55 protein-coding genes and 3 tRNA genes (2 of these 58 cut by a window edge) are annotated in these 55,799 nt (G+C 70.5%); 34 read left to right on the top strand and 24 right to left on the bottom strand.

All coding sequences use genetic code 11. The annotated features are described in order from the left end of the window. The 4 genes in view from yidC to rpmH are tightly spaced (at most 21 nt apart) and all read right to left on the bottom strand, a layout consistent with a single transcriptional unit that may run on beyond the window. Positions 1-174, bottom strand: partial view of a membrane protein insertase YidC gene (yidC, locus tag ACZ67Q_RS16895; protein ID WP_471182283.1) — the 5' portion only. It extends 1,107 nt beyond the left edge of the window; the window shows 174 of its 1,281 coding nt (coding positions 1-174); it begins with the start codon at positions 172-174; the stop codon falls past the left edge of the window. A 3-nt stretch (positions 175-177) separates the two neighbouring features. Beyond that, the gene (yidD, locus tag ACZ67Q_RS16890; protein ID WP_469815215.1) at positions 178-531 is read right to left on the bottom strand and encodes a membrane protein insertion efficiency factor YidD; all 354 of its coding nucleotides are present in this window, start codon (positions 529-531) and stop codon (positions 178-180) included. After that, positions 528-899, bottom strand: a complete 372-nt coding sequence (rnpA, locus tag ACZ67Q_RS16885) for a ribonuclease P protein component (RefSeq protein WP_471182280.1) — start codon at positions 897-899, stop codon at positions 528-530. Before rnpA ends, yidD begins: the two co-directional genes overlap by 4 nt. 21 nt (positions 900-920) lie before the next feature. Continuing rightward, positions 921-1,058: a 50S ribosomal protein L34 gene (gene rpmH, locus ACZ67Q_RS16880; RefSeq protein ID WP_003949374.1), complete on the bottom strand. Its 138-nt coding sequence runs from the start codon at positions 1,056-1,058 to the stop codon at positions 921-923. 378 nt (positions 1,059-1,436) lie between these two features. Between rpmH and dnaA the strand changes: the two genes are divergently transcribed. The 10 genes from dnaA (at position 1,437) to ACZ67Q_RS16830 (ending at position 15,065) form a co-directional block, all read left to right on the top strand. Then, positions 1,437-3,512: a chromosomal replication initiator protein DnaA gene (dnaA, locus tag ACZ67Q_RS16875; RefSeq protein WP_471182278.1), complete on the top strand. Its 2,076-nt coding sequence runs from the start codon at positions 1,437-1,439 to the stop codon at positions 3,510-3,512. A gap of 1,077 nt (positions 3,513-4,589) precedes the next feature. Continuing rightward, positions 4,590-5,720, top strand: coding sequence for a DNA polymerase III subunit beta (dnaN, locus tag ACZ67Q_RS16870; protein ID WP_361630206.1), 1,131 nt, complete (start codon positions 4,590-4,592; stop codon positions 5,718-5,720). A 210-nt stretch (positions 5,721-5,930) separates the two neighbouring features. Further along, positions 5,931-6,806: a phosphogluconate dehydrogenase (NAD(+)-dependent, decarboxylating) gene (gnd, locus tag ACZ67Q_RS16865; RefSeq protein ID WP_471182274.1), complete on the top strand. Its 876-nt coding sequence runs from the start codon at positions 5,931-5,933 to the stop codon at positions 6,804-6,806. Positions 6,807-6,920: 114 nt separating this feature from the next. Beyond that, positions 6,921-8,042, top strand: coding sequence for a DNA replication/repair protein RecF (gene recF / locus ACZ67Q_RS16860; protein WP_471182272.1), 1,122 nt, complete (start codon positions 6,921-6,923; stop codon positions 8,040-8,042). After that, on the top strand, positions 8,039-8,578 hold the full coding sequence (locus ACZ67Q_RS16855) for a DciA family protein (RefSeq protein WP_471182270.1): 540 nt from the start codon (positions 8,039-8,041) through the stop codon (positions 8,576-8,578). Before recF ends, ACZ67Q_RS16855 begins: the two co-directional genes overlap by 4 nt. Positions 8,579-9,078: 500 nt before the next feature. Continuing rightward, a complete protein-coding gene (gyrB, locus tag ACZ67Q_RS16850) occupies positions 9,079-11,139 on the top strand; it encodes a DNA topoisomerase (ATP-hydrolyzing) subunit B (RefSeq protein ID WP_471182268.1) in 2,061 nt (686 codons plus the stop codon). Positions 11,140-11,181: 42 nt separating this feature from the next. Next, a complete protein-coding gene (gyrA, locus tag ACZ67Q_RS16845) occupies positions 11,182-13,776 on the top strand; it encodes a DNA gyrase subunit A (RefSeq protein ID WP_471182266.1) in 2,595 nt (864 codons plus the stop codon). A gap of 17 nt (positions 13,777-13,793) precedes the next feature. Continuing rightward, entirely contained in the window at positions 13,794-14,489 is a 696-nt protein-coding gene (locus ACZ67Q_RS16840) for a DUF3566 domain-containing protein (RefSeq protein WP_471182263.1), read from the top strand. 90 nt (positions 14,490-14,579) lie between these two features. Further along, positions 14,580-14,653: transfer RNA gene (locus tag ACZ67Q_RS16835), tRNA-Ile, on the top strand. A 220-nt stretch (positions 14,654-14,873) separates the two neighbouring features. After that, positions 14,874-15,065, top strand: coding sequence for a hypothetical protein (locus ACZ67Q_RS16830; protein WP_471182261.1), 192 nt, complete (start codon positions 14,874-14,876; stop codon positions 15,063-15,065). Positions 15,066-15,209: 144 nt separating this feature from the next. Here ACZ67Q_RS16830 and ACZ67Q_RS16825 read toward each other — a convergent pair whose 3' ends face one another. Next, on the bottom strand, positions 15,210-15,596 hold the full coding sequence (locus tag ACZ67Q_RS16825) for a DUF6344 domain-containing protein (RefSeq protein ID WP_471182259.1): 387 nt from the start codon (positions 15,594-15,596) through the stop codon (positions 15,210-15,212). Positions 15,597-15,986: 390 nt separating this feature from the next. Between ACZ67Q_RS16825 and ACZ67Q_RS16820 the strand changes: the two genes are divergently transcribed. Both ACZ67Q_RS16820 and ACZ67Q_RS16815 read left to right on the top strand, forming a co-directional pair. Next, positions 15,987-16,115: a DLW-39 family protein gene (locus ACZ67Q_RS16820; RefSeq protein ID WP_003999697.1), complete on the top strand. Its 129-nt coding sequence runs from the start codon at positions 15,987-15,989 to the stop codon at positions 16,113-16,115. A 155-nt stretch (positions 16,116-16,270) separates the two neighbouring features. After that, the gene (locus ACZ67Q_RS16815) at positions 16,271-17,566 is read left to right on the top strand and encodes a hypothetical protein (RefSeq protein WP_471182257.1); all 1,296 of its coding nucleotides are present in this window, start codon (positions 16,271-16,273) and stop codon (positions 17,564-17,566) included. Here the strand turns inward: ACZ67Q_RS16815 and ACZ67Q_RS16810 are convergent. Then, complete coding sequence (locus ACZ67Q_RS16810) at positions 17,530-18,885, bottom strand: serine/threonine-protein kinase (RefSeq protein ID WP_471182256.1); 1,356 nt, start codon at positions 18,883-18,885, stop codon at positions 17,530-17,532. The genes ACZ67Q_RS16815 and ACZ67Q_RS16810 overlap by 37 nt on opposite strands. A 136-nt stretch (positions 18,886-19,021) precedes the next feature. Beyond that, a complete protein-coding gene (locus tag ACZ67Q_RS16805; protein ID WP_471182254.1) occupies positions 19,022-19,570 on the bottom strand; it encodes a helix-turn-helix domain-containing protein in 549 nt (182 codons plus the stop codon). A gap of 180 nt (positions 19,571-19,750) precedes the next feature. Here ACZ67Q_RS16805 and ACZ67Q_RS16800 point away from each other — a divergent pair. Continuing rightward, a tRNA-Ala gene (locus tag ACZ67Q_RS16800) sits at positions 19,751-19,823 on the top strand. Between the two features lie 157 nt (positions 19,824-19,980). On the opposite strand, the gene ACZ67Q_RS16795 is transcribed toward ACZ67Q_RS16800, so the two are convergent. After that, the gene (locus ACZ67Q_RS16795) at positions 19,981-20,691 is read right to left on the bottom strand and encodes a DUF5324 family protein (RefSeq protein ID WP_471182252.1); all 711 of its coding nucleotides are present in this window, start codon (positions 20,689-20,691) and stop codon (positions 19,981-19,983) included. Between the two features lie 325 nt (positions 20,692-21,016). On the opposite strand from ACZ67Q_RS16795, the gene ACZ67Q_RS16790 reads away from it, so the two are divergent. Then, positions 21,017-21,550: a peptidylprolyl isomerase gene (locus ACZ67Q_RS16790; RefSeq protein ID WP_471182250.1), complete on the top strand. Its 534-nt coding sequence runs from the start codon at positions 21,017-21,019 to the stop codon at positions 21,548-21,550. Between the two features lie 144 nt (positions 21,551-21,694). Beyond that, positions 21,695-22,591, top strand: a complete 897-nt coding sequence (locus ACZ67Q_RS16785) for a rhomboid family intramembrane serine protease (RefSeq protein ID WP_471182248.1) — start codon at positions 21,695-21,697, stop codon at positions 22,589-22,591. 269 nt (positions 22,592-22,860) lie between these two features. On the opposite strand, the gene crgA is transcribed toward ACZ67Q_RS16785, so the two are convergent. Further along, entirely contained in the window at positions 22,861-23,115 is a 255-nt protein-coding gene (crgA, locus tag ACZ67Q_RS16780) for a cell division protein CrgA (RefSeq protein WP_469815183.1), read from the bottom strand. 140 nt (positions 23,116-23,255) lie between these two features. Here crgA and ACZ67Q_RS16775 point away from each other — a divergent pair, with 140 nt between their 5' ends. The 5 genes from ACZ67Q_RS16775 to ACZ67Q_RS16755 all read left to right on the top strand — a co-directional run bounded on the left by ACZ67Q_RS16775 (position 23,256) and on the right by ACZ67Q_RS16755 (position 26,904). Then, complete coding sequence (locus tag ACZ67Q_RS16775; RefSeq protein ID WP_471182245.1) at positions 23,256-24,038, top strand: DUF881 domain-containing protein; 783 nt, start codon at positions 23,256-23,258, stop codon at positions 24,036-24,038. 154 nt (positions 24,039-24,192) lie between these two features. After that, positions 24,193-24,354, top strand: coding sequence for a hypothetical protein (locus ACZ67Q_RS16770; protein ID WP_361630155.1), 162 nt, complete (start codon positions 24,193-24,195; stop codon positions 24,352-24,354). Then, positions 24,351-24,989: an aminodeoxychorismate/anthranilate synthase component II gene (locus ACZ67Q_RS16765; RefSeq protein ID WP_471182242.1), complete on the top strand. Its 639-nt coding sequence runs from the start codon at positions 24,351-24,353 to the stop codon at positions 24,987-24,989. Before ACZ67Q_RS16770 ends, ACZ67Q_RS16765 begins: the two co-directional genes overlap by 4 nt. Further along, positions 24,986-26,152 (top strand): class E sortase, encoded by a 1,167-nt coding sequence (locus tag ACZ67Q_RS16760; RefSeq protein ID WP_471182241.1) that lies wholly within the window; start codon positions 24,986-24,988, stop codon positions 26,150-26,152. Before ACZ67Q_RS16765 ends, ACZ67Q_RS16760 begins: the two co-directional genes overlap by 4 nt. An 11-nt stretch (positions 26,153-26,163) precedes the next feature. Continuing rightward, on the top strand, positions 26,164-26,904 hold the full coding sequence (locus ACZ67Q_RS16755; protein WP_471182238.1) for a class E sortase: 741 nt from the start codon (positions 26,164-26,166) through the stop codon (positions 26,902-26,904). 80 nt (positions 26,905-26,984) lie between these two features. Here the strand turns inward: ACZ67Q_RS16755 and pknB are convergent, their stop codons facing one another. The 6 genes from pknB to ACZ67Q_RS16725 all read right to left on the bottom strand — a co-directional run bounded on the left by pknB (position 26,985) and on the right by ACZ67Q_RS16725 (position 35,177). Next, on the bottom strand, positions 26,985-28,979 hold the full coding sequence (pknB, locus tag ACZ67Q_RS16750; RefSeq protein WP_471182236.1) for a Stk1 family PASTA domain-containing Ser/Thr kinase: 1,995 nt from the start codon (positions 28,977-28,979) through the stop codon (positions 26,985-26,987). 169 nt (positions 28,980-29,148) lie between these two features. Beyond that, entirely contained in the window at positions 29,149-30,636 is a 1,488-nt protein-coding gene (locus tag ACZ67Q_RS16745; RefSeq protein ID WP_471182234.1) for a penicillin-binding transpeptidase domain-containing protein, read from the bottom strand. Further along, on the bottom strand, positions 30,633-32,069 hold the full coding sequence (locus ACZ67Q_RS16740; RefSeq protein WP_471182231.1) for an FtsW/RodA/SpoVE family cell cycle protein: 1,437 nt from the start codon (positions 32,067-32,069) through the stop codon (positions 30,633-30,635). Before ACZ67Q_RS16740 ends, ACZ67Q_RS16745 begins: the two co-directional genes overlap by 4 nt. Before the next feature lie 27 nt (positions 32,070-32,096). After that, a complete protein-coding gene (locus tag ACZ67Q_RS16735; RefSeq protein WP_471182229.1) occupies positions 32,097-33,644 on the bottom strand; it encodes a Stp1/IreP family PP2C-type Ser/Thr phosphatase in 1,548 nt (515 codons plus the stop codon). Positions 33,645-33,784: 140 nt separating this feature from the next. Further along, on the bottom strand, positions 33,785-34,294 hold the full coding sequence (locus ACZ67Q_RS16730) for an FHA domain-containing protein FhaB/FipA (protein WP_471182225.1): 510 nt from the start codon (positions 34,292-34,294) through the stop codon (positions 33,785-33,787). A 10-nt stretch (positions 34,295-34,304) separates the two neighbouring features. Continuing rightward, on the bottom strand, positions 34,305-35,177 hold the full coding sequence (locus ACZ67Q_RS16725; protein WP_471182223.1) for an FhaA domain-containing protein: 873 nt from the start codon (positions 35,175-35,177) through the stop codon (positions 34,305-34,307). 563 nt (positions 35,178-35,740) lie between these two features. Here ACZ67Q_RS16725 and ACZ67Q_RS16720 point away from each other — a divergent pair. Next, positions 35,741-35,824: transfer RNA gene (locus ACZ67Q_RS16720), tRNA-Leu, on the top strand. 97 nt (positions 35,825-35,921) lie between these two features. On the opposite strand, the gene ACZ67Q_RS16715 is transcribed toward ACZ67Q_RS16720, so the two are convergent. Next, positions 35,922-37,040 carry an aminoglycoside phosphotransferase family protein gene (locus ACZ67Q_RS16715; protein ID WP_471182221.1) on the bottom strand — a complete coding sequence of 373 codons (1,119 nt, stop codon included), beginning with the start codon at positions 37,038-37,040 and terminating at the stop codon, positions 35,922-35,924. A 230-nt stretch (positions 37,041-37,270) separates the two neighbouring features. On the opposite strand from ACZ67Q_RS16715, the gene ACZ67Q_RS16710 reads away from it, so the two are divergent. Together ACZ67Q_RS16710 and ACZ67Q_RS16705 are read left to right on the top strand one after the other, a co-directional pair. Next, positions 37,271-38,014 (top strand): 2OG-Fe dioxygenase family protein, encoded by a 744-nt coding sequence (locus tag ACZ67Q_RS16710; RefSeq protein ID WP_471182218.1) that lies wholly within the window; start codon positions 37,271-37,273, stop codon positions 38,012-38,014. A 112-nt stretch (positions 38,015-38,126) separates the two neighbouring features. After that, positions 38,127-38,744 (top strand): LysE family translocator, encoded by a 618-nt coding sequence (locus tag ACZ67Q_RS16705; protein WP_471182216.1) that lies wholly within the window; start codon positions 38,127-38,129, stop codon positions 38,742-38,744. Positions 38,745-38,877: 133 nt separating this feature from the next. On the opposite strand, the gene ACZ67Q_RS16700 is transcribed toward ACZ67Q_RS16705, so the two are convergent. After that, positions 38,878-39,366, bottom strand: coding sequence for a YbaK/EbsC family protein (locus ACZ67Q_RS16700; protein ID WP_471182214.1), 489 nt, complete (start codon positions 39,364-39,366; stop codon positions 38,878-38,880). Between the two features lie 222 nt (positions 39,367-39,588). On the opposite strand from ACZ67Q_RS16700, the gene ACZ67Q_RS16695 reads away from it, so the two are divergent. The 3 genes from ACZ67Q_RS16695 to ACZ67Q_RS16685 all read left to right on the top strand — a co-directional run bounded on the left by ACZ67Q_RS16695 (position 39,589) and on the right by ACZ67Q_RS16685 (position 42,360). Continuing rightward, positions 39,589-41,028, top strand: a complete 1,440-nt coding sequence (locus ACZ67Q_RS16695) for a DUF2252 domain-containing protein (protein ID WP_471182708.1) — start codon at positions 39,589-39,591, stop codon at positions 41,026-41,028. A gap of 145 nt (positions 41,029-41,173) precedes the next feature. Then, positions 41,174-41,980 (top strand): hypothetical protein, encoded by an 807-nt coding sequence (locus tag ACZ67Q_RS16690; protein WP_471182213.1) that lies wholly within the window; start codon positions 41,174-41,176, stop codon positions 41,978-41,980. 32 nt (positions 41,981-42,012) lie between these two features. Next, positions 42,013-42,360 carry a rhodanese-like domain-containing protein gene (locus ACZ67Q_RS16685; protein WP_471182212.1) on the top strand — a complete coding sequence of 116 codons (348 nt, stop codon included), beginning with the start codon at positions 42,013-42,015 and terminating at the stop codon, positions 42,358-42,360. 169 nt (positions 42,361-42,529) lie between these two features. Here the strand turns inward: ACZ67Q_RS16685 and ACZ67Q_RS16680 are convergent, their stop codons facing one another. From ACZ67Q_RS16680 to paaA, 5 genes are read right to left on the bottom strand one after another with little or no spacing between them, the layout of a single operon-like run. Further along, the gene (locus ACZ67Q_RS16680; RefSeq protein ID WP_471182210.1) at positions 42,530-43,591 is read right to left on the bottom strand and encodes a 2Fe-2S iron-sulfur cluster-binding protein; all 1,062 of its coding nucleotides are present in this window, start codon (positions 43,589-43,591) and stop codon (positions 42,530-42,532) included. Next, entirely contained in the window at positions 43,591-44,121 is a 531-nt protein-coding gene (gene paaD, locus ACZ67Q_RS16675; protein WP_471182207.1) for a 1,2-phenylacetyl-CoA epoxidase subunit PaaD, read from the bottom strand. Before paaD ends, ACZ67Q_RS16680 begins: the two co-directional genes overlap by 1 nt. Continuing rightward, positions 44,115-44,837, bottom strand: coding sequence for a 1,2-phenylacetyl-CoA epoxidase subunit PaaC (gene paaC, locus ACZ67Q_RS16670; RefSeq protein WP_471182205.1), 723 nt, complete (start codon positions 44,835-44,837; stop codon positions 44,115-44,117). The genes paaD and paaC overlap by 7 nt, the downstream gene beginning before the upstream one ends. Beyond that, entirely contained in the window at positions 44,834-45,121 is a 288-nt protein-coding gene (gene paaB, locus ACZ67Q_RS16665) for a 1,2-phenylacetyl-CoA epoxidase subunit PaaB (protein WP_471182202.1), read from the bottom strand. Before paaB ends, paaC begins: the two co-directional genes overlap by 4 nt. Next, positions 45,118-46,152: a 1,2-phenylacetyl-CoA epoxidase subunit PaaA gene (gene paaA / locus ACZ67Q_RS16660; RefSeq protein WP_471182199.1), complete on the bottom strand. Its 1,035-nt coding sequence runs from the start codon at positions 46,150-46,152 to the stop codon at positions 45,118-45,120. The genes paaB and paaA overlap by 4 nt, the downstream gene beginning before the upstream one ends. Before the next feature lie 363 nt (positions 46,153-46,515). Between paaA and ACZ67Q_RS16655 the strand changes: the two genes are divergently transcribed. The 3 genes from ACZ67Q_RS16655 to ACZ67Q_RS16645 are packed head-to-tail and all read left to right on the top strand — an operon-like array spanning position 46,516 to position 49,285. Next, the gene (locus ACZ67Q_RS16655) at positions 46,516-47,328 is read left to right on the top strand and encodes a DUF5819 family protein (RefSeq protein ID WP_471182197.1); all 813 of its coding nucleotides are present in this window, start codon (positions 46,516-46,518) and stop codon (positions 47,326-47,328) included. Further along, positions 47,325-48,539 carry an HTTM domain-containing protein gene (locus ACZ67Q_RS16650; protein WP_471182195.1) on the top strand — a complete coding sequence of 405 codons (1,215 nt, stop codon included), beginning with the start codon at positions 47,325-47,327 and terminating at the stop codon, positions 48,537-48,539. The genes ACZ67Q_RS16655 and ACZ67Q_RS16650 overlap by 4 nt, the downstream gene beginning before the upstream one ends. Then, positions 48,536-49,285 carry a TrmH family RNA methyltransferase gene (locus ACZ67Q_RS16645; RefSeq protein ID WP_471182192.1) on the top strand — a complete coding sequence of 250 codons (750 nt, stop codon included), beginning with the start codon at positions 48,536-48,538 and terminating at the stop codon, positions 49,283-49,285. Before ACZ67Q_RS16650 ends, ACZ67Q_RS16645 begins: the two co-directional genes overlap by 4 nt. Before the next feature lie 65 nt (positions 49,286-49,350). Here ACZ67Q_RS16645 and paaN read toward each other — a convergent pair whose 3' ends face one another. Further along, positions 49,351-51,045 (bottom strand): phenylacetic acid degradation protein PaaN, encoded by a 1,695-nt coding sequence (gene paaN / locus ACZ67Q_RS16640; protein WP_471182190.1) that lies wholly within the window; start codon positions 51,043-51,045, stop codon positions 49,351-49,353. A gap of 159 nt (positions 51,046-51,204) precedes the next feature. On the opposite strand from paaN, the gene ACZ67Q_RS16635 reads away from it, so the two are divergent. The 3 genes from ACZ67Q_RS16635 to ACZ67Q_RS16625 all read left to right on the top strand — a co-directional run bounded on the left by ACZ67Q_RS16635 (position 51,205) and on the right by ACZ67Q_RS16625 (position 53,749). Next, entirely contained in the window at positions 51,205-52,719 is a 1,515-nt protein-coding gene (locus tag ACZ67Q_RS16635) for a 3-hydroxyacyl-CoA dehydrogenase (protein WP_471182187.1), read from the top strand. Then, positions 52,716-53,303 (top strand): TetR/AcrR family transcriptional regulator, encoded by a 588-nt coding sequence (locus ACZ67Q_RS16630; RefSeq protein ID WP_471182185.1) that lies wholly within the window; start codon positions 52,716-52,718, stop codon positions 53,301-53,303. Before ACZ67Q_RS16635 ends, ACZ67Q_RS16630 begins: the two co-directional genes overlap by 4 nt. Positions 53,304-53,443: 140 nt before the next feature. After that, entirely contained in the window at positions 53,444-53,749 is a 306-nt protein-coding gene (locus tag ACZ67Q_RS16625; protein WP_471182182.1) for a hypothetical protein, read from the top strand. Positions 53,750-53,766: 17 nt separating this feature from the next. Here ACZ67Q_RS16625 and ACZ67Q_RS16620 read toward each other — a convergent pair whose 3' ends face one another. After that, positions 53,767-54,303 carry an Lrp/AsnC family transcriptional regulator gene (locus ACZ67Q_RS16620; RefSeq protein ID WP_471182180.1) on the bottom strand — a complete coding sequence of 179 codons (537 nt, stop codon included), beginning with the start codon at positions 54,301-54,303 and terminating at the stop codon, positions 53,767-53,769. 172 nt (positions 54,304-54,475) lie between these two features. On the opposite strand from ACZ67Q_RS16620, the gene pdhA reads away from it, so the two are divergent. Then, the gene (gene pdhA / locus ACZ67Q_RS16615; RefSeq protein WP_471182177.1) at positions 54,476-55,624 is read left to right on the top strand and encodes a pyruvate dehydrogenase (acetyl-transferring) E1 component subunit alpha; all 1,149 of its coding nucleotides are present in this window, start codon (positions 54,476-54,478) and stop codon (positions 55,622-55,624) included. Beyond that, positions 55,621-55,799 carry the start of an alpha-ketoacid dehydrogenase subunit beta gene (locus ACZ67Q_RS16610; protein WP_471182175.1) on the top strand. 826 nt of this gene lie beyond the right edge of the window, so 179 of the gene's 1,005 nt are visible here — the first part of the coding sequence; its start codon is at positions 55,621-55,623; its stop codon lies beyond the right edge, outside the window. The genes pdhA and ACZ67Q_RS16610 overlap by 4 nt, the downstream gene beginning before the upstream one ends.

Raw genomic sequence — 55,799 nt, 5'->3', positions numbered from 1 at the left:
CACGAAGAGCGGGATCAGGCAGATGCGGATCAGGATCACCAGGGACACGATGGACAGGCCCCAGGCCCACCCGGTGTCGGCGCCGAAGATCGCGCCGTACATCTTGTGGAACTGGACGATGACCCAGGAGACGGGCCAGGTGATGAAACTGAAGAGGCTGGCAATCGTGTCCACTAATCATGCTCCTTGGGCATGGGGCGGGGTCTCTGCGGCCGGGCTCGAAGGGATCTCCCCGTCGGTGGCCGGTTCGGCGGCGGAGGGCCCGCCCCTGCGTGCACGCCAGGCGTCACGCAGCATTTCGTGCCACCGCGGGCGCTTGCGCGGCGGAACATGGTCCACACCGCCCGGCGACCACGGATTGCACCGCAGAATCCGCCAGGCTGTGAGCGCTGTTCCCTTGATCGCACCGTGCCGGTCGATCGCCGTGTAGCCGTAGTGGGAGCACGACGGGTAGTACCTGCACACCGGCCCGAGCAGCGGACTGATCGTCCACTGGTAGAGCTTGATCAGGGCCAGCAGTGGGTACTTCATCGCGCGCCCCCTCCCAGCAGCCGCTGAAGGGCGGCGTCCAGGTCTCGGGCCAGCTGTGCATGGTCGGCGTCACCCGCACCGGGCAGCGCTCGTACGACTACCAGGCTACCGGGGGGCAGCTGGGTGACCCGGTCGCGCATCAGATGGCGAAGCCTGCGCTTCACCGTGTTGCGCACGACCGCGCCGCCGATGGCCTTGCTCACGACGAAACCCGCACGCGGCGGGGGAGCGCTCTCCCCTGGCACGTGCGGGTCCGTGGCACCGCTGCGAAAATGGACGACGAGGGACGGGCGGGCTGCCCGGCGCCCTCGTCGTACCGCGGTCGCGAAGTCCTCGCGCCGCCTCAGCCGGTTTTCGGTGGGCAGCACGACGTCATGACCTGATCGGGATCAGGCGGACAGGCGGGCGCGACCCTTGCCACGGCGGGACGCGAGAATCGCGCGGCCGGCACGGGTGCGCATACGCAGCCGGAAGCCGTGGGTCTTCGCGCGACGACGGTTGTTCGGCTGGAAGGTGCGCTTGCTCACTCGGGGGCTCCAGAAAGAATCGGGGTTGGCGGGGTGCCGTCCTGGCTGTCACCGTGCGCCCACGAGTAGCTCGCGTTACGCCCGAGTGCACCGCTGTCCGATCACCGTGTTCGCGATCTGTGCCCATCGGAGGCAGGCGGCAGCAGCCATCGACAACTCGACCTGGTTACGGTACGCGGGACTACGCCATCCGGTCAAACCGACGGTCACCGGGAGACACTTGTCCACAGCCTGGGGACAACAACTTGAACCGTACCCGCCGCGCTGACTACCGTGGCTTGACTCCGATTCGTTCCCTTGTCCCCTCAACCACCCGATTCACATCCCGACCCGTCCCCGAACCACACGTTCGAGGGACTCTCTGAGAGAGCGTGCCCTGTGGCTGACGTACCTGCCGATCTTGCCGCAGTGTGGCCACGAGTGCTGGAACAGCTCCTCGGCGAGGGACGCGGTCAGGGGGTCGAGGGGAAGGACGAGCACTGGATCCGGCGCACCCAGCCGCTGGCGCTCGTCGCCGACACGGCCCTGCTCGCCGTACCGAACGAGTTCGCGAAGAACGTCCTCGAGGGGCGTCTCGCGCCGATCGTCAGCGAGACCCTCAGCCGCGAGTGCGGCCGGCCGATCCGGATCGCGATCACCGTCGACGACTCGGCGGGTGAGCCCGCGGCCCCTGCCGCACCGGCCGCTCCGCAGCAGTCGCGCTACGAGGAACCTCGGTACGAGGAATCGCGCTACGAGGAGCCCGAGCCGCCCGCCGCCCCGCAGTACGACCAGTACGAGGGCTACGGCCGGCACCGCGGCGAGCCCGGCGACCAGCTCCCCACGGCCCGCCCCGCCTACCCCTCCGAGTACCAGCGCCCCGAGCCCGGCGCCTGGCCGCGTCCCTCCCAGGACGACTACGGCTGGCAGCAGCAACGGCTCGGTTTTCCGGAGCGCGATCTGTACGGCTCCGGTGGACACGGCGCGAAGGACCCGTACGGCTCCGGGCCGGGCGGCAAGGACCCCTATGCGTCGGGTGGGCCTGCGAAGGACCCGTACGCCTCGGCGCCCGGCGGCAAGGATCCGTACGGCTCCGGGCCGAGCGGAAACGACCCCTACGCGTCCGGCGGCCCGGCGAAGGACCCGTACGCCTCTCCGTCGTCGGCGGACTACCGGCCGCCCGCCACGGAGCGGCCGTCCTACGACCAGCCCCGCGGTGAGTACGACCGCCGCGACGCCCACGACAACCGCGACACCCGTCCCCAGCGCGACTACGACCGTGACTACGACCAGCGCGACGGCGGCCGCCGTGAACTGCCCGAGCCGCCGGCCGGCTCCGGGCACGTGCACCGCGGCGGTCCCGTGGGCTCGAACCTGCCCACCACCGGGGCGCCCGGACCGCTGGCCGCGCAGCCCGCGCCGGCCTCCGGTCCCGGGGAGCCGACCGCGCGGCTGAACCCGAAGTACCTGTTCGACACGTTCGTCATCGGCGCCTCCAACCGGTTCGCGCACGCGGCCGCGGTGGCCGTGGCGGAGGCGCCGGCGAAGGCGTACAACCCGCTGTTCATCTACGGCGAGTCCGGCCTCGGCAAGACGCACCTGCTGCACGCCATCGGGCACTACGCGCGCAGCCTGTACCCGGGCACGCGCGTGCGGTACGTGAGCTCGGAGGAGTTCACCAACGAGTTCATCAACTCCATCCGCGACGGCAAGGGCGACAGCTTCCGCAAGCGGTACCGGGAGATGGACATCCTGCTCGTCGACGACATCCAGTTCCTCGCGGACAAGGAGTCGACGCAGGAGGAGTTCTTCCACACCTTCAACACGCTCCACAACGCCAACAAGCAGATCGTGCTGTCCTCCGACCGGCCGCCGAAGCAGCTGGTCACGCTGGAGGACCGGCTGCGCAACCGGTTCGAGTGGGGACTGATCACCGACGTCCAGCCGCCCGAGCTGGAGACGCGGATCGCGATCCTGCGCAAGAAGGCGGTGCAGGAGCAGCTGAACGCGCCGCCGGAGGTGCTGGAGTTCATCGCCTCCCGGATCTCGCGGAACATCCGTGAGCTGGAGGGCGCGCTGATCCGGGTGACGGCGTTCGCGTCGCTCAACCGGCAGCCGGTGGACCTGGGCCTGACGGAGATCGTCCTCAAGGACCTGATCCCGGGGGGCGAGGACTCGGCGCCGGAGATCACCTCCACGGCGATCATGAGCGCGACGGCGGACTACTTCGGGCTGACGGTCGAGGACCTGTGCGGCACGTCGCGTGGGCGCGCGCTGGTGACCGCCCGGCAGATCGCCATGTACCTGTGCCGTGAGCTGACGGATCTGTCGCTGCCGAAGATCGGTGCGCTGTTCGGCGGCCGGGACCACACGACGGTGATGCACGCGGACCGCAAGATCCGCAATCTGATGGCCGAGCGGCGCTCCATCTACAACCAGGTCACCGAGCTGACCAACCGCATCAAGAACGGCTGACGCCACCACGGCGGACGACCGTCCGAGGGCGCCTCCGGGTCTCCGGGGCGCCCTCAGTCGTGTCCAGGGGCGCCCTGCGGGTCTCCGAGGGGCGCACAGCGGGTCACTGCGGGCGCCCTCCAGGTCTCCGGGACTGGGCCCTCAGCCACGTCCGGGCGTGCCGCCCGGCTCCCGCCGGCCCCAGCACCCCCCCCCTCGACGCCCTCCGACGGCCTCCGATGACCTTCGGCGGACCTCCCCCGGGCCTTCGACGACCTCCGACCCGCTCCCCTCACCGTCGTACATCTGTCATCTCATGTTCGATTACCTGCCGGGTTACGGCCTCTCTCCACAGATTCGGGGACTTTTTCGCGTCCACATCCTGGGGACTGCCGAGTTGTCCAGATCGCGTCCACAGGGGAGCCTGGGGGAAAGTCATCGGCCCAGCTCACGTGCCTGTGGATCCGTGGACGAGGAAGATCCACAGGGTGTGGACAACTCGCCGGTCCACACCCTGTGCATGAAGTTGTCCACGGGTAACCCACAGGCTGAGGGCCGTTGTCCCCAGAGATCGCCCGCTTCTCCACATGTCTGTCCACTGTTCGGCAAGCCGACGCGCCTTCTCACCGCGTCGAGTGAAAGCCGTCACACGAAGCTGCCGGGTTGGGCTGTGGGAAACGTGGGTAAACCTGGGGACGCTTCTGGGGAGAACTCGCCCCGCCCTGTTGATGGTGTGTGCAGAACTTTCTGTTCTCCACAGAAGGCCCCGGTTGTCCACCGCCTCCACCCACAGGTCCGGTGGACAAAATTTGGGCTCTGACCTGCACAAACGAGGTTATCCACGGTATCCACAGGCCCTACTACTACCAACGACTAGAGAGAGCGAGGAATTCGTTTCGAAGCGGGGCCTGTGCACAACTCGCTGTCGGTTGACCGACTGCCCCTCGTCGCGACTTGACCCCGACGGGCACCTACTGTCAGTGCGGTGCGTCAGACTGGTCCCGGTGTCCTTCCCCTCGACGGGGCCCGTGACACCGCGACAGACGACGAAGGCGAAGCAGGGCGACAAGCGCCGGCAACAGCAGGAGGCGGCTTACCGTGAAGATCCGGGTGGAACGCGACGTACTCGCGGAGGCAGTGGCCTGGGCGGCCCGCAGCCTCCCGGCCCGTCCGCCGGCGCCTGTCCTCGCCGGCCTGCTGCTGAAGGCGGAGGACGGCCAGCTGAGCCTGTCCAGCTTCGACTACGAGGTCTCCGCTCGCGTGAGCGTCGAGGCCGAGGTCGAGGAGGAGGGCACGGTCCTGGTGTCCGGCCGTCTGCTCGCCGACATCTCCCGCGCGCTCCCCAACCGGCCCGTGGAGATTTCCACAGACGGTGTACGGGCGACGGTGGTCTGTGGGTCGTCCCGGTTCACCCTGCACACCCTGCCTGTGGAGGAGTACCCGGCGCTGCCGCAGATGCCGAACGCGACCGGCACGGTCCCCGGCGAGGTCTTCGCCGCCGCCGTCTCGCAGGTGGCCATCGCCGCCGGGCGTGACGACACGCTGCCGGTCCTCACCGGTGTGCGCATCGAGATCGAGGGCGACACGGTCACCCTGGCCTCCACCGACCGCTACCGCTTCGCGGTCCGCGAGTTCCTGTGGAAGCCGGAGAACCCGGACGTCTCCGCGGTCGCCCTGGTGCCCGCCAAGACCCTCCAGGACACCGCCAAGGCGCTCACCAGCGGCGACAGCGTGATCCTGGCGCTGTCCGGCTCGGGCGCCGGTGAGGGCCTGATCGGCTTCGAGGGCGCCGGCCGCCGCACCACGACCCGTCTGCTCGAGGGCGACCTGCCGAAGTACCGCACGCTGTTCCCGACGGAGTTCAACTCCGTCGCCGTGATCGAGACCGCCCCATTCGTGGAGGCCGTCAAGCGTGTGGCCCTGGTCGCCGAGCGCAACACCCCGGTGCGGCTGAGCTTCGAGCAGGGCGTGCTGATCCTGGAGGCCGGCTCCAGCGACGACGCACAGGCTGTGGAAAGGGTCGACGCCCAGCTGGAGGGCGACGACATCTCCATCGCCTTCAACCCGACCTTCCTGCTGGACGGCCTGAGCGCGATCGACTCGCCGGTGGCGCAGCTGTCGTTCACCACGTCCACCAAGCCCGCGCTGCTGAGCGGCAAGCCGGCCGTGGACGCCGAGGCGGACGACGCGTACAAGTACCTGATCATGCCGGTGCGCCTGAGCGGCTGATCCGCCCCGACTCCGGAGCGAAGGCGCGCGGTGGTCCACAGCCTGTGGACCACCGCCCACCGAAATCCCCAGGTGAGGGCCCACGTCTGAGCGCCTGTGCCCACAGCTGTGCGCGACCGTCCGGGATTAGGCTCGGACAGGGGTACGAGGGTGCCCCACGGGTGCCAAGGTGCCCCGCACGCCACACAGCGACCTTAAGGAACACCACTGATGGAGCTCGGTCTCGTCGGCCTCGGCAAGATGGGCGGCAACATGCGCGAGCGGATCCGCCGCGCCGGCCACACCGTCATCGGATACGACCGCAACCCCGACGTCGCGGATGTCCACAGCCTTCAGGAACTTGTGGGCAAGCTGTCCGGCCCGCGCGTGGTGTGGGTGATGGTCCCGGCGGGCGAGCCCACCCAGTCGACCATCGACCAGCTGGCCGAGCTGCTGCAGCCCGGTGACGTGGTGGTGGACGGCGGCAACTCCCGCTGGACCGACGACGAGAGGCACGCGCGGGAGCTGGCCGCCAAGGGCATCGGCTTCGTCGACTGCGGTGTCTCCGGCGGCGTCTGGGGCCTGGAGAACGGCTACGCCCTGATGTACGGCGGCGACGCCGAGAACGTCGCCAAGGTCCAGCCGGTCTTCGACGCGCTCAAGCCGGAGGGCGACTTCGGCGCGGTGCACGCCGGCAAGGTCGGCGCGGGCCACTTCGCGAAGATGGTCCACAACGGCATCGAGTACGCGATGATGCAGGCCTACGCCGAGGGCTGGGAGCTGCTGGAGAAGGTCGACTCCGTGGAGAACGTCCGCGAGGTCTTCCGCTCCTGGCAGGAGGGCACGGTCATCCGCTCGTGGCTGCTGGACCTCGCGGTGAACGCCCTCGACGAGGACGAGCACCTTCAGGGCCTGCGCGGTTACGCACAGGACTCCGGTGAGGGACGCTGGACTGTGGAGGCCGCGATCGACAACGCGGTGCCGCTGCCGGCGATCACCGCGTCGCTGTTCGCGCGGTTCGCCTCCCGCCAGGAGGACTCGCCGCAGATGAAGATGATCGCTGCGCTGCGCAATCAGTTCGGCGGCCACGCGGTCGAGAAGAAGTAGCGCGCCCAGGAAACACGCCTGGGAAAACGCGCCACGAGAAACGCGCGACGACACAGCGCGCCACGAGAAGCAGTACAGGCACTACCCGAAGGTTGGGGAGGTCGGCGAACGACCATGCACGTCACGCATCTGTCGCTGGCCGACTTCCGCTCCTATCCCCGGGCCGAGGTCCCGCTGGAGGCCGGCGTCACCGCGTTCGTCGGCCCCAACGGGCAGGGCAAGACCAACCTGGTGGAAGCGGTGGGCTACCTCGCCACCCTCGGCAGCCACCGCGTCGCCTCCGACGCCCCGCTCGTACGCATGGGCGCCGAGCGGGCCGTCGTACGCGCCCAGGTACGGCAGGGTGAGCGGCAGCAGCTGATCGAGCTGGAGCTGAACCCCGGCAAGGCCAACCGCGCCCGCATCAACCGGTCCTCGCAGGTGAAGCCCCGGGACATCCTCGGCATCGTGCGGACCGTGATGTTCGCGCCGGAGGACCTCGCCCTGGTCAAGGGCGATCCGGGGGAGCGGCGGCGGTTCCTGGACGAGCTGATCACCGCGCGCTCCCCGCGCATGGCGGGCGTGCGCTCCGACTACGAGCGCGTGCTGAAACAGCGCAACACCCTGCTCAAGACGGCCGCGCTGGCCCGCCGGCACGGCGGCCGCGCCATGGACCTGTCCACGCTCGACGTGTGGGACCAGCACCTCGCGCGCGCCGGCGCCGAACTGCTCGCCCAGCGCCTCGACCTGATCGCCGCGCTCCAGCCGCTGGCCGACAAGGCGTACGAGCAGCTGGCCCCGGGCGGCGGACCGATCGGTCTGGAGTACAAGCCGTCCGCGCCCGGCGAGGCACACGCGCGTGAGGATCTCTACGCACAGCTCATGGCGGCGCTCGCGGACGTCCGCAAGCAGGAGATCGAACGGGGCGTCACCCTCGTCGGCCCGCACCGCGACGACCTGATGCTCAAGCTCGGCCAGCTGCCCGCCAAGGGCTACGCCTCGCACGGCGAGTCCTGGTCCTACGCCCTCGCCCTGCGCCTGGCCTCCTACGACCTGCTGCGCGCCGAGGGCAACGAGCCGGTGCTCGTCCTCGACGACGTCTTCGCCGAGCTGGACGCCCGCCGCCGGGAGCGGTTGGCGGAACTGGTGGCGCCCGGCGAGCAGGTGCTCGTGACGGCGGCGGTCGACGACGACGTACCGCACGTGCTCAGCGGAGCGCGGTACGCGGTGGCGGACGGCGAGGTGACGCGCGTATGACCGCACAGCAGCCGGAGAACCAGCCGAAGAAGGCGCCGGAGCCTTCCGGTGTCGACCTCGCGCGCGTGGCGCTCCGGGCCGCGAAGGAGGCCGCGCGCGCGCGTGGCGACGCGGCGCAGCAGAAGAAGCAGGCGCGCCGTGGTGGCCTGCGCTCCGGAGCGCGCGCGGACGGACGCGACCCGATGGCGCTCGGTGCGGCCATCAACCGGCTGATCACCGAGCGGGGCTGGGAGACGCCGGCCGCGGTGGGCGGTGTCATGGGCCGCTGGCCGCAGATCGTCGGCGAGGACGTGGCCAAGCACTGCGTGCCGGAGAAGTACGACGAGGACGAGCGCGTGCTGGTGGTGCGCTGCGACTCCACGGCCTGGGCGACCAACCTCCGGCTGCTCGCGCCGACGCTGGTCGCGCGGCTCAACGAGGACCTGGGACACGGCGCGGTCCGCATGATCAAGGTGCTGGGCCCGGGCGGCCCCGTGCGCCGCTACGGCCCCCTGCGTGCCCCCGGCAGCGCCGGGCCGGGCGACACCTACGGCTGAGCGCGGCCGCAGACCGCGTCGGCGTGCCCGAGTGAGGGACGTCACACCGAATCCACACCTCTACGCGCGTGCGCGCCGGGTCGCGCGCGGTGCTGCCCACCCCCGCGTACGGAACGCACGCACGCGTGCACGGCAAGACACACAAAATCGCCGCATAAACGTACGAAACGGCACCTGACTCGCGAGTAGCAAAGGGTTGACAGCCCGAGGCGCTGAGTGCCGCTGTGAGCCTCTTGGAGCCCCCTTCCGTATATCGGGAGTCGGAAGAGGCCGGTTCAGGGCGCCACATCGGGACTCAGGTACCGGCAAACCCCCATCGATGTCAGTGCTACCGGTAGACTGGAAGCCGATCCCGCCCCAAACCCGGGGACCGTCCGGGAAACGCTGAGCAACGCTGATCAAGGCTTACCAACGCACCATGCCGCAGCCGCTCCGGCAACCCTCCTCCACAGGGGGACCCCCCAGGAGCCTGGCTTGTGCTGTGCCAGAAAGGGCGCTTCGTGGCCGATTCCGGCAACCCCAACGAGAACATCCCGTCCACCGACGCCGGCGCGGACAACGCGGCGAGCACCTCGAGCGGTGAGGTCACGGCCTCGTACGACGCCAGCGCCATCACCGTCCTCGAGGGTCTGGACGCGGTCCGCAAGCGACCCGGCATGTACATCGGCTCGACCGGCGAGCGCGGACTGCACCACCTCGTGTACGAGGTCGTCGACAACTCCGTCGACGAGGCGCTGGCCGGCCACGCGGACACGATCGACGTGACGATCCTCCCCGACGGCGGAGTGCGCGTCGTCGACAACGGCCGCGGCATCCCGGTGGGCATCGTGCCCTCCGAGGGCAAGCCCGCCGTCGAGGTCGTGCTGACGGTCCTGCACGCGGGCGGCAAGTTCGGCGGCGGCGGTTACGCGGTCTCCGGTGGTCTGCACGGCGTGGGCGTGTCCGTCGTGAACGCCCTGTCGAGCAAGGTCTCCGTCGAGGTCAGGACCGACGGGCACCGCTGGACGCAGGACTACAAGATGGGCGTCCCGACGGCGCCGCTGGCCCAGCACGAGGCGACGCAGGAGACCGGCACCTCGGTCACCTTCTGGGCCGACCCGGACATCTTCGAGACCACGGAGTACTCCTTCGAGACGCTGTCGCGGCGTTTCCAGGAGATGGCGTTCCTCAACAAGGGCCTGACGATCAAGCTCACCGACGAGCGCGAGTCGGCGAAGGCCACCGCCGGGGCGGACGAGGCGGGCGCCGACGAGAAGGACGAGGCGAAGACCGTCACGTACCACTACGAGGGCGGCATCGTCGACTTCGTGAAGTACCTCAACGCCCGCAAGGGCGAGGTGGTCCACCCCACCGTCATCGACCTGGAGGCCGAGGACAAGGACAAGAGCCTGTCCCTCGAGGTCGCGATGCAGTGGAACAGCGGCTACAGCGAGGGTGTGTACTCCTTCGCGAACATCATCCACACCCACGAGGGCGGTGCCCACGAAGAGGGCTTCCGCGCCGCGCTGACGTCCCTGATCAACAAGTACGCGCGCGACAAGAAGCTGCTGCGTGAGAAGGACGACAACCTCACCGGTGACGACATCCGCGAGGGCCTGACCGCGATCATCTCGGTCAAGCTGAGCGAGCCGCAGTTCGAGGGCCAGACCAAGACCAAGCTGGGCAACACGGAGGCGAAGACCTTCGTGCAGAAGGCGGTCTACGAGCACCTCACCGACTGGCTCGACCGCAACCCGAACGAGGCCGCGGACATCATCCGCAAGGGTATCCAGGCCGCCACCGCGCGCGTGGCCGCGCGCAAGGCCCGTGACCTGACCCGCCGCAAGGGCCTGCTGGAGACGGCGTCCCTGCCCGGCAAGCTCTCCGACTGCCAGTCGAACGACCCCACCAAGTGCGAGATCTTCATCGTCGAGGGTGACTCCGCCGGCGGCTCGGCCAAGTCCGGCCGCAACCCGGAGTACCAGGCGATCCTCCCGATCCGCGGCAAGATCCTCAACGTCGAGAAGGCGCGGATCGACAAGATCCTGCAGAACCAGGAGATCCAGGCGCTGATCTCCGCCTTCGGCACGGGTGTGCACGAGGACTTCGACATCGAGAAGCTCCGCTATCACAAGATCATCCTGATGGCGGACGCCGATGTCGACGGCCAGCACATCAACACGCTGCTGCTGACCTTCCTGTTCCGCTTCATGCGGCCGCTGGTCGAGGCCGGGCACGTGTTCCTGTCCCGCCCGCCGCTCTACAAGATCAAGTGGGGCAAGGACGACATCGAGTACGCCTACTCCGACCGCGAGCGCGACGCCCTGCTGGAGCTGGGCCGCCAGCGCGGCAAGCGCGTGCGCGAGGACTCGATCCAGCGCTTCAAGGGTCTCGGCGAGATGAACGCCGAGGAGCTGCGCGTGACCACCATGGACCAGGAGCACCGCGTCCTCGGCCAGGTCACCCTCGACGACGCCGCCCAGGCCGACGAGCTGTTCTCGGTCCTGATGGGCGAGGACGTCGAGGCACGCCGCCAGTTCATCCAGCGCAACGCCAAGGACGTCCGCTTCCTCGACATCTGAGTCGGTCTCAGCTGACCGCCGCAGAAAGGATCTTCACCAGCAATGGCCGACGAGAACACCCCCGTCACCCCCGAAGGTGACGGCGTCATCGCCCAGCGTGTCGAGCCCGTCGGGCTCGAGACGGAGATGCAGCGCTCCTACCTCGACTACGCGATGTCCGTCATCGTCTCGCGTGCGCTGCCCGACGTCCGGGACGGCCTCAAGCCCGTCCACCGCCGCGTGCTGTACGCGATGTACGACGGCGGCTACCGCCCCGAGCGCGGCTTCTACAAGTGCGCCCGCGTCGTCGGCGACGTCATGGGCAACTACCACCCGCACGGTGACTCCTCGATCTACGACGCCCTGGTGCGCCTCGCCCAGCCGTGGTCGATGCGGATGCCGCTGGTGGACTCCAACGGCAACTTCGGCTCCCCGGGCAACGACCCGGCCGCGGCGATGCGCTACACCGAGTGCAAGATGGCGCCGCTGTCGATGGAGATGGTCCGCGACATCGATGAGGAGACCGTCGACTTCACGGACAACTACGACGGCCGTTCCCAGGAACCGACCGTCCTGCCCTCCCGCTTCCCGAACCTGCTGATCAACGGCTCGGCCGGGATCGCGGTCGGCATGGCGACCAACATCCCGCCGCACAACCTGCGCGAGGTCGCCGCCGGCGCCCAGTGGTACCTGGAGAACCCCGAGGCCTCGCACGAGGAGCTGCTGGACGCGCTGATCGAGCGCATCAAGGGCCCCGACTTCCCGACCGGCGCGCTCGTCGTGGGCCGCAAGGGCATCGAGGAGGCCTACCGCACCGGCCGCGGTTCGATCACCATGCGCGCGGTGATCGAGGTCGAGGAGATTCAGAACCGGCAGTGCCTGGTGGTCACCGAGCTGCCGTACCAGGTGAACCCGGACAACCTTGCGCAGAAGATCGCCGACCTGGTGAAGGACGGCAAGATCGGCGGCATCGCCGACGTCCGCGACGAGACGTCCTCGCGCACCGGCCAGCGCCTGGTCATCGTGCTGAAGCGGGACGCGGTCGCCAAGGTCGTCCTGAACAACCTGTACAAGCACACCGACCTGCAGACGAACTTCGGCGCGAACATGCTCGCGCTGGTCGACGGCGTACCGCGCACGCTGTCGCTGGACGCGTTCATCCGCCACTGGGTGACGCACCAGATCGAGGTCATCGTCCGCCGTACGCGCTTCCGGCTGCGCAAGGCGGAGGAGCGCGCGCACATCCTGCGCGGTCTGCTCAAGGCGCTCGACGCGATCGACGAGGTCATCGCGCTGATCCGGCGCAGTGACACCGTCGACGTCGCCCGCCACGGCCTGATGGACCTCCTGGAGATCGACGAGATCCAGGCGAACGCGATCCTCGAGATGCAGCTGCGGCGCCTGGCGGCACTGGAGCGGCAGAAGATCGTCCAGGAGCACGACGAGCTACAGGCGAAGATCACCGAGTACAACGCGATCCTCGCCTCGCCGGTCCGTCAGCGCGGCATCGTCAGCGAGGAACTGGCCGCGATCGTCGAGAAGTACGGCGACGACCGCAAGACGAAGCTGATCCCCTACGAGGGCGACATGTCCATCGAGGACCTGATCGCCGAAGAGGACATCGTCGTCACGGTCACCCGCGGCGGCTACATCAAGCGGACCAAGACCGACGACTACCGGGCGCAGAGGCGCGGCGGCAAGGGCGTGCGGGGCACGAAGCTGAAGGAAGACGACATCGTCGACCACTTCTTCGTCTCCACCACACACCACTGGCTGCTGTTCTTCACGAACAAGGGCCGCGTCTACCGCATCAAGGGCTACGAGCTGCCCGAGGCCGGCCGGGACGCGCGCGGTCAGCACGTGGCGAACCTGCTGGCCTTCCAGCCGGACGAGGCGATCGCCGAGATCCTCGCCATCCGCGACTACGAGGCGGTGCCGTACCTGGTGCTGGCCACCAAGTCCGGCCTGGTGAAGAAGACGCCGCTGAAGGACTACGACTCCCCGCGCTCGGGCGGTGTCATCGCCATCAACCTCCGTGAGCGCGAGGAGGGCGGCGACGACGAGCTGATCGGCGCGGAGCTGGTCTCGGCCGACGACGACCTGCTGCTGATCAGCAAGAAGGCGCAGTCGATCAGGTTCACCGCGTCGGACGACACACTGCGTCCGATGGGCCGTGCCACCTCGGGCGTCAAGGGCATGAGTTTCCGTGACGGGGACGAACTGCTCTCGATGAATGTGGTGCGACCCGGTACGTTCGTGTTCACTGCCACTGACGGTGGGTACGCGAAGCGGACCCGCGTCGACGAGTACCGCGTCCAGGGCCGCGGCGGCCTCGGCATCAAGGCCGCCAAGATCGTGGAGGACCGCGGTTCGCTGGTCGGCGCGCTGGTGGTCGAGGAGACCGACGAGATCCTCGCCATCACCCTCTCGGGCGGTGTGATTCGTACGCGAGTCAACGAGATCAGGGAGACGGGCCGTGACACCATGGGCGTCCAACTGATCAATCTGGGCAAGCGCGATGCCGTGGTCGGCATCGCCCGTAACGCCGAGGCGGGGCGCGAGGCGGAGGAAGTCGACGGCGACGTGGCCGTGGACGAGACCGCCGAGGACGCCGTGACCACCGGCACGGACGAGGGTGAGTCGCCCTCGGCCGAGTAGCACGAGGAGTGAGCATCGTGAGCGGAGCCACGGGCGCCGGACCGACCGGTACCAGTACGGGAACGGACGGCGGCGGCCGTGGCTCCGCCGCGCATGTCTCACCTGCGAACGACCCGCAGACCACCAACCTCCAGGCGATCAAGGCGCCCGCCAAGGGCGCGCCCTCTTCCGACACCCAGGGATCCCAGGGGGGAACCGTGACGGACACCCGAGGTCAGCAGCCGGCCTCGCCGCTGCCCGACGAGCGGCAGGGGCAGCAGAGCGGCGACCCCTACCACCCGCCGCAGGCCTACCAGTCGGACGCCGTACGGCGCCCGCGCACCGGAGTCCGCACGACGCCCCGGGTGCGCAAGGCACGGCTGCGGGTGGCCAAGGCCGACCCCTGGTCGGTGATGAAGGTCAGCTTCCTGCTCTCCATCGCGCTCGGCATCTGCACGGTCGTGGCCGCCGCGGTGCTGTGGATGGTGATGGACGCGATGGGCGTGTTCTCCACGGTCGGCGGCACGATCTCCGAGGCGACCGGCTCCAACGAGTCGAACGGCTTCGACCTGCAGTCCTTCCTGTCCCTCCCCCATGTGTTGATGTTCGCGACGATCATCGCGGTCATCGACGTGGTCCTCGCGACGGCGCTCGCGACCCTCGGCGCGTTCATCTACAACCTCTCCGCGGGCTTCGTCGGCGGCGTCGAGCTGACGCTCGCCGAGGACGAGTGAGCAGGTCCCGGACAACCGATTTTGGGACTGCGCCCCTCGTGCGCTAATCTTCAGGAGTCAGCGCGCGGGACATACACCGCAGAGCGCGGCGGGGCTATAGCTCAGTTGGTTAGAGCGCATCCCTGATAAGGATGAGGCCACAGGTTCAAATCCTGTTAGCCCCACCGGACACGAGGACCCCCAGTCGTATCGGCTGGGGGTCTTCGACATTCACGGCCGACACCAGCCGATAAGTTCCAGAAGCTCGGTGAGCATGCCCACCGTCTTCAGCACTCGCCGCAGACGAGGAACCCCGGTCCGGGTAGGATCGGGGGTCTTCTGCATGGCAGGTCACATGGGGTGTCACCTGGGGGGCGTGTGGTCGCGATAGGTGTTTTCTTCGGCTTGCTCACCGCTGTCGTCGTCGCCTTGGTCGTCGTGTTGCTGCGGCGGCGCAACGGCGGTACGCAGAACGCGGAGGGGCTGCGCATCGAGCAGGACCGCCGGCTCCAGGCCCACAGCGACCGGGTGTCGTTCAACGCCATCACGCTGCACGGCCAGGCGCCGAACATGACCGACCAGTACCGGCACCACTGACGTCCCGGTCCGGGGGGTACACGCGGCGAGGCCCGGCGGCTCTTGCGAGCGGCCGGGCCGGTGCTGCGCGTGCGGTTGTACGCGAATCGCCGTCACGTCAAAGGTGCTGGTAGGAGCACGGCGTGGGCGCCGTGCGCGGCGCTGTCAGCGCTGCAGGGGGATCATGGGGCGCTGCTGTGCGGGGATGGCGGCCCGTTCCGGGGTGTCGGCGCTGTCGCAGTGTTCGTCGGTCGTCGCCGTGTCGTCGAGCGGCCGGTGGCGGCAGCTGGGGGACTTGCCGTGGGCCTCGGCCCGGATGCGCTGCTTCATCGTCGGGGGAAGGGACCGGGCGTGGAGCCAGGACCAGGTGGACAGTGGCGGTGCCGCCGCCTCGGGGGCGGTCGCCGCGTCGTCGCTGCTGCTGTTGCGCGGCGCCTCGCTCTGCGGTACCGCCGCGGCGGCGGTCGTGGTGACGAGTCCGAGCGCCGTGAACAGCGCGAGGAAGGCGGTCACGATGACCGTCCACAGCTGCTTGACCTGGTTCTGAGTCATGATCCCCTCACTTTCGGGTTGGGCGATTTGCGTACTTTCCTCATGATGTGTATGCGGATCGCGAAGTGGTGGACCGACGCCCGTGGCGCGTCGATGTTCCGATGAACACCACTCGGATGGACGTACCGACCGCGTGTGGCCCGGTGCGGGGCCTCGACGAGCGCCGCGGTGGGAACGGTGGTAGGGGCGGGACGGGACGGCGGAACGGCGGGGCGACGGGCCGCAAAGAGGGCCGCATCGGCGGGCCGCATCGGACTGGCGAGATCCGCTTCCATCGCGCCGCTTCGTATGGCCAGTTGGTGCCCCGACGCAGGTCACCGATCGGTATCGGCCGGTGTGTATAGTCGGGCGCCAGAGGTCCCTTACGTCAACGAAAGACGAGGTTGCGCGGTGAAGAAGCTGCTCCTGGTCGCACTGGCCGCCATCGGCGGGCTCCTCGTGTACCGCCAGATTCAGGCGGATCGCGCTGAGCAGGACCTGTGGACGGAGGCGACCGACTCCGTGCCCACGGGTTCCTGACCACCCCGACACCGAATTCAGCAGACCCCGGCCGCCCGAGCGGTCGGGGTTTTGTGCTGTCGGGGGCGGCCGGAATTGCGCGATACCCCGGATGCGCACGGGACTGCCGGGGCAGGATGGGCACGGTCCGGTTGCGGAACGGTGAGAGGGCGCGTATGGGAGGGCGTACGGGGGCTGCGCTGCTGGTCCTGGGCATAGGGCTGGCGACGGCCCCACCCGTTCAGGCGGCGACCGGCACTCCGGTACCGGGCTCCTACGCCTACGACCCCGGCGCCCGTACCGTCGCCGCCGCGCAGGGCACCGGGGAGGCCGCCGGCATGGCGCCGGGGCACAGCTACCGCTCCACCCTGACCGGCAAGGGCCCGGTCTACTTCAGGATCGACCTGGACGGCACGTCGAACGCGTACGTCTCCGCCACAGCCGTCCCACCGGCAAGCGCCGAGGTCTCCGCCTCCGACGGCCTGAAGGTGTCCGTCCAGGACGCCGACGGGCGCTCCTGCTCCTATGACACGGAGTTGTTCGGCGCGTCCCGCAGCCCGCGTCCCGTGACGGCCTGGGGCGCACGGGAGACCGGCACCTCCGGCCGGTCGGCGTGCCGCGGCGCCGGGGCCTACTACGTCGTCGTGGAGCGTGCCGGCCGGTCCGCCGCCACGGCGTCCTCGCCGCAGCCGTGGGCGCTGGAGCTGACCGCCGCCACCGAGCCGCCCCTCGCCCGGCCCGGCCCCACCAGCGCCCCCGAGGCCTGGAACTCGGCGTCCGCCGCACCCCCGTCGGGAACCCCGGCGAGCCGCCCGGCCGGCGCCGGCTTCGCCACGGCGCCGCTCGTCGCCGAGGGCGTCTGGCAGACCGCCGTACGCCCCGGGCAGACCCTCTACTACAAGGTGCCCGTGGACTGGGGGCAGCGGCTGTCCGCCACCGCCGAGCTGGGCAGCACCGCCGAGCGGGGCGGCTACACCGTCGGCGCCCTGGAGCTGGCGCTGTTCAACCCGGTGCGCGGGCATGTCACGGACGTCGGCGTGGGCTACGACGGCGCGCAGAAGTCGGCGGCCCTGCCGCCCGTGCCCCCGGTCGCCTACCGCAACCGGTACTCCGTGCGGGACGCGGTCGGCGCGATGCGGTTCGCCGGGTCGTACTACCTGGTGGTGCACCTGGCGGCGCGCGTGGCCGACCGGCTCGGCCCGGGAGCGCTGCCGCTGACGCTGCGGGTGCGCGTGGACGGGGAGCCGCAGGCGGGGCCGGACTACGCGGGCCGGCCGTCACCGGGGGACGTCTTCGGGGCCACGGGCGGGGCCGGGGGCGGCGGTACGTCAGGTGACACCGTGCTCAGGGCCGTCGCCGTGGGCGGCATCGGCAGCGGCACCCTGCTGCTGGCGGTGCTCGGCGGCTGGACGGTGCTGGCGCGGCGCCGGGCCGGTCAGACGCGGGCCAGCGCCCAGAACCCGACGGCGTAGCAGACGAGGGCGAGCAGCAGCATCGGTACGGCGACCCGAGCGGGCGGCCCGGGGCGCCGGCGGCGCCGAGACGGGGCCGCGGTGTCCACAGCCCTGTGGGACGTCCGCGGTTCCTGTGTGGTGTACGACGCGGTGGCGGGGTCGGCGCGGTACCGGACGACGGGCAGGACGTGGGTGGGCGTGTCGACGGTGGGCGCGTCGACGTGCTGCTTCCCTGAGACGGCGTGCGCCCCTGAGGCTGCCTGCGCGTCTGGGGCGGCCTGCTCCCATGAGACGGGCTGTCCCCGGGACAGCGTCTGTTCCCGGGACATGGCCTGCTCCTGGGAGACGGTCTGCTCCCGGAACACGGCGCGCGCGGCATTCGGCGGTACGACGGTCACGTCCCGCGGATCGACGAGCGGGCGGCCCTCGAGCGAACGGCCGTCGAGCGGGCGGCCCTCGAGCGGGCCGTGCGGTCCGAACCCCGGTGGCAGGGGGCCGACTTGGTCGAAGATCTCGATCAGCTCGTCGTCGGGCCCCGGCTCCGGCAGGAGCTCGACGGCCGCCGCCAGCGCCTTGCGCGCCCCCGTCGCCGTGCGGAAACGTGCCTGCGGGTCGGGCTGCAGCAGCGCGGCCACGACCTGCCAGAGCGGCTCGGGAACGCCCTTGGGCGCGCCGGGGGTGCCGTGGTCGGTGAAGTACTCCACGAGCGCCTTGGCGTCCGGCTTGGCGCCCTCCAGCAGATACAGCGCCACCAGACCGACGGCGAACAGATCGGCCGGGAAGTCCGGCTCGGCGCCCAGCAGCTGCTCGGGCGCGAGGTAACCGGGCGTCCCCACCACGAGGTTCGTCTCGGTCAGCCGCGGCTCGCCCAGCCGCATCGCGATGCCGAAGTCCGACAGGCGCAGCCGGGGCCGGCCGGTGCCGGTGGCTTCCAGCAGGATGTTGGCCGGCTTGACGTCCCGGTGGACGACCCCCTCGGCGTGCACCGCGGCCAGACCCGACAGCAGCTGGTCGAGCAGCGTGCAGACGAAGGCCGGGGGGAGGGGGCCGTAGTCGCCGACGAGATGGACCAGTGAGCCGCCCGTGACCAGGTCCATGGTGAACAGGACCTGGTCGTCGTCGGCTGCCCAGCTGGTGGGCGCCAGCACGTGCGGATGATCGATCCGCAGCGCCTGCTCCCGCACGAACCGCAGCAGCGCGTGCGCGTCGCGCTGCTGGAGCACCTTGGCGGCCGCGTAGCGGCGACGACGGTGGTCCCAGACCCGCCATACGGCGCCGACGCCGCCGCGTCCGATCGGATCGACCAGCTCGTACCGCCCGGCGAAGACCTCACCCATCGCTGCGCGCCGCTCCTCCCCCTCGGGTCACCCCCGTTGCATCCCCCGCGAGCGGCCGCAGAACACCCTCGGCGACCGCCCGGCGCACTCTCTCCGTGACCGGCCGCCGAACCCCCTCGGCGAGCGGCGGGCAGGGTCAGTTCTGGTGGGACTGGTAGTGCGCGACCGCGTCGGAGGTGCGGCCGGCGCCGTAGACCCGGAGGAATTCGGCCAGTTCCGGATGGGTCGTGGACAGGGAGTCCGCGGCCTCGATGATGTCCCCGGCGGCGGCCACGGAACGCAGCAGCGACTGGATCTCGCGGACCACCCGCTTGACCGTCGGCGCGCCCGAAGTGCTCGTCGTCTGCGTGGTGTTGTTGAGCACCGAGCCCCCCTGCGACTTCTTGATCTCCTCCATGCGCTCGGTCGCCTCGGCGGCGCTGACGCTGCCGTCCGCCACCTGCGCCGCCAGCTCCTGCAGCAGCTGCACCCGCTGGACGACCGCCGGATTGCCGATCTTCGCCCGCTGGCCGCTCATCAGCTGGGACAACATCGGCGCCGACAGCCCCAGCACCCCCGCGAGCCGGGCCTGGTTCAGACCCAGGTCCTCTATGAGCCTACGGAAGAGCGCCCCCAACGGCTCCCCGTACCAGTTCCGCTGCAGTTCCCGCGCTCTGGCGGTGGCTTCCTGCTGTGCGGCGTCCATTGCGTCTCCCCATCGCTTCCCCAAAACGGCGGTTCGCTGCCGCGAACCACGCCGAGCATCTTACGGAGCGTGGTCGACTACGGGGACCCCCAATCTTTTTGCGAGATCCCCGGGTGGACCCGGTACTCTGGTCTGCGGCGCCCACCGGATCGCGGTTCTTCCGGCCGGACGCTTCTCTTCGGGGCCTTAGCTCAGTTGGTAGAGCGCCGTCTTTGCATGGCGGATGTCAGGGGTTCGACTCCCCTAGGCTCCACGTGGAAGTGCCCCCCGACCTGCGGTAACGCAGATCGGGGGGCACTTTTTCGTGCCGCCGTCGGGCGGGACGGAGCGCGGCCGGGGCAGCACTGCGGGGCAGGTGACCCCGTTCCGTAAGTCGCCTGCCCCGCAGTGCTGTTCCGTCGTGCGGTGTCTCAGCCCTCGTCGTCGTGACGGGCCGCTTCCTCGGCCTCCTTGGCCTGGACCTCCGGGTCGAGCGCGCTGTCGCCGCTGCCGTCGACCGAGGTCAGACGGCCCGACTCGGGCACCTCGGTCGCGGCGGGCGGCTCGACCAGCCAGTCCGGGTTGGCCTGCTTGTCCCACCACTTCCAGGCCGCGAACGCCCCGCCCGCCACGGCACCGGCCACCGCCAGCACCTTCGCGATCCGGCCGGCCCGTGCCCGGCGCTGGTGCTTGCGGGCCAGCTTCTGGATCTCCTTGGGCGAGACCTGGCCGCGCAGCGCGGCCAGCGCGGCGGCGCCCCGGGCGGCGGCCTCGTCGCGGACGGGTCCGGCCGCGGCGACCGCCTGCTCGATCATCGGCCGGGAGTACTCGGCGGCCTGCCGGGCGGCCTTGCGGGTGCGTACGGCGGCCTCCTGGGCCGCCTGGTCCACCCTCGGCGGCACATGCGTCATGGCCTGCACGCGGGCCTGCTCGATTCGGGGCGCCAGATGGACGCCGTACTGGGCGCGGGCCTGCTCGGCGGCCAGCGTCACCTTGGGCGCGAGCCGTACGCGTGCCTCGTGCGCGTAGTGCGCGGCCCTCTCCTTGGCGGTGTCGGCGTAGGGCGCCACCACTTCCGCGGCGTGCAGCACGCTGTCCTTCGCCGAACCGGTCGCGGCGCGCACGCTGTCGATGCGGGTCACGGGTTCCTCCTCCTCGGTGGCGTACGGTAAATCGACTTTCCACCCTTTTGCGGATCATGCCTGCCCGTGGGCTTTCCGGCATGCGGGGACGCGCATCCGGGTGCCGAAGAACGCGATCGCGGGCGAATAGCGGACGAACAGGGGTCAACGGAGCTTGTCGTCGACAATGCCACGGATCGGCCCGGCGCGCTCCCGTCCCGCAGGACTCGGCCGCCGGCAGGCCGTGGACCAGTGGCCGAAATCCCTGCTTCCGCTCAGGAAGGCGACGCGCGGGACGGACCGTGCGAGGATCGGGGAGTCACAGAAAGACAACGGAAGGCACATCGTGGCTGAGCAGCTCTACGCCACCCTGAAGACCAACCACGGCGACATCGAGATCCGGCTTTTCAAGGACCAGGCGCCGGCCACGGTCAGGAACTTCGTCGAGCTCGCCACCGGCGAGCGTGAGTGGGTCCACCCGGAGACCGGCCAGAAGACCAAGGCCAGGCTCTACGACGGGACGGTCTTCCACCGGGTGATCAGCGGCTTCATGATCCAGGGCGGCGATCCGCTGGGCAACGGCACCGGTGGCCCGGGTTACCAGTTCGCGGACGAGTTCCACCCCGACCTGCGCTTCGACCGCCCCTACCTGCTGGCCATGGCCAACGCCGGCCCGGGCACCAACGGCTCGCAGTTCTTCATCACCGTCGCCCCGACGGCGTGGCTGACCCGCAAGCACACCATCTTCGGCGAGGTCACCGACCAGGCCGGCCAGAAGGTGGTCGACGCGATCGCCGGGGCCCAGACCAACCCGCGCACCGACCGTCCGCTCCAGGACGTCGTCATCGAGTCGGTCGTCGTGGAGTCCCGCGAGGGCTGAGTGAGGCTCCGGCAGGAGGACGCGCCGGACGTCCGGCAGCTCCCGAAGGGAACCAATCGCCCTGCTCGTCCGTAAGGATGAGCAGGGCGGTTCCTTTTGTACCCGAGTTGCACCGGACGCGTACCCGAAGACCGAGGGGATCTCATGGACCAGGCGCCGAGCAGCCCGCAGGACGCGCGCAGCAGCCTGCCCACCTGCTACCGCCACCCCGACCGCGAGACCGGCATCCGCTGCACCCGCTGCGAGCGGCCGATCTGCCCGGAGTGCATGGTCGACGCCTCGGTCGGTTTCCAGTGCCCCGACTGCGTCCGCGGCTCCTCCGGCCGCGAGGGCCGCGCGGCCACGGCGGCGAGCCGCCCCCGGACGCTCGCGGGCGGCACGGTCGCCGCGGACCCCCGTCTGGTCACCAAGATCCTGATCGGGCTCTGCCTCGCCGCCTTCCTCGTGCAGCAGGTCGTCGGTGCCGCCTTCGAGGAGCGCTTCTTCCTTCTCGGACAGGCCGCTGTTCCGTCGCTCGGCGCGGTGGAGGGCGTCGCCGAAGGGCAGTGGTACCGGCTGCTGACCGCGATGTTCCTGCACGGCAGCTATGTCCACCTGCTGTTCAACATGCTCAGCCTGTGGTGGATCGGCGGCCCGCTGGAGGCGGCCCTCGGCCGGGCCCGCTATCTCGCCCTGTACTTCGTCTCGGGGCTGGCCGGCAGCGCGCTCAGCTATCTGCTCGCCGCGCCCAACGTGCCTTCCCTCGGCGCCTCGGGAGCGATCTTCGGGCTGTTCGGCGCCACGGCCGTGCTGATGCGCCGCCTGAACTACGACATGCGGCCGGTGATCGCGCTGCTGGCGATCAATCTGGTCATCACCTTCGGGGTCAGCGGCATCGCCTGGCAGGCCCACATCGGCGGCCTGGTCGCCGGTGTCTTCGTCGGGTACGCCATGGTGCACGCGCCCCGGGAGCGGCGGGCGCTGGTGCAGTACGGCAGCTGTGCGGTGGTGCTCGCCGTCGTCGTTGTGATGACCCTGTTGAGAACGTCTCAGCTCACCTGAGCGACTGGTTGTCCACAACTAGTGCCCGATCTTGTGCACAGCGTGCCAGAACAGCTGTGCCCCCTGTCACTGACCCAGGTTTGCGCAGGTCAGGCAGGGGGCGAACAGATGTGCGGCAAGTGGTGTGTCAGTCGTACCAGCGTCAAGCCGCGAGGGGTTATCCACAGATCGTCGTTTCTTTTCCCCAGGCCGGGTGTGGATAAATGCACGACCTGTGGATAACTCAGCGGATAGCCGTGGGCAGAGCTGAGTTCACCGGCTCGTGGCCGTCACTTCCACTGTGTGGAGACGCCGAATCCGGCGGCGATGAAGCCGAAACCGACCACGATGTTCCAGTTGTCCAGGCTGTCGATCGGCAGCGAGCCGTCCGTCACGTAGAAGACGACGATCCAGGCCAGACCGATCAGGAACATCGCCAGCATGACCGGTGCGACCCAGCCCCGGGTGCCCAGCTTGATGGTCGTTGCCTGCTTCGCCGGAGGCGGCGTGAAGTCGGCCTTCTTGCGGATACGTGACTTCGGCACGAGGGTCTCTCCTGTCGATGCGCTGCGTGGCCGCGCAGGGAACGGGTCGGGCTCGGGGCAGCGTAACTGGGGACACTGAGTGCTCCCCCGGGCGTCCGTTAGCGTAGTGCTTCCGCGGCGCCGAAGGAGATAAGGGTACGTTGAGCAATTCTGCCGACTCTCCCCCGACGGGATCCAGCCCTGCCCGCGGGCCCCGTTTCCGGCCCGTGCGGGTGCTCACGATCGCCGTCTTCGCCCTGGCCGGACTCCTTTTCATCACGAGTTTCAACACGGCCAAGGGCACCAATATCCGGACGGACACGTCCTTGCTGAAGTTGTCCGACCTCATCCAGGAGCGCAGCCGCAAGAACAAGGAGCTGGACGACGCCAACGCGGCGCTGCGCGGTGACGTGGAGGCGCTGGCCGAGCGGGACGACGGCAGCACCAAGGCCCAGGACGACAAGCTCGCGGGGCTGGAGAAGAGTGCGGGCACCCAGAAGGTCACCGGTAAGGCGATCACCGTCACGCTGAACGACGCCCCGCCGAACGCCACCGCCAAGCTGCCCGGTTATCCCGAGCCGCAGCCGGACTACCTGGTGATCCACCAGCAGGATCTGCAGGCGGTGGTGAACGCCCTGTGGCAGGGCGGCGCCAAGGGCATCAAGGTGATGGACCAGCGGCTGATCTCCACCAGCGCCGTGCGGTGCGTGGGCAACACCCTGATCCTCCAGGGCCGCGTCTATTCACCGCCGTACAAGATCACCGCGGTCGGGGACCCCGACAAGCTGCAGAAGGCGCTCGCCGAGTCGCCGGCGATCCAGAACTACATGGTCTATGTGAACGTCTACGGCCTCGGCTGGAAGGTCGCCGAGGACGGAACGGTGACGCTGCCGGGCTACTCGGGCACCGTGGACCTCCACTACGCCAAGCCCGTGGAGCCGTAGGGGCTCTCCTGCCTCGGTTTCACGTGAAACCGAGGCACCTCCGGCACGCCTCGCGCAGGTACCTTGCGGACGCACGGGATCCGGGGCCGCCGCGCCGTTAGTCTGGTTCCGGTACGGCGTGAGTCTGGTGCCGTGGGGAAACGGAAGGGACGGCATGTACGGCTGGATCTGGCGGCATCTGCCGGGCAACGCGTGGGTGCGGGCGCTGATCTCGATCGTGCTCGTCGTAGCCGTGGTCTATCTCCTGTTCCAGTACGTCTTCCCGTGGGCCGAACCGCTGCTTCCCTTCAACGATGTGACGGTGGACAACCAGTGAGCGCGCGCATTCTCGTCGTCGACAACTACGACAGCTTCGTCTTCAACCTGGTGCAGTACCTCTACCAGCTGGGCGCCGAGTGCGAGGTGCTGCGCAACGACGAGGTGGCGACCTCCCACGCCCAGGACGGCTTCGACGGTGTGCTGCTGTCGCCGGGCCCGGGCAAGCCCGAGGAGGCCGGCGTCTGCATCGAGATGGTCCGGCACTGCGCCGCGACCGGTGTCCCCGTCTTCGGCGTCTGCCTGGGCATGCAGTCGATGCAGGTGGCGTACGGCGGTGTCGTGGACCGGGCGCCCGAGCTGCTGCACGGCAAGACCTCGCTGGTCGAGCACGAGGGCCGAGGCGTCTTCGCCGGGCTGCCCTCCCCGTTCACCGCGACCCGCTACCACTCGCTCGCGGCCGAGCCGCCGACGGTGCCGGCCGAGCTGGAGGTCACGGCCCGCACCCAGGACGGGATCATCATGGGCCTGCGCCACCGCGAACTTCCCGTGGAGGGCGTGCAGTTCCACCCGGAGTCGGTGCTGACCGAGCACGGGCACCGGATGCTGGCCAACTGGCTGGCGGACTGCGGCGACGAGGGCGCGGTGGCGAGGTCGGCGGGGCTCGCCCCGGTGGTGGGCAGGGCCACGGCGTGACCGCGCTGCGCCCCGAGCGCAAGGACTCGTACGGCTCCGCGCCGCACGAGCCCTACGGCACGTCGCCGTACGGGGCGCAGGACGGGGCGTACGGGGACGAGCCGTACGGAAACGAGGGATACGGAGCCGAGACGTACCCGTCCGGGGCGTACGAGCCCGAGGTGCCTGGGCCCGAGGCGTACGAGACGTACGGGTCCGGGGCGTACGAACCCTCCGGGGTGCCCTTCGACGACGAGACGGTGGCGCTGCGGGTGGCGCAGCAGCCGGGACGTGGGCGCGAGCGGGGCTCCATACCGGCGTCTGAGGGCCCATCTGCCTCTGGAGCCACCGGAGTCACACCCGGCGGGCGCGCGGCCCGCAGGAAGGCCGCCAAGCGGCGCCGCGGGGGCCGGCACGGCTCCGCCGCGACCGGGCAGGACGCTCCGCAGGACGAGCAGAGCCCCGCTCCCCGCTCCCGCGTCGAGGCCCGCCGGCTCGCCCGGGCCCGCAAACCCAGCCCTGGTGTCATCGCGAGCCGGGTGATCGGGGAGCTGTTCATCACGACCGGCGTGCTGATGCTGCTCTTCGTCACCTACCAGCTGTGGTGGACCAACGTGCGCGCCCACGCGCAGGCCGGACAGGAGGCGAACAGCCTCCAGCAGGACTGGGCGGACGGCAAACGCAGCCCGGGTGTCTTCGAACCGGGACAGGGCTTCGCCATCCTGCACATCCCCAAGCTGGACGTGGTCGTGCCGATCGCCGAGGGCGTCAGCACCAAGCGGGTGCTCGACAAGGGCATGGTCGGCCACTACGGCGAGGAGCCGCTGAAGACGGCGATGCCGGGGGACAGGACCGGCAACTTCGGACTGGCCGGCCACCGCAACACGCACGGGGAGCCGTTCCGCTACATCAACCGGCTCCAGCCCGGCGACGAGGTCGTCGTTGAGACGCAGGACACCTACTACGTGTACAAGATGACGTCGACGCTGCCGGTGACGTCGCCGAGCAACACCAAGGTGCTCGACCCCGTACCGCCGGGCTCGGGCTTCACCGCACCCGGCCGCTACATCACCCTCACGACATGCACGCCGGAGTTCACGAGCAAGTACCGGCTGATCGTCTGGGGCAAGATGGTCGAGGAACGGCCGCGCAGCAAGGGCAAGCCGGATGCGCTCGTCAGTTAGGGCTAGGGACAGTGGCAGCGACCGCAGAGGACACCGGGACGTCGTCCCCTCGACCGGCGGGGCGTCGCCGGGGCACCGGCCGGATCGCCATGGCGGTGAGCGTCTTCGGTGAACTCCTCATCACGGCGGGCCTGGTGCTCGGCCTGTTCGTCGTCTACTCGCTGTGGTGGACCAACGTCGTGGCCGACCGTGCGGCCGGCCGGCAGGCCGACAAGGTCCGCGAGCACTGGGCGCAGAAGGACACCGGGCCCGGGGCGCTCGACACCAAGGACGGCATCGGCTTCCTGCACGTGCCCGCGATGAAGAACGGCGAGGTGCTGGTCGAGAAGGGCACCACCACGGACGTCCTCAACGACGGCGTGGCCGGTTACTACATCGACCCGGTCAAGGCGACGCTGCCGACGACCGGCAAGGACGGCAACTTCACCCTCGCCGCGCACCGCGACGGGCACGGCGCGAAGTTCCACAACATCGACAAGCTGAAGAAGGGCGACCCGATCGTCTTCGAGACGAAGGACAAGTGGTTCGTCTACAAGGTGTACGCCGTCCTTCCCGAGACGTCGAAGTACAACGTCGATGTCCTCGGCCAGGTCCCCAAGGAGTCCGGCAAGACCAGGCCGGGCCACTACATCACCCTGACGACCTGCACCCCCGTCTACACCTCCCGCTACCGCTACGTGGTGTGGGGCGAACTGGTCCGCGTCGACAAGGTCGACAGCGACCGCACCCCGCCGAAGGAACTGGCCGGCTGACCGTACGAACGAAGCCCCGGTCCCCCCGAAAGGGGGCCGGGGCTTTCGCCGTTCTGCGTACGGCCGGTTCCTGGCGCGGGCTAGCCCGTGGTGCCGCCGAAGAACTGGGTGCCGCCGTTGTCGTTGCCGCCGTTGTTGCCTCCGCCGCCGATGGTGATCAGGTCGACCGTCTGGCCCTTGTTCACCGTGCTGCCCTGGGGCGGGTTGGAGCCGACGACGATGGCGTTGTCGTCGTTCGAGCCCTGGATGTTGCCGACCTGGAGACCGGCGTCCTTCAGTGCCTTCTTGGCGTCCTTCAGGCGCTGGCTCTGCACCGGCGGGACCTGCGTCTGCTGGTTCTCCGGGGCCTTGCCGACGACGATCTGGACCGTGGAGCCCTTGCTGATCTCCTGGCCGGCCTGCGGGGTGGTCGAGATGACCTTGCCGACCTGGTTCGGGTCCTGGGTCTCCTGCTCGGTGCAGTTGCCGGTGAGGTTGTTGGCCTGCATCTGGGCCTTGGCGGCGTCACAGGACTGGCCCGCGACGTCCGGGACGGTCGCCTTCTCCTCGGCCTTGGCGACCGTGAGGGTGATCGTCGTGCCCTTCTCGACCTCGTCACCCAGACCGGGGTCCTGCCGGAGGACGGTGCCCGGATCCTCCGCCGAGACCTCGGTCTTCTTCTCGACCTTGAACTGGTACTGGTCGCCCTCCAGCAGGGCCTTCGCGTCGTCGAAGCTCTTGCCGAGCACGCTGGGCACGGCCACCTTCGGTGCGCCCGTCGAGACCACGATGTTGACCGTGGTGTTCTTGTCCACCTCGGTCTTGGCCGCCGGGTCCTGCGAGCAGATGTTGCCCTTGGCCTGGTCCGCGCAGGGCTTCTCGGTGGCGGCCAGCTTGAGGTCCGAGTTCTCGGCGATCTTCTGAGCCTGTGCCTGCGACATGCCGATGAACTGCGGTACCGGCACCTGGTCGTTCCCGACGCCCTTGCCGTTGAAGATGTACTTGCCGATCAGTATCGCGCCGACGAGGACCAGGATCGCCGCGACGACCAGCAGGATCGTGGACGTGTTGGACTTCTTCTGACGGCGCCGGTCCGGGCGGTCGTCGTAGCCGTAGCCACCGTCGTCCGGGTTCATGGGCGGCAGCATCGTCGTCGCCCCGCCGGGGCCGCCGTCGGAGCGCAGGGCCGTCGTCGGCTGCTCGTCGGGGTAGCCGCCGTAGGCCACCGAGCCCATGGCCGCGGTGGCGCCGACGGGCTGGCCGTCGAGACAGGCCTCGATGTCGGCGCGCATCTCGTCGGCCGACTGGTACCGGTAGTTCGGGTCCTTGACCAGCGCCTTCAGGACGATCGCGTCCATCTCCGGCGTGATCTCGGGGTCGAACACCGACGGGGCCTGCGGCTCTTCCCGCACGTGCTGGTAGGCCACGGCCACGGGCGAGTCGCCGACGAACGGCGGCCGTACCGTGAGCAGCTCGTACAGCAGGCAGCCCGTCGAGTACAGGTCCGAGCGGGCGTCGACCTGCTCGCCCTTGGCCTGCTCCGGCGACAGGTACTGCGCGGTGCCGATGACGGCCGCGGTCTGCGTCATCGTCATGCCGGAATCGCCCATGGCGCGGGCGATGCCGAAGTCCATCACCTTGACCTGGCCGGTGCGCGTCAGCATGACGTTGGCCGGCTTGATGTCGCGGTGGACGATGCCGGCCCGGTGCGAGTACTCCAGGGCCTGGAGGATGCCGATGGTCATCTCCAGCGTCCGCTCCGGCAGCAGCTTGCGGCCGGAGTGGAGCAGCTCACGGAGCGTGGAGCCGTCGACGTACTCCATGACGATGTACGGGATCGAGACCCCGTCGATGTAGTCCTCGCCCGTGTCGTAGACCGCGACGATCGCGGGATGGTTGAGCGAGGCGGCCGACTGGGCCTCCCGGCGGAAACGGGCCTGGAAGGACGGGTCGCGCGCGAGGTCCGCGCGCAGCGTCTTCACCGCCACCGTGCGGCCGAGCCGGGTGTCCTGCGCGAGGTAGACCTCCGCCATGCCACCACGGCCGAGCACCTGGCCCAGCTCGTACCGGCCGCCGAGGCGACGCGGCTCTTCCATAGCTACCTACCAGCCCTCTCCATCGGTCCCGACCGGCACGCCCGTGCGGCCGGAGGCTGTCGTCCGGGCCTACCGTACCCGGATCGGTTTGTGTGACCTGGCCAAGCCCGTCACCCGATACAGGACCGGTATCGCAACGTGCGGCAATGTGCAGACGACGTGATCCGGTTCACTTCTTGCTGTTGATGACCGCCTCCATCACGCTCTTCGCGATGGGGGCGGCGAGACCGCCACCGGAGATGTCGTCCCGGTTCGCGTTCTCGTCCTCGACGACCACGGCGACGGCGACCGGCGAGCTGCCGTCGGGGAGCTTGGCGTAGGAGATGAACCAGGCGTAGGGGTTCTCGCTGTTCTCCACACCGTGCTGGGCGGTACCGGTCTTGCCGCCGACGGTGACGCCGCCGATCTGCGCGTTCTTACCGGTGCCGTCCTTGACGACGGTCTCCATCATCGACTGCAGGACCTGTGCGTTCTTCGGCGACAGCGGCCGGCTCAGCTCCTGCGGGTCGGTCTGCTCGATCGGGTCGAGGTTCGACGTCTGGAGCTGGTCGACCATGTACGGCTTCATCAGCTTGCCGTCGTTGGCGACCGCGGAGGCGACCATGGCCATCTGCAGCGGGGTGGCCGCGGTGTTGAACTGGCCGATGGAGGACAGCGCGGTCTGCGACTTGTTCATGTCGTCGGAGAAGACCGAGGCGCTGGAGCGCACCGGCGTGAACTGCTCCGCGTCGAAGCCGAACTTCTTCGCCTCGGCCAGCATCTTGTCGTTGCCGAGGTCGGCGCCGATCTTGCCGAAGACGCTGTTGCAGGAGACCCGCAGGGCCTCGCGCATGGTGGCGTTCTCGCAGGGGATGTTGCCCTCGTTCTTCAACGGGGTCGTGGTGCCCGGCATGATCCACGGCAGCGGCGAGTTGGTCTTGGTGTCCGCGTCCGGGTAGAGCCCGTTCTCCAGTGCGGCCGCCGCGGTGACCACCTTGAACGTGGAGCCCGGCGGGTAGGTCTCGCGCAGCGCCCGGTTCAGCATCGGGTCGGCGGGGTTTTCCTTCTTCTGCAGCTTCTGCCAGGCCTTGGCGTCGTCGTCGGAGTTGCCGGCGAAGGCCGACGGGTCGTACGACGGGTAGGAGGCGAGCGCGAGGATCTTGCCGGTGGCCGGGTCGAGCGCGACGACGGCGCCCTTGCCGCCCTGCTTCTTCAGGCCGTTGAACGCGGCCTTCTGCGCGGCGGCGTTGAGGGTGGTGACGACGTTGCCGCCCTGCTTCTCCTTGCCGGTGACCATGTCGAGCGTGTTGCGGAAGAACAGCCGGTCGTCAGTGCCGGTGAGGATGCCGTCCTCGAGGGACTCCAGCTGGTTGGCGCCGAAGGCCTGCGAGGCGTACCCGGTGACCGGCGCCCACATGGGCCCGTTCTTGTAGGTGCGCTTGTACTTCAGGTCGTTCAGCCCGCTGGTGCTGGTCTTCGCCGACCCGGTGATCGCCTCCCCGCCGCCGACGATGATGTCGCCGCGCGGGGTGGAGTAGCGGGCGATGGTGACGCGGCGGTTCTCCTTGTCGGTGGCCAGGGAGTCGGCCTTGACGTACTGCAGCCAGTTGTCCCGGATCAGCAGGGTGAGGACCAGGAGGCCGCAGAAGATCGCGATGCGGCGCAGAGGCTTGTTCACGGACGGACCACCTGGGTCATCTCGGCGTCGGGGTTGCTGGCGGGCGCGGGGGCCGGGCGGCGCGCGGTGTCGCTGATCCGGATCAGAATCCCGATCAGGGCCCAGTTGGCGATGACGGAGGAACCGCCGTACGCCAGGAAGGGCATCGTCATACCGGTCAGCGGGATGAGGCCCATCACACCGCCGGCCACGACGAACACCTGCAGCGCGAACGCGCCGGACAGGCCGATGGCGAGCAGCTTGCCGAACGGGTCGCGGGCGGCGAGGGCGGTGCGCACGCCGCGCTCCACGATCAGGCCGTAGATCAGCAGCAGCGCCATCAGGCCGGCCAGGCCCAGCTCCTCGCCGAAGGTGGCGAGGATGAAGTCGGAGTTGGCGGCGAACCGGATCAGGTCGCTGTGGCCCTGGCCGAGGCCGGAGCCGAGGGTGCCGCCGGAGCCGAACGCCCACAGTGCCTGCATCGCCTGCTCGGAGTGGCCGGCGACGCCCTGCCGGGAGAGCGTGTACTCCTTCATCGGGTCGAGCCAGGCCTGGACACGCTGCTGGACGTGCGGCTCGAAGCTCGCGACGCCGACCGCGCCGACACCGGACATCAGCAGACCGAAGACGATCCAGCTGGTCCGCTCGGTGGCGACGTACAGCATGATCACGAACATGCCGAAGAACAGCAGGGAGGTACCGAGGTCGGTCTCGAAGACCAGGATGAGGATCGAGATGAACCAGACCACCAGGATCGGGCCGAGGTCACGGCCGCGCGGCAGGTACAGGCCCATGAAGCGGCGGCTGGCGAGCGCGAGCGCGTCCCTCTTCACCATCAGATAGCCGGCGAAGAACACCGCCAGCACGATCTTGGCGAACTCACCGGGCTGGATGGAGAAGCCGGCCACGGAGATCCAGATCTTCGCGCCGTAGATGTTCTGCCCGAGACCCGGAACCAGCGGCAGCAGCAGCAGGAACAGCGCGCCGACCATGGAGATGTAGGTGTAGCGCTGCAGGACGCGGTGGTCCTTGAGGAAGATCAGCACGACGATGAACAGCGCGATGCCCAATGCCGTGTACAGCAGCTGCCGTGGCGCCGCGGTGCCGGCCTGCTTGATGGACTGCAGAAGCTTCGACTGGTCCAGCCGCCAGATGACCACCAGGCCGAGGCCGTTGAGCAGCGTGGCCAGCGGCAGCAGCAGCGGATCCGCGTACGGCGCGAACTTGCGGACGACGAGATGGGCGACGCCGGCCAGCAGGCCGAGGCCCAGGCCGTAGCTCAGCAGACCGGCGGGCACCTCGTCGTTGATCGCGAGCCCGACGTTGGCGTAGGCGAACACCGGGATGACGACGGCGAACACCAGCAGCGCGAGCTCGGTGTTGCGCCGGCTCGGCGCGCCGATGGCGCCGATCGTGGACGTGTGGTGCGACGACGTGTTGGTAGTACTGCTCATCGTGTGACAGGGCCTCTCACGGCTTGCCTACTGCTTACCGCACAGCGAGACGACCTTCTGCTCTTCCTCCGAGAGGCTGGGGCCGGGGCTGGGATGGGCGGTGGGGGTCGGTGAGGTGGACGGGGTCTTCGTGCCCGGTTTTCCTGTGGCCGAAGGGGTTGGTGTGACCTTGGACGTGAAGGAGGCGGGAGTGGTTCCCCCCGTGGTGCCCCCGGCCTCGCCCTGGCCCGTCTTCGCGTTGTGCTCGTTCTCGGCCGCGTTGCGCTCGGCCTGCTTCTTGCAGGCGGAGGCCTGCACGGCGAGCTCGTCGACCTTCTTCCGGGCGCCGGCGAGGTCGCCTTCCGCGATCGTGTTCTTGACCTGCTTCTGCTGGTAGGGCGGCAGGTACTTGAGTTCGATCTCGGGGTGGTCCGTCTCCACCTTCGACAGCGACACCCACGCCAGGTCCTGGCTGATGCCGCGGTACAGCGCGACGTGCTCGTCCTTGGCGCCGACGTAGTACTGGGTCTGGGTCCAGCGCCAGCCGCCGTACAGGCCGCCGCCGATGACGGCCAGCGCCAGCACCGAGTACAGCGATCTCTTGATCCACCTGCGGCTCTTGCGCGGCTTGGCGAAGTCGTCCTCGTCCCAGTCGCCGAAGCTGCCGGCCGGGATGAAGCCGGTGGTGTCGCCCGAGCCGGGCGGGCCGAACTCACCGCCGCCACCACCGGGCGCGGCGTGCCGGCCCAGACCGGAGGCGCGGCCGGCGGGCGTCTGCATGATGCCGTTGTCGTGGTGGTGGTGCTGGTTCTCGGCGACCGCGCCGACCACGACCGGCGTGTCGGACAGCTGCCCGGCGAGCGTGTCACCGGTGTCCAGGTCCAGGACGTCGGCGACGATCACGGTGATGTTGTCGGGGCCGCCGCCGCGCAGCGCCAGCTCGATCAGCTGCTGCACGGTCTCCTGCGGGCCCTGGTAGCTGGCGAGGGTGTCCTCCATCGTCTGGTGGGAGACGACTCCGGACAGCCCGTCGGAGCAGATCAGATAGCGGTCACCGGCGCGCACCTCGCGGATCGACAGGTCCGGCTCGACGTGGTCGCCGCTGCCGAGGGCGCGCATCAGCAGCGAGCGCTGCGGGTGGGTGGTGGCCTCTTCCTCGGTGATCCGGCCCTCGTCGACCAGGCGCTGCACCCAGGTGTGGTCCTGCGTGATCTGGGTGAGGACGCCGTCGCGCAGCAGGTACGCGCGGGAGTCGCCGACGTGCACCAGGCCGAGGCGCTGGCCCGTCCACAGCAGGGCGGTGAGCGTGGTGCCCATGCCCTCCAGCGAGGGGTCCTCCTCGACCATCTGCCGCAGCTGGTCGTTGGCGCGCTGCACGGCAGCGCCGAGCGCGGTGAGGATGTCGGAGCCGGGGATGTCGTCGTCGAGGGCGACGATGGTGGAGATCACCTCGGAGGAGGCGACCTCACCGGCCGCCTGGCCGCCCATGCCGTCGGCGATCGCGAGCAGCCGCGGACCCGCGTACCCGGAGTCCTCGTTGCCCTCGCGGATCATGCCTTTGTGCGATCCGGCGGCGAAGCGCAGTGACAGACTCATGCCCACCTCGCCCGTCGGCTCCGCATGCAGCCGGTCGTGTCGAGCCACACTGCCCACCCTCCGGTCGGGAGCGCGCCGGGGTCCGGGGTGTGAACCGCCGCTGCGTGCTCGCTCCGCTCGCGCTCATTCATGACGTAGCACTACTTCCGCAGCTCGATGACGGTCTTGCCGATGCGGATCGGCGCGCCCAGCGGGATCGGCGTCGGGGTCGTCAGCCGCGTCCGGTCGAGGTACGTGCCGTTGGTGGAGCCCAGGTCCTCGACGATCCACTGACCGTTCTGGTCCGGGTAGATCCTGGCATGGCGGCTGGAGGCGTAGTCGTCGTCCAGCACGATCGTCGAGTCGTGCGCCCGGCCCAGGGTGATGGTCTGGCCCTGCAGCGCGACGGTGGTGCCGGTGAGCGTGCCCTCGGTCACGACGAGTTTGGTGGGGGCGTTACGGCGCTGGCGGCCGCCGCTCTGTTGCTGGCGCTGCTGCGGCGGCGCCTGGCGCTGGGCCTGCTGCGGTCGGCCGGCGTCCCGCCGGGCGGCGCGCTGCGTGACGCGCGTTCCGAACAGGTCGCTGCGGATGACCTGCACGGCCACGATCACGAACAGCCACAGGACGGCCAGGAAACCCAGCCGCATGACCGTGAGGGTCAGCTCTGACATTGCCCCCGCTTCACCCTTCGGCTTGCCTATAGATAACGGTGGTGCTGCCCACGACGATCCGCGAGCCGTCGCGGAGCGTAGCGCGGGTGGTGTGCTGCCCGTCCACCACGATGCCGTTGGTGGATCCGAGATCCTGGATCGTCGAGGGCGTTCCGGTCCGGATCTCGCAGTGCCTGCGGCTCACGCCGGGGTCGTCGATCCGCACGTCGGCGTCGGTGCTGCGACCCAGCACCAGCGTCGGGCGGGAGATCTGATGGCGGGTGCCGTTGATCTCGATCCAGTAGCGGGTGCGTCCGCCGGCCGCCGGCGCGGTGGCCTGCGGCCGCTGGGGGCTCGCCGGCTGCGGGTAGCCGTACCCGCCGGGGCGGCCGCCGGGCGGCGGGGCGGACGGCATGGGGGGCGCTCCGGCGGGCGCGCCGGGCGCGGCCGGCCGGCCGGGCTGCGGGTAGCCGTAGCCGCCCTGCTGCTGCCCGCCGGCCGCGGGCGCACCGGGCGCCTGCTGGCTGGAGGACGAGGCGAGCGTGCGGCTGCGCACCCGGTACAGACCGGTGTCGAGATCGTCGGCCTTCTCCAGGTGGACCTTGATCGGGCCCATGAAGGTGTAGCGCTGCTGCTTGGCGTAGTCGCGCACCATCCCGGCGAGTTCGTCGCCGAGCTGCCCGGAGTAGGGGCTCAGCCGCTCGTAGTCCGGCGTGCTGAGCTCGACGATGAAGTCGTTGGGGACCACCGTGCGGTCGCGGTTCCAGATGGTCGCGTTGTTGTCGCACTCACGCTGGAGCGCACCGGCGATCTCCACGGGCTGGACCTCGGACTTGAAGACCTTGGCGAAGGTGCCGTTGACCAGACCTTCGAGACGCTGCTCGAACTTCTTCAGGACTCCCATGGGGCACCTCCTCCGTCGATCCTGCCGTCCTGCTGCCCGCGGTGCGGGTACTGCCCTACCTGGTACTGCTTACTGATCGTATCCACGCGCCGGTCGATCGGCTGGTTCCCCCTGTCGGCCCGGTCGACTGGGTGTCGACACCTCGGTGCGTCCCTGATGCCTCGTACCCCTTGCGGGGTACTTCTGCCCAGGATCGTAGAGGCGGCCGCAAACCAGTGTCCCGCACCCGGCTGTGCGCTCCCTCCGCCTGAAGGGGGGACGGCCGTGACCGGTACGAGGTTGATACGTGGCGGGGGTGAGGCCGAGACGTGAGGGGCGCGGGGCGGTTCGGGGGGCGCGGGCGTGCGGCGGGCGGTTTCGCGGAGCGCGGGGTGCGGGGCGCTGCTCCGGGATGCGGCACCGGACGCGCAGTTCAGGGGGATGCGGACACCGGGCCGCGCTGCTCGCGGGGTGGGGCGGGGGCCGGCGGGAAGGGATGTGAATCCACCCCGGGCGACGTGCTAATGTTCTGGGTGTCGGAAGGCGACGGGCCGAAAGGAACGGAGCCGGAGGACACACCCAATGCGCGGGTGGCGGAATAGGCAGACGCGCTGGATTCAGGTTCCAGTGCCCGCAAGGGCGTGGGGGTTCAACTCCCCCCTCGCGCACAACAGGCAAGAGGCCGGTCGTTAAACGACCGGCCTCTTGTCGTGTTTACGGCTGTGGGTGGCCGTGTATCCGGCCGTGGGTCCTGTGAGGAAGGTCTCAGCGGCTGTCCAGGATCTGGTGCAGGACGTAACGGGCGTTGGCGGAGATCACCGGGTTGGTGTGCCGGTAGTACGGCAGTTGGATCGCCGCCATGGACAGGGCCCAGCCGCGCCCCCGTGCCCAGGTGGCGTCGTCGGTGTCGGCACCGTCGCGGAAGACGCGGCGGGTGGCGGGCGTGAGCAGGTTCCACGCCGGGATGAGATCGACGGCCGGGTCGCCCACGCCGGCCGTGCCGAAGTCGAGGACGCCGGTCAGCCGGCCGCCGGCGCCCAGCAGATTGCTCGGCATGAGGTCGGAGTGGGTCCAGCACGGGGCTGCCGTCCAGTCCGGCGCCTGAAGCGCGGTGTCCCAGGCGGCGAGGAGCGCGTCCGCGTCGAAGGGCTCGTCCGTACGGCGCAGTTCCTCGATCGCCGCGCGGGTCTCGGCGTCGACCGTGCGCAGGGGGGCGCCCCGGTAGGCAGGGGGGCCGTCGACGAGGGTGGGCCGGGCGGAGCGGTTGGGGTGGGCGGAGCGGTGCGGCTGGTCGTAGCGGTGCGGCTGGTCGTAGCGGTGCGGCTGGTCGGACGGGCTGGACTGGTGGGGCCCCTTGGGCTGGTGGGGCTCGTCGTCCTGGCTGGGCTGGGGGGACGGGCGGGCCTGGCCGGGCGGGCCCGCCTGGCCGGCGTGGGTGGAGTGGCCGGCTCGGCGCAGGGTGGTGACGAAGGTCGCCAGGTCGCGGGCCAGGTCGTCGGACGCCTCGCCTTCGCGGAGGACCTCGCCGTCCAGCCAGCGGTGGATCGCCCACCGGTGCGGGTAGCCCTCGGCGGGCTCGCCCAGGGCGACGACCTCGGGGATCGGCACCGGCAGCAGCGGGGCGAGCCGCGGCAGCCAGCGTGCCTCGTCGTCGAGGTCCTCGGCGCCGCCCTCGAGCAGCGGCAACCGGACGGTCAGCTCGTTGCCCAGGCGGTAGATCGCGTTCACCGTCCCCCCGGAGGCGAGGCGGGTGACGGGCAGGTGAGCCCACGGGGGGAACTGGGCGCGCAGGAGGCGGCGGACGAGGGCGGGGTCGGTGCGGGCCTCACCCTCGTGCATCGGGGGTGGCGGCTTCTGGAGCGTCGTCTTGCCGGAGGTCGTCATCGCCCCCATCTCTACACCGGCGGGCCGCCTCCGGGCACCGGAATTTCGCCACGGCCTGGTACCCGGAAAAGGGAACCGGGTATTTCGTCAACCCGCAGAACTCGGCCAATGGCCGAAAAGAGCTGGCCACACTAAGGGAGCGTAAACAGTTTCCTGGTTTCGTTGACATGTTCGTGCGCCGCCCCACATGATCTACGGCGGTATCGACCACGAAGGCCCAGGGGGAAGAAATGTCTTCGCAGTACCACGCTGGAATCGAGGAACTCTGCGATTCGCTCTCCGCGAAAAGCTACGACCTGCTTTCCGGAGACAAGGTCGCGGAACTTCTGCGCCGGCGTTCCGAAAACGCGCTGGACGATCTGGAGGACTTCCGCGACAGCTGGAACCGGATGCCGCTCGACGGCTACATGGCCGACGGCGGCCGCTACCGGCGTCGCCGGCACGCCACGCTGAGCGCCCCGAAGGGGGCCGCCGAGTACCGGGTCGAGGAGCACCGGCCGCACTACCAGACGGTGGACTTCAACAACCTCAACGGTGGCGTCGCCCGCCACTACGAGCCGTTCGAGGACGCCGCCCTGAAGGGCTCGACCATGGACAGCCTGGTCACCCTGGGCTGCGACATCTTCGGCCGGCTCGCGCCGTACTCCGCCTGGCACATCGAGGCCCACCAGTTCCGCATCGAGGTCGACGGGGAGGAGATCGGCAAGCCCACGCCGGAGGGAGTCCACCGGGACGGGGTCACCTTCGTGCTGATGGCCATGATCGGCCGGTCCAACGCGGGCGGCGGCGAGAGCACCATCTTCAACCTGGAGCAGGAGCCGCTGGAGAAGTTCACCCTCACCGACCCGCTGGACCTCGCGCTGGTCAACGACGAGCGCGTGTTCCACGGGGTGTCGCCGATCCAGCAGCTCGAGGCGGGCCGGCCCGCCTCCCGTGACGTGCTGGTGATCACCTACCGTCACAAGGCCGCCTGACGTCGGTGCTCGGGGCGCCCGCGGTCCTGCCGCGGGCGCCCTCATCTCCGTCCTGCCGGTCCGGCACCTCTCCGGTGCCGTTTTGGTGCCGGTCGAGTGAGAAAACGGGAACATGGGTCAGATCGTCGCCGTTGCTGTCATCACCGTGCTGGCTGTCATCAGCCCCGGCGCGGACTTCGCGATGACCGTCCGCAACAGTTATCTCTACGGTCGCCGTGCGGGAATCCTCGCGGCGGTCGGAATTTCACTCGGCGTCCTCGTCCACGTCACTTACACCATGGTCGGAGTGGGACTGCTCGTCTCCCGGACGCCGCTGCTTTTCACGGTGATGAAACTGGTCGGTGCGGCCTATCTGGTGTTCATCGGGTACAAGACGTTTGTCGCCAAGGCCCAGTTGCACATCGATCTGTCGGCGGACGGCACATTGTCCCCGGCCGGGGCGCTGCGGACCGGATTCCTGACGAACGCGCTGAATCCGAAGACCATGCTGTTCGTGCTCAGCACCTACACGCAGGTCGTCAGCGCCGACACCCCGGTCGCCCAGCAGATCGGATACGGCTTGTTCATGTCGGTGGCGCACCTGGTGTGGTTCGCCCTGGTCGCGCTGCTCTTCTCGCAGCAGGACCTGCGTGCCCGGCTGCTGCGACGGCAGGCCGTCCTGAACAAGGTGATCGGGAGCGTGCTGGTCGGACTCGGGGTGGTGCTGGCGCTGACGCCGTCGGTTTCGTGAGGGGTGACGCCGTCGGTTTCGTGAGGGTGACGTCGTCGGTTTTCCTGAGGGTGACGCCGTGCCGCCCTGGCCGTCGGTCCGGTGAGGGTGGGCCGTTGCTTCGGGCGGCCGCGGTCGGCGTGCGTGGGGGGCGTCAGTCCTGGGCGATCGGCTCGAGGCGGGGCTCGGCGATCGAGCGGTAGTCCTTCGTCGACAGGGCCAGGGAGCGGTCGAGGCGGGCGGCGTTGAAGAAGAACTCCGGGTGCGCCAGCAGCGCCGGGTCGACGATCAGCTCCAGCCGCTCGTCGAAGGAGAACGGCAGGATCGTCCCGCTCTGCGACCCGGCCAGTTCCTCGGCGATCTCGGGCGAGGCGAAGGAGGCGTACGTGCCGCCGTACAGCGCCTTGATCGCGGTCAGGTCCACACGCTTGTCGCCGGGGACGACGGCCAGGACGAAGCGCTTCTCCTTCTTGCCGATCTTCACCATCACGATGATGCACTTGGCGGCCCGGTCGAGGTCGTGGCCGCGCAGCCGGCTGACCGCCTCGGTGGCGCCCTCGCTCTCGTGCTCGATCACCCGGTAGTCGGCTCCGTGCTCGTCGAGCAGGGCGATCAGCTTGTCGTAGGTGTCGTGCGAGGCCATGGGTTCCCCTCGGGCAAACGGCGGCTGCGTCGGGCGAGTTGACCATAACGTCCGCGGGGTGGCCGAGTTGTCCACAACCGCCGAGTCCTCCCCAGGTCTGACGTGATTCGGCCACCGGCTGTACGGTCGGCACGCGTTGGTGGTTCGCGCGGCTGTGATTCGGTCGGTTGATGTTCGGGGGAGGCGGTCGCGGTGACCGAGACCGGTGCGGTGGTGTCCGAGGTGTCGGGTGGGCCGGAGGCGTCCACGCAGGCTGAGGGGACGGCGACGGCCGCCGTGCGGCGACTTCCCCGGGTGCGGGGTTTCGCCGAGTGGCCGGGGGCCGGCTCGCCGAAGGAGGAGGGCAAGGCGCTGCGCCGCCGGGTGCCGCGCCGGGCACACGCCGAGCTGGATCCCGACACCGGCCGCCCGGACGCGGTGAGCGCGGTGGAGGAGTCCAACCAGGGCCGGCTGCCCGAGCTGACGCCGATCCGGGTCGGCCGGATGGCGGCCACACCGTTCGCGTTCCTGCGCGGATCCGCCGGGCTGATGGCGTACGACCTCGCGCGGACACCGCTGACCCGGATCACCGCGCAGATCTGCGGGGACGCGCACGCGGCGAACTTCGGTCTGTACGGCGACGCGCGCGGCGGGCTGGTCATCGACCTGAACGACTTCGACGAGACCGTGCCGGGTCCCTGGGAGTGGGACCTGAAGCGGCTCGCCGTGTCGCTGGTGCTCGCGGGGCGCGAGGCCGGCGCCGACGAGGACGTCTGCCGTCAGGCCGCGTTCGACGCGGTGGGTGCCTACCGGCGCACCATGCGGCTGCTGGCGAAGCTGCCGGTGCTGGACGCGTGGAACGCCATCGCCGACGAGGAACTGGTCTCCCACACCGACGCCCACGATCTGCTCGGCACGCTGGAGCGCGTCTCGGAGAAGGCGAGGGCCAACACCAGCGGCCGTTTCGCGGCGAAGTCGACGGAGCCGGCCGAGGACGGCGGCCGCCGGTTCGTGCCCGCGCCGCCGGTGCTGCGGGCGATACCCGACGCCGAGGCGGCGGCGGTGGCCGCGTCGCTGGAGTCCTACCTCTCCACCCTTTCCGAGGACCGTCTGCCGCTGCTGGCCCGGCACGCGGTGCACGACGTCGCCTTCCGCGTCGTCGGTACGGGCAGCGTGGGCACGCGGTCGTACGTCGTGCTGCTCCTGGACCACCGGGGTGAACCGCTGGTGCTCCAGGTGAAGGAGGCCCGGCCGTCCGCGCTGGTGCCCCACCTGGCCGCCGCCGGCTTCGAGGTGCCGGACGTGGACCACGAGGGCCGCCGGGTGGTGCTGGGGCAGAAGCGCATGCAGGTCGTCAGCGACATCCTGCTGGGCTGGACGACGGTGGAGGGCCGCCCCTTCCAGGTCCGGCAGTTCCGCAACCGCAAGGGCAGCGTCGACCCGGCCGCCCTCGCCGCCGACCAGGTCGACGACTACGGCCGGATGACCGGCGCGTTGCTGGCCCGCGCCCACTCGCACAGCGCCGACCCGCGCCTGATCGCCGGCTACTGCGGCAAGAACGAGGAACTGGACGAGGCGATCGCCACGTTCGCCCTCGCCTATGCCGACCGCACGGAGGCCGACCACGCGGACCTGGCGACGGCGATCAGGACGGGGAGGATCGCGGCGGAGACGGGGGTGTGAGGCGCGCCGAGGTTGGGGGAGGAACGCCACGACGACGGTGCCCGTGGCGTGTGTGACGGTGACCACAGCGTGGAGAAGCCGGTCATAAGCGGCACCAAAACCCTCGTCATCGGCGCAGGCCCGGCGCAGCGCATACGCTGGCCGGGTGACGACCCCGGAAGCTGAGCAGCCGCGGCCCGAGGAGCGGCTTGAGCGGGCCGTGCGGGCCGCCGAGCAGGCGCTGATCGAGTACGAGATCGCGGTGGAGACGTTCCGTGTGGAGGTCGAGAACTTCTCCCGCCTCCACCACCAGCGGCTCGGCCCGATGTACGCCCGTATCGAGGAGCTGGATGCCCGGATCGCCGAGGCCCGGGCAGAGCGGACCGGCGACCCCGAGGACCAGCGCCGCGCGCGGGAGCTGCGGGCCCGGCTGGAGCCGATCCCCGGGGTCGAGGACCTGATGGACGGCTGGATGGACGACGGCGGCCTGTTCCCGGAGGCGGCCGCGATGCTCACCGAGCAGCAGGTCCGGCCGCCGCAGCGGGTGCGGCCCGGCGAGGAGGCTCGCCGGCTCTACCGGGACCTGGCCCGCAAGGCTCACCCCGACCTGGCCCAGGAAGAGGCAGAGCGGGTGCGGCGTGAGGAGTTCATCACCCGGGTCAACGCCGCCTACGCCCGTGGCGATGAGACCGAGCTGCGGGAGCTGGCCGCGGAGTGGGCGGCCGGCCCGGTGCCGCCGGAGCGCCGGCCCAGCCCCAGCGAGGAGCTGTACGCCCGCCTGGAGTGGCTCTCCCAGCGCAAGGAGCTGCTCACGGTGCTCCAGCGGGAGCTGGAGGAGAGCGCGATCGGCTCCATGCTGCGCCTCGCCCCGGACGACCCCGACCAGCTGCTCGTGGAGATCGCCGGGCAGTTGCAGACCGACATCGCCGCCCGTGAGACGGAACTGGCGGCGCTGGTCGGGCAGCAGCCGTAGGACCGTCGGCCGCGTCCGGTAGCGTCGGGTGCATGAGTTTTGGAGCTGGTGTTCCCACGGTCGAGGTCAAGGACGTCAAGGACGGCGACTTCCTGCTGGACGTCCGTGAGCACGACGAATGGCAGGCGGGCCACGCCGAGGGCGCCCTGCACATCCCGATCAGCGAGTTCGTGGCCCGCTACGGCGAGCTGACCGAGGCCGCGCCGCAGGACGGCCGCGTCCACGTCATCTGCCGCTCGGGCGCCCGGTCCGCGCAGGTCACGATGTACCTGGCCCAGCAGGGCATCGACGCGGTGAACGTCGACGGAGGCATGCAGGTGTGGGCTGCCACCGGCCGCGCCGTGATCACCGACGAGGGCAAGCCCGGCCACGTTCTGTAGCAGCCGGGCTGTCGCCCGCACGTCCTCCGCGGGGGCCTTGGCCCGCGACGCCGCCGTCCGCGGGGGCCTTGGCCCGCGACGGCGTCCTCCGCTGAGGCGCCGTCCGTGGCACTCGTCGTCCGGTAGGCGGCGGTGCAGGGCGGGACCTCAAAGGCCTGCTGCCGCTGGCTCAGCGGTCGAAGTCCAGCTCCACCCGTTCCGTCACCGGATGCGACTGGCACGCCAGGACGTAGCCGGCCTCCGTCTCCTCCGGCTCCAGCGCGAAGTTGCGGTCCATGCGGACCTCACCGGAGACCAGGAAGGCCCGGCACGTGCCGCACACGCCGCCCTTGCAGGCGTAGGGCGCGTCGGGCCGGTTCCGCAGCACCGTCTCCAGCAGCGTCTCGCCCTCCTGGACCGGCCAGGTGCCGCCGCGTCCGTCGAGGCGGGCGGTGACCGCGCTGTGCGCCGGGGCGCCGGAGGCCGGCGTGGGGGAGGCCGCGTCCACGTGGAAGATCTCCTCGTGGATACGGGTCCGGGCCACGCCCAGGTCGCGCAGTGCCCGCTCCGCCTGCTGCACCAGCCCGAACGGCCCGCACAGGAACCACCCCGCGACCTCACCGACGGGCAGCAGCGCCGGCAGCAGCCCGGTCAGCCGCTCCTGGTCGAGCCGTCCGGACGGCAGCCCCGCCTGCTGCTCCTCCCTGGACAGCACGGTCACCAGCTGCAGCCGGTCCGGGTAGCGGTCCTTCAGATCGGCGACCTCTTCGAGGAACATCGTCGAGGCGGACGTCCGGTCGCTGCGTACCAGGCAGAAGCGGGCCTGCGGCTCGCGCGCCAGCAGGGTGGCCGCGATCGACAGCACCGGGGTGATGCCACTGCCGCCGACGACCGCCGCGTACAGCCCGGGCGCCGGGTCGAGGGTGAAGCGCCCCGCCGGGGTCATCACCTCCACCTCGTCCCCGACGTTGATCTCCTTCAGCGCGTAAGTGGAGAACGCCCCGCCCTCCACCAGCCGCACGCCGATCCGCAGCATGCGCGGGCCCGGCCCGTCCGGCGCGGGCGCCGGGGAGCGGATGGAGTACGTCCGGCGTATCTCGGTGCCGTCGGCCATCCGGCGCAGGGCGAGGTGCTGCCCCGCCGCGTGCCGGAACTCCTCGCGCAGTTCCTCGGGGACGGCGAAGGTCAGCGCGACGGAGTCGTCGGTGAGCCGGTCGACCTCGGCCACGGGGAGCCGGTGGAAGCGGGCCATCACAACTCCTTGAAGTGGTCGAAGGGTTCGCGGCAGGCGAGGCAGCGACGCAGCGCCTTGCAGGCGGTGGAGGAGAAACGGCTGAGCAGCTCGGTGTCGGCGCAGCCGCAGTGGGGGCAGCGGACCGGGTCCGCTTCCTCGCCCCCATGGGTGCGTGTCGGGCCCAGCGTGACGGTGACCGGCCCGCCCTCCCGCTGTACGCGCGGGGGCGCGATGCCGAACTCCCGCAGTTTGCGGCGCCCTTCGTCACTGATGTCGTCCGTGGACCAGGCCGGCGAGAGCACGGTGCGGACGGTGACCTCGCGCACGCCGTGCGCGTGCAGCGCCCGCTCTATGTCGGTGCTCATGGTCTCCAGCGCCGGACAGCCCGTGTACGTCGGCGTCAGCTCGACCTCGACCGCGTCCGCGCCGCGCATCCGTACCGCCCGCACGACCCCCAGCTCCTCCAGGGTGAGCACGGGCAGTTCGGGATCGGGCACCGCACCGGCGATCTTGAGCAGTTCCGCCTCGAGCGGGGTGGTCGTCACCATGACGCCCCCGGGTGGCTGCGGTGCAGGTGCTGCATCTCGGCGAGCATCCGGCCGAACGACTCGGTGTGCAGCCCCTCCCGGCCCGCTCCGGCCGTCCACGCCCCGGACTGCGGGCCTTCGGGCAGGGTCAGGGTCGCGCGGGCGAGCACGTCCCTGACCGAGGCGAGCCAGCTCTCGCGCAGTCCTTCACGGTCCACGCCGTCCAGGCCCTCGACCGGCTGGAACATCTCGCCGGTGAACCGCCACAGCGCCTCGCAAGCGCGCTGCATGCGGGTGTGGCTCTCCTCGGTGCCGTCGCCGAGGCGCAGTGTCCACTGCTCGGCGTGGTCGCGGTGGTAGGCGGTCTCCTTCACGGCCTTCGCGGCGAGCGGGGCGAACGGGCCGTCCCCGGTGGCCAGTTGGCCGTACAGCAGGTGCTGGTAGGTGGAGAAGTACAGCTGCCGGGCGATGGTGTGCGCGAAGTCGCCACCCGGCTGCTCCACCAGCTGGAGGTTGGTGAAGGCGCGCTCCTCGCGCAGATAGGCCAGCTCGTCCTCGTCGCCGACCATCGACAGCAGCACCCGGGCCTGGCCGAGCAGGTCGAGGGCGATGTTGGCGAGGGCGACCTCCTCCTCCAGCACGGGGGCGTGCCCCATCCACTCCCCGAGGCGGTGGGAGAGCACCAGTGCGTCGTCACCCAGCGCGAGGGCCGCCGTGGCGGGAACCGTCGTGGTCACAGGTGCTTCACCCCGTCCGGGATCTCGTAGAACGTCGGATGCCGGTACGGCTTGTCGGCCGCCGGCTCGAAGAACGGGTCCTTCTCGTCGGGCGAGGACGCGGTGATCGCCGCGGAGGGAACCACCCAGATGGACACGCCCTCACCGCGCCGGGTGTACAGATCACGGGCGTTGCGCAGGGCAAGCTCCGCGTCGGGCGCGTGCAGGCTGCCGGCGTGGGTGTGGGAGAGGCCGCGGCGCGAGCGCACGAAGACCTCCCACAGCGGCCAGTCGGTGTTCGTCATGCCTGCTCCACTCCCCTGATGCCGGTGTGCGTCCCGGCGCTGGTGCCGGTGCCGGTGTGCTTCGCCGCGTGGGCCGCGGCCGCCTCGCGCACCCACGCGCCCTCCTCGTGGGCCCGTCGGCGCTGGGTGATGCGCTGTTCGTTGCACGGGCCGTTGCCCTTGAGGACGTCCCGGAACTCCGACCAGTCGATCGCCCCGACGTCGTAGTGACCCCGCTCCTCGTTCCACGTCAGCTCCGGGTCGGGGAGCGTCAGACCGAGGCTCTCGGCCTGCGGGACGCAGATGTCGACGAAGCGCTGGCGCAGCTCGTCGTTGGAGTGGCGCTTGATCTTCCAGGCCATCGACTGGGCCGAGTGCGCCGACTCGTCGTCGGGCGGCCCGAACATCATCAGCGACGGCCACCACCAGCGGTTCACCGCGTCCTGCGCCATCGCGTGCTGTTCCGGGGTGCCCTTGCTCAGGGTGTGCAGCAGCTCGTAGCCCTGGCGCTGGTGGAAGGACTCCTCCTTGCAGATACGGACCATCGCACGGGCGTACGGTCCGTAGGAGCAGCGGCACAGCGGGACCTGGTTGGTGATCGCGGCGCCGTCCACCAGCCAGCCGATCGCGCCGACGTCCGCCCAGGTCAGCGTCGGGTAGTTGAAGATCGAGGAGTACTTCTGGCGGCCGGAGTGCAGCTTGTCGAGCAGCTCGTCGCGGCCGGTGCCGAGCGTCTCGGCAGCGCTGTACAGGTAGAGCCCGTGGCCGGCCTCGTCCTGGACCTTGGCCATCAGGATCGCCTTGCGGCGCAGCGAGGGTGCGCGCGTGATCCAGTTGGCTTCCGGCTGCATGCCGATGATCTCGGAGTGCGCGTGCTGCGCGATCTGGCGGACCAGCGTCGCGCGGTAGGCGTCCGGCATCCAGTCGCGCGGCTCGATGCGCTCGTCGGCGGCCACGGCGGCGTCAAAGGCACGCTCGTATGCGGCCTCGGCGTCGTCCTGGGCGCCGGGCGCCGTGGTGCGGCTCGTGTCGTGCGCGGCTGCTGTCGCCATGTGGTCCCCCTCGACCTTGGGTGCTGACCCGGCATGCTCCCGACCGATCGTTCGGTCCGTGCGATTCCATGGTGGGACGGGCGTCGTAAGGTGTCAACCGCTGTGGACAACCTGCGGCCGACCCTGTGGAAAACCTGGTGCGAGGGCGCGCCGGGCGCGGAAGGGCGGAGCGGCCGACGCTCGGGTCCTGCGACCGCGCCGTGCCGGTGGGGACCGCCGTGCGGGGTGGGGCTGTGCGGGGCCGCTGGGGCTGAGTACCGTTCCGTGCGGGCGTCGCGCGGCCGTATCCCCGCAGGCGCCGGGTCAGGGGCCGCGGGCGGGCGCAGCAGGGCCGGACATCAGGACATCGAAAGACGGGGCGGAATGGACACGTACGGCGGAAACGACGCGTACGGCGGCGGGAGCGCGCCGCCGGGATCGGACGACCGCCCGGCGGACCGGGAGCGGCCGCCCGTGCCGGAGGCGCCACAGGCCCGCGACGCGCAGACGCCCGACGCCCGGACGACCGAGGCGCCCCCCGCACCCCCGCGCACCGGCGTGGCCGCGCTCTCCCCCCGCTACCAGGTGGGGGCCGCGCTGGCACTCGCCGTCGTCGCGGTGGTGGTGTGTGTGCAGATAGGCATGGTGTTCCTGCACGTGGCGCCCGCCAACACGGTCAGCCGCAAGCACGGCACAGCGGTCGACGAGTGGATCTACCCGGAGTTCGAGCAGAACTGGAAGCTGTTCGCGCCGAACCCGCTGCAGCAGAACATCGCCGTCGAGGTCCGCGCCGAGATCCGCACCCCGGGTGGCGAGCTGCGCACCACCGGCTGGTACGGGCTGTCCGCGCAGGACGGCCGGGCCATCGAGCACAACCCGCTGCCCAGCCACACCCAGCAGAACGAGCTGCGGCGCGCCTGGGACTTCTTCACCGCCAGCCACACCGCCGACAACCGCCCCGTGGGGCTGCGCGGCACGCTGGCCGAGGCGTATCTGCGCCGTATCGCGATGCTGCGCCTGGACCGGGCGGGCGCGGCGGGTGCCGGCGGAACCGTCGAGCGCGTGCAGTTCCGCTCCCGTACGACCGCCGTGGCCCCGCCCCGGTGGAGCAGTGAGAAGGTCTCCCAGAGGCCGATGTTCCGGGTGCTGCCCTGGTGGACGGTGGCGCAGGACGACACCCCCGGAGGTGCCCGGTGAACCGCATCGCTCTGTCGGTCTCCGGCGGGATCGCCCGCGTCACCGAGGCCGCCCACGGCCCCTGCCAGACCGCGCTGATCCGGATCGGCTTCGCCTCGACCTGGCTGCTGTTCCTGTTGCGGGAGTTCCCCCACCGCGCCGAGCTGTACGGCCCCGACGGCCCGTGGAGCTGGGACATGGCCCAGCAGCTGATCGGCACCAACGGCGCGTTCACCGTGCTCATGTGGTCCGACAGCCGGATGTGGTTCGAGATCGTCTACGCCCTCGCCGTGGTCGCCTCCGTGCTGCTGGCTCTCGGCTGGCGCACCCGGACCATGTCCCTGCTGTTCATGGTCGGCGTGCTGTCGCTGCAGAACCGAAGCGTCTTCATGGGCGACGGCGGCGACAACGTGCTGCACCTGATGTCGATCTACCTCGTGTTCACCCGCTGCGGCCAGGTGTGGTCGCTGGACGCATGCCGGGAGCGGCGGGCGGAGCAGGCACACGCGCGTGGTGAGCGCATGACGGACCGTGTGGGGCCCGCGCTGTGGGCGGTGCTCGGCGTGGTGCTGGTCATGGCGACTGCGGGCGGCCGGTTCGGTTCCCAGGAGTGGGAGATACCGGCCCTGCTATGGGCGGCATGGCTGGCACACGGCCTGCGGTGGCTCGTCGGGGGGCGCTCGCGCGGCGGTGAACCGCGCGTCCTGCTCGACGTGATCGCCAGCCTGCTGCACAACGGCGCCCTCGTGGTGATCATGGCAGAGGCCTGTCTGATCTACGCCACGGCCGGTTGGTACAAGATCCAGGGCTCGCGCTGGCAGGACGGCACCGCCGTCTACTACCCGCTCCACCTGGACTACTTCACGCCCTGGCCGTGGCTCGCCGATCTGATGTCCTCCAGCGGCACCATGATGCTGATCGTGACCTACGGGACCGTGATCGTGCAGGTCGCTTTCCCGTTCACCCTGTTCAACCGGCGGGTGAAGAACGTGCTGCTGGCCGCCATGATGACCGAGCACGCCGTGATCGCCGTCGTCCTCGGGCTGCCATTCTTCTCGCTCGCGATGATCGTCGCGGACTCCGTCTTCCTGCCCACGTCGTTCCTGCGCCGCCTGGGGAAGCTCGCGGCACGCGCGCGTGACCGTGTGTTCGTACGAGGGGCGAGGGCCGAGCTTCCCCGGCCGCGCACCCCGGAGGCCGCGGAGCAGCCACACGTAGGCTCTACGGCATGACCGATCCGCTGGCCGACTGGCGGCGCCTGGCCGACTCGGCGGTGCTGCTCGACGGCTTCCACGCCCTCAAGCACGCCGTGCGCTTCGGCGCCGAGGTCCCGGTGGCGGTCACCGCCGACCGCGGTGCCGCGCTCGCGCTCGCCGACGAGCTGGCCCCGGACGTGCGGCAGACGCTGCGGGAGCTGCTGACCGAGGTGCCGGAAGCGACCTACGCCTCGCTGGTGCCGCGTCCGCATCCCACGGGCGTGGCCGCGCTGGCCGTGCGGCCGGCGCGGGAGGCGCAGTTGCGGACGCTGGCGCGCCTGCCCCGGCGGGCACCGGTCGTCGTGCTGGACAACCCGCGCAACCTGGGCAACGCCGGGGCCGTGATCCGGCTGGCCGCCGGTTTCGGGGCGACCGGCGTGGTCACCACCGGCGCCCTGGACCCCTGGCATCCCACGGTGGTGCGCGGCGGCGCCGGGCTGCACTTCGCGACTGCCGTGGAGCGGGTGGACGTCGAGGAGCTGCCGCCCGGTCCGGTGTTCGCGCTGGACCCCGAGGGCGAGGACATCCGGGGCGTGAAACTCCCCGACGACGCCGTCCTTGCCTTCGGCTCCGAGCGCAGCGGGCTGTCCGCCGCCCTGCGCGCGCGTGCGGACCATCTGCTGGCGCTGCCGATGCGCCCCCAGGTCTCCAGCTACAACCTGGCCACCAGCGTGGCCATGACGCTGTACCACTGGAGCGTCACCGGGGGCGCGCCCCGCTAGGCGTGCGCCCCCGTCAGGGCCATCCGGTGGGGGTGTACCCCGTCCCCGGGGCACACCCGCCGGGCCTACGCCTCCCGGCGCACCTCGACCACGCGGAAGCGGTTCGCGACGAACGCCCCGTCGGTCAGCGCGGCGTTGGCCGCAGGGTTGCCGCCCGAGCCGTGGAAGTCGGAGAAGGCGGCCGTCTGGTTCACGTACACCCCGCCGGTGAGGTTGAAGGACAGCTGTGCGGCCTCCTCCAGGCAGACCTCCTCGATCTGCTGCGCGACCTCGCTGTCGGTGGTGTACGCCCCGACGGTCATCGCGCCCTTCTCGTGGACCGTGCGCCGCAGCAGCTCCACGGCGTCGGTGAGCGAGTCGACGGCGACGGCGAAGGAGACCGGCCCGAAGCACTCGCTCATGTAGGCGGCCTCGTCGTCCGGCTTGGCACCGTCCAGCTTGACGATCACCGGGGTGCGCACGACCGCGCCGGGGAACTCCGGGTTGGTGATCTCACGGGAGGCGAGGGCGACCTCGCCGAGCCCGGCCGCGGCCTCCAGGCGGGCCTTGACGTCGGGGTTGACGATCGCGCCGAGCAGGGCGTTCGCCCGGGCGTCGTCGCCGAGCAGGCCGTCCACCGCCTGCGCGAGGTCGGCGACCACCTCGTCGTAGGACTTGGGGCCCGCGTCGGTGTGGATGCCCTCGCGCGGGATGAGCAGGTTCTGCGGGGTGGTGCACATCTGGCCGCTGTACAGGGACAGCGAGAACGCCAGGTTGGCGAGCATCCCCTTGTAGTTGTCCGTGGACTGGACGATCACCGTGTTGACGCCGGCCTTCTCGGTGTAGACCTGCGCCTGGCGGGCGTGGGCCTCCAGCCAGTCACCGAAGGACGTCGAGCCGGTGTAGTCGATGATCCGGATCTCCGGGCGCGTGGCGAGCGTCTTGGCGATGCCCTCGCCGGGCCGCTCGGCGGCCAGCGCCACCAGGTTGGCGTCGAAGCCGGCCTCGGTGAGCACCTGGCGCGCGATCTGCACGGTGAGCGCCAGCGGCAGCACCGCGCGCGGGTGCGGCTTGACCAGCACGGCGTTGCCGGTGGCCAGGGACGCGAACAGGCCCGGGTAGCCGTTCCAGGTCGGGAAGGTGTTGCAGCCGATGACCAGGCCGATGCCGCGCGGGACCGGCGTGAACTCCTTGGTCAGGGCCAGCGGGTCGCGCTTGCCCTGCGGCTTGGACCACTCGGCGGCCTCGGGCGTGCGCGTCTGCTCCGCGTACGCGTAGGCCACGGCCTCCAGACCGCGGTCCTGGGCGTGCGGGCCGCCCGCCTGGAACGCCATCATGAACGCCTGGCCGGAGGTGTGCATGACCGCGTGCGCGAACTCGTGCGTCCGGTCACTGATCCGCTTGAGGATCTCCACGCAGACCGCCGCGCGCAGCTGCGGGCCCGCGTCCCGCCAGGCACGCTGCCCGGCCTTCATCGCGGGCAGCAGCACGTCGAGGTCCGCGTGCGGGTACGTCACACCCAGCTCGATGCCGTACGGGGAGACCTCGCCGCCGACCCAGTCGTCGGTGCCGGGCTGGTCGAGGTCGAGGCGGCTGCCCAGCAGGTCGTCGAAGGCGGCCTTGCCCGCCGCCGCGTCCAGGCTGCCGTGCTCCTCGCCGTAGGCCTTGGGGTGCTCGGGGTGCGGGGACCAGTACGCGCGCGTGCGGATGGCCTCGAGCGCCTGGTCGAGGGTGGGCCGGTGCCTGGCGATCAGGTCGTGCGCGGTCAGTTCGGCGGCCATGCGGGACCAACTCCTGTCTCGAGAACTCTTCGTCGAGTTCATGACCTGGGCGAAACCATGGGCGGGAACAGCAGGACAGAGTTAGAGTAACCGAACGATCGGTCGGGACAAGGGGGCCTGCCGCATCTGTGGAAAACCCCGTGCGGGAGGATCGCGCACATGACAGCACTCGACCTCAGCAGCCCCGTGGCCGTCGTCGGCACCGGCACCATGGGCCAGGGCATCGCCCAGGTCGCGCTGGTCGCGGGCCACCCCGTGCGGCTGTACGACGCCGCGCCGGGACGCGCTCGTCAAGCGGCCGAAGCGATCGGCGCCCGCCTCGACCGGCTCGTCGAGAAGGACCGCCTCACCGCCGCCGCACGCGACGCGGCCCGCGCCCGGCTCACGCCCGCCGACACCCTCGCCGACCTGGCCGACTGCGCGCTCGTCGTCGAAGCGGTGCTGGAGCGGCTGGACGTCAAACAGCAGTTGTTCCGGGACCTGGAGGACATCGTCGGCGAGGACTGCCTGCTCGCCACCAACACCTCCTCCCTGTCGGTCACCGCGATCGGCGGCGCCCTGCGCCAGCCCGGCCGGTTCGTCGGCCTGCACTTCTTCAACCCGGCGCCGCTGCTTCCGCTGGTCGAGGTCGTCTCCGGGTACGCCACCGACGTCACCTCCGCCACGCGCGCGTACGAGACCGCCCGGGCCTGGGGGAAGACGCCGGTCGCCTGCGCCGACACCCCCGGCTTCATCGTCAACCGCATCGCGCGGCCCTTCTACGCCGAGGCGTTCGCCGTCCTGGAGTGCCAGGGCGCCGACCCGGCCACCATCGACGCCGTCCTGCGCGAGTCCGGCGGCTTCAAGATGGGCGCTTTCGAACTGACCGACCTGATCGGCCAGGACGTCAACGAGTCGGTCACGCAGTCGGTCTGGCAGTCCTTCTTCCATGACGTGCGCTTCACCCCCTCCCTCGCCCAGCGCCGCCTGGTGGAGTCCGGCCGGCTCGGCCGCAAGAGCGGCCAGGGCTGGTACGACTACCGGGAGGGCGCCGAGCGGCCCGAGCCGCACACCGCCGAGCCGCACAAGGCGCCCGCCTACGTCGTCGCCGAGGGCGACCTGGGCCCGGCCTCCGAGCTGCTCGCGCTGATCCGCGAGGCGGGCATCCAGGTCCGTGAGGAGGACGAGGACAACGGCACGCGCCTGGTGCTGCCGAGCGGTGGCCAGCTAGCCCTCGCCGACGGCCAGACCTCCGTGGAGTTCCGCGACGTCGTCTACTTCGACCTCGCCCTGGACTACCGCAGGGCCGGCCGCATCGCCCTGTCCGCCTCCCAGGACACCTCCGCCCAGACCCTCGCCGAGGCGACCGGGCTCTTCCAGGCGCTCGGCAAGAAGGTCAGCCTCATCGGCGACGTCCCCGGCCTGATCGTCGCCCGCACGGTCGCGCGGATCGTCGACCTCGCGCACGACGCCGTCGCCAAGGGCGTGGCCACCGAGGAGGACATCGACACCGCGATGCGCCTGGGCGTCAACTACCCGCTCGGTCCCTTCGAATGGAGCCGCCGGGTGGGCGCCACCTGGGTGCACGACCTGCTGGAGGAGCTGAGTCTGCGCGAGCCGTCGGGCCGTTATGCGCCCTCCCTCGCGCTGTACCGCCACGCGCACGCCGCCGACTCGCGGGAGGGCACTCCATGACCACCGCCAAGCGCGACACGTACACCCCGGAGACGCTGCTGTCCGTGGCCGTGCGCGTCTTCAACGAGCGCGGCTACGACGGCACCTCCATGGAGCACCTGTCCAAAGCGGCCGGCATCTCCAAGTCGTCGATCTACCACCACGTCGCCGGCAAGGAGGAGCTGCTGCGGCGCGCGGTGAGCCGGGCGCTGGACGGGCTGTTCGCGATCCTCGACGAGGAGCACGCGTGCGTGGGGCTCCCCGCGGACCGGCTGGAGTACGTCGTGCGGCGCATGGTCGAGGTGCTCATCGCCGAACTGCCGTACGTGACGCTGCTGCTGCGGGTGCGCGGCAACACCGCCACCGAGCGATGGGCGCTGGAGCGGCGCCGCGAGTTCGACCACCGGGTCGCCGAACTGCTCAAGGCGGCGGCCGCGGACGGGGACGTGCGCGGCGACGTGGAGGTGCGGCTCGCGACCCGGCTGGTCTTCGGGATGATCAACTCCATCGTGGAGTGGTACCGGCCCGACGGCCGCGGCATGAGCGAACGGGAAGTCGCCGAGGCCGTCGTCGTGCTGGTCTTCGGAGGGCTGCGGCAGGCCTGACCGCTGGGAGCGGTGACAGGTCACCTGAGTCACGCGCCCCGACCGCAGGGCGCGGTGCCAGGTCACCTGAGTACGCGCGCGTGCGGGGGTGAGTAGGCGACCGGATGCGGCGGTCTCCCGGTGGTGATGTGGTGGGCCGCATGTCCGACGACGACCTGCGGCCGCACACCCCCCACCCGACGTGGTGGCGGGCGCCTTTGGTGGCATCCCTGTGCGGCCTGCCGTTCCTGGTGCTGGAGTACCGCTGGTTCCGGTCCGAGGACGGCATCGGCGCTCTCGGCGGGATCTTCTACTGGTCGGCCGGCCTGCTCGCGCTCTCCTGGATGCCCCCGCACCGCCGGTCCCTGCGCACGCCGCGCATGCTGGCCGCCGGCGCGGGGCTCGGGTGCGTGCTGCTGCCGATGCTGTTCGCGCTGATGCTGGGTGCGGCCATGGCGGGTGGCTGACGGCTCGGTACCGGTGCTCAGCCCTGCGGCTCGAGGTCCTCCTCCTCGAACACCAGCAGCGTGCGCGTGCTGAGCACCTCGGGGATCGCCTGGAGCCGGGTGAGCACCACCTCGCGCAGCGCCCGGTTGTCCGGGGTGTGCACCAGCAGCAGGACGTCGAAGTCGCCGCCCACCAAGGCGATGTGGGACGCGCCGGGCAGCTGCCGCAGCTGCTCGCGCACCGTCCGCCAGGAGTTCTGCACGATCTTCAGCGTGATGTACGCGGACGTGCCCTGCCCGGCCCGCTCGTGATCGACGCGGGCGCCGAACCCGCGGATGACGCCGTCCTCGACGAGACGGTTGATGCGCGCGTAGGCGTTGGCGCGCGAGACGTGGACCCGCTCGGCGACCGACCGTATCGAGGCGCGGCCGTCGGTCTGGAGCATCTTCAGGATGTCGTGGTCGATGGCGTCCAGCGGCCGCGCGAGAGGCACGGGAGCGCCGCCGGCCGCGCTCGCCGGGGCCGGCGGGGTCGCCGCGGAGCCCGCGGGATCGGCCATTTGTTCAGATGCCATGTCCCCCCACCTTCCTGCCGTGGACGTACTGCGTTCATCCCAAGCTGTGGAGAACCGTTTGTCCACAGCCTGAGGCCACCCGTAGCCAAAATGTGCCGACGACCGAACAATCGGTAGGTGAGGCGCATCACAGAGGCTGCGCCTACAGCCGCCCCCACGAGGAGGTGCCGTCATGACGGTCATGGAGCAGCGAGGCGCGTACAAGCCCTCGCCGCCGCCGGCCTGGCAGCCCCGCACGGACCCCGCGCCGCTGCTGCCCGACACCGAGCCCTACCGGGTCCTCGGCACCGAGGCCGCCGCCAAGGCCGACCCCGCGCTGCTGCGCCGCCTGTACGCGCACCTGGTGCGCGGCCGCCGCTACAACGCCCAGGCCACCGCCCTCACCAAGCAGGGCAGGCTCGCCGTCTACCCCTCCAGCACCGGCCAGGAGGCCTGCGAGGTCGCCGCCGCACTCGTGCTGCAGGAGCAGGACTGGCTCTTCCCCAGCTACCGCGACACGCTCGCCGCCGTCGCCCGCGGCGTCGACCCCGTCGAGGCTCTCACCCTGCTGCGCGGCGACTGGCACACCGGCTACGACCCCTACGAGCACCGCGTCGCCCCGCTGTGCACCCCGCTGGCCACCCAGCTCCCGCACGCCGTCGGTCTCGCGCACGCCGCCCGCCTCAAGGGCGACGACGTGGTCGCCCTTGCCCTGGTCGGCGACGGCGGCACCAGCGAGGGCGACTTCCACGAAGCGCTGAACTTCGCCGCCGTCTGGCAGGCCCCGGTCGTCTTCCTGGTGCAGAACAACGGCTTCGCCATCTCCGTCCCGCTCGCCAAGCAGACCGCCGCGCCCTCCCTGGCCCACAAGGCCGTCGGCTACGGCATGCCCGGCCGCCTCGTCGACGGCAACGACGCCGCCGCCCTGCACGAGGTCCTCACCGACGCCGTGCGGCACGCGCGTGCCGGCGGCGGCCCCACCCTCGTCGAGGCGATCACCTACCGCGTGGACGCGCACACCAACGCCGACGACGCCACCCGCTACCGCGGCGACGGCGAGGTCGACGCCTGGCGCGCGCACGACCCGATCCAGCTGCTGGAGCACGAGCTGACCGAGCGCGGACTCCTCGACGAGGCCGGCATCGAGGCCGCCCGCCAGGACGCCGAGGCCATGGCCGCCGACCTCCGCGAGCGCATGAACCGCGACCCGCAGCTCGACCCCGCCGACCTCTTCGACCACGTCTTCGCCGAGCCCACACCCCAACTGCGCGAGCAGCGTGCACTGCTGGAGGCCGAGCTGGCGGCCGAGCACGAGGCCGGCCAGGAAGGGACGCACCGATGACGACCGTCGCCGTCAAGCCCGCCACCATGGCGCAGGCCCTCACGCGCGCGTTGCGCGATGCGCTGGCGGCCGACCCCGCCGTGCACGTCATGGGCGAGGACGTCGGCACCCTCGGCGGCGTCTTCCGCGTCACCGACGGCCTGGCCAAGGAGTTCGGCGAGGACCGCGTCACCGA

It is taken from the genome of Streptomyces sp. NPDC036813 (assembly GCF_055609245.1).
Note: the sequence above shows the minus strand (reverse complement) of the source record. Positions and strands in the feature narration are given on the sequence as shown.

Bases quoted from the DNA above. Each gene is read 5' to 3' on its own strand.
- ACZ67Q_RS16735 (WP_471182229.1), bottom strand. From the start codon at position 33,644: ATGAGTCTGTCACTGCGCTTCGCCGCCGGATCGCACAAAGGCATGATC.
- paaA (WP_471182199.1), bottom strand. From the start codon at position 46,152: ATGGCGACAGCAGCCGCGCACGACACGAGCCGCACCACGGCGCCCGGC.
- ACZ67Q_RS16700 (WP_471182214.1), bottom strand. From the start codon at position 39,366: ATGGCCTCGCACGACACCTACGACAAGCTGATCGCCCTGCTCGACGAG.
- pdhA (WP_471182177.1), top strand. From the start codon at position 54,476: ATGACGGTCATGGAGCAGCGAGGCGCGTACAAGCCCTCGCCGCCGCCG.
- ACZ67Q_RS16815 (WP_471182257.1), top strand. From the start codon at position 16,271: ATGGGAGGGCGTACGGGGGCTGCGCTGCTGGTCCTGGGCATAGGGCTG.
- gyrA (WP_471182266.1), top strand. From the start codon at position 11,182: ATGGCCGACGAGAACACCCCCGTCACCCCCGAAGGTGACGGCGTCATC.
- gnd (WP_471182274.1), top strand. From the start codon at position 5,931: ATGGAGCTCGGTCTCGTCGGCCTCGGCAAGATGGGCGGCAACATGCGC.
- ACZ67Q_RS16655 (WP_471182197.1), top strand. From the start codon at position 46,516: ATGGACACGTACGGCGGAAACGACGCGTACGGCGGCGGGAGCGCGCCG.
- ACZ67Q_RS16770 (WP_361630155.1), top strand. From the start codon at position 24,193: ATGTACGGCTGGATCTGGCGGCATCTGCCGGGCAACGCGTGGGTGCGG.
- ACZ67Q_RS16785 (WP_471182248.1), top strand. From the start codon at position 21,695: ATGGACCAGGCGCCGAGCAGCCCGCAGGACGCGCGCAGCAGCCTGCCC.
- ACZ67Q_RS16730 (WP_471182225.1), bottom strand. From the start codon at position 34,294: ATGTCAGAGCTGACCCTCACGGTCATGCGGCTGGGTTTCCTGGCCGTC.
- ACZ67Q_RS16810 (WP_471182256.1), bottom strand. From the start codon at position 18,885: ATGGGTGAGGTCTTCGCCGGGCGGTACGAGCTGGTCGATCCGATCGGA.
- ACZ67Q_RS16680 (WP_471182210.1), bottom strand. From the start codon at position 43,591: ATGGCCCGCTTCCACCGGCTCCCCGTGGCCGAGGTCGACCGGCTCACC.
- ACZ67Q_RS16715 (WP_471182221.1), bottom strand. From the start codon at position 37,040: ATGACGACCTCCGGCAAGACGACGCTCCAGAAGCCGCCACCCCCGATG.
- pknB (WP_471182236.1), bottom strand. From the start codon at position 28,979: ATGGAAGAGCCGCGTCGCCTCGGCGGCCGGTACGAGCTGGGCCAGGTG.
- yidD (WP_469815215.1), bottom strand. From the start codon at position 531: ATGAAGTACCCACTGCTGGCCCTGATCAAGCTCTACCAGTGGACGATC.
- recF (WP_471182272.1), top strand. From the start codon at position 6,921: ATGCACGTCACGCATCTGTCGCTGGCCGACTTCCGCTCCTATCCCCGG.
- ACZ67Q_RS16805 (WP_471182254.1), bottom strand. From the start codon at position 19,570: ATGGACGCCGCACAGCAGGAAGCCACCGCCAGAGCGCGGGAACTGCAG.
- ACZ67Q_RS16625 (WP_471182182.1), top strand. From the start codon at position 53,444: ATGTCCGACGACGACCTGCGGCCGCACACCCCCCACCCGACGTGGTGG.
- paaD (WP_471182207.1), bottom strand. From the start codon at position 44,121: ATGGTGACGACCACCCCGCTCGAGGCGGAACTGCTCAAGATCGCCGGT.
- ACZ67Q_RS16620 (WP_471182180.1), bottom strand. From the start codon at position 54,303: ATGGCATCTGAACAAATGGCCGATCCCGCGGGCTCCGCGGCGACCCCG.
- ACZ67Q_RS16635 (WP_471182187.1), top strand. From the start codon at position 51,205: ATGACAGCACTCGACCTCAGCAGCCCCGTGGCCGTCGTCGGCACCGGC.
- ACZ67Q_RS16630 (WP_471182185.1), top strand. From the start codon at position 52,716: ATGACCACCGCCAAGCGCGACACGTACACCCCGGAGACGCTGCTGTCC.
- ACZ67Q_RS16825 (WP_471182259.1), bottom strand. From the start codon at position 15,596: ATGACTCAGAACCAGGTCAAGCAGCTGTGGACGGTCATCGTGACCGCC.
- ACZ67Q_RS16855 (WP_471182270.1), top strand. From the start codon at position 8,039: ATGACCGCACAGCAGCCGGAGAACCAGCCGAAGAAGGCGCCGGAGCCT.
- ACZ67Q_RS16685 (WP_471182212.1), top strand. From the start codon at position 42,013: ATGAGTTTTGGAGCTGGTGTTCCCACGGTCGAGGTCAAGGACGTCAAG.
- ACZ67Q_RS16725 (WP_471182223.1), bottom strand. From the start codon at position 35,177: ATGGGAGTCCTGAAGAAGTTCGAGCAGCGTCTCGAAGGTCTGGTCAAC.
- paaB (WP_471182202.1), bottom strand. From the start codon at position 45,121: ATGACGAACACCGACTGGCCGCTGTGGGAGGTCTTCGTGCGCTCGCGC.
- ACZ67Q_RS16645 (WP_471182192.1), top strand. From the start codon at position 48,536: ATGACCGATCCGCTGGCCGACTGGCGGCGCCTGGCCGACTCGGCGGTG.
- ACZ67Q_RS16710 (WP_471182218.1), top strand. From the start codon at position 37,271: ATGTCTTCGCAGTACCACGCTGGAATCGAGGAACTCTGCGATTCGCTC.
- ACZ67Q_RS16740 (WP_471182231.1), bottom strand. From the start codon at position 32,069: ATGAGCAGTACTACCAACACGTCGTCGCACCACACGTCCACGATCGGC.
- paaN (WP_471182190.1), bottom strand. From the start codon at position 51,045: ATGGCCGCCGAACTGACCGCGCACGACCTGATCGCCAGGCACCGGCCC.
- ACZ67Q_RS16705 (WP_471182216.1), top strand. From the start codon at position 38,127: ATGGGTCAGATCGTCGCCGTTGCTGTCATCACCGTGCTGGCTGTCATC.